This is a genomic window from Roseovarius sp. 10 (assembly GCF_033100315.1).
Lineage (GTDB): Bacteria > Pseudomonadota > Alphaproteobacteria > Rhodobacterales > Rhodobacteraceae > M30B80.
Map to the genome: position 1 here is coordinate 172405 of NZ_JAWLVH010000002.1, position 56461 is coordinate 228865.

Below are 56461 nucleotides of genomic sequence, written 5' to 3' on the forward strand. Positions count from 1 at the left end.
CAATGGCGTGAAGGTTATGGTTCCCCCCTTTGTCGGCCAAGAGGAAATGATCATCGTGAACACCGAAACGATGGAATATTCCGAACGCGCCTAAACACGCACGCGGTCGGTCAGATCAAATGCCCTGCGCGATGCGCGGGGCATTTTTCGTTTTCACAGATCACTTTGACCAAGGGTTGTCGCCGCGCGTCTTGCGGGTCACCCGCGGCACACGGGTGACTGCGGGTGGCGCATTTTTGGGCCGACCCACAGCAGGAATACGGCTTTGGCCGAAGCGATATTGCGCCTCTTCATGGGGGGGAACCCCCGCGGTGCGCGCCCAAAAAGCCTGGGCGCCACGATTGATCCAAAACGGCAGCATCAGCGCGAAGCCTGCGATAAACCCGCCCGCATGCGCCCAATAGGCCACACCGCCACCTGTGGCATCCATCGACAAACCATTAAACAGCTGCAGCCCAAACCATAGCCCCAACATGGCCCATGCGGGCACAGTGAAGACTTTGAAGAAAATGATGAAGATAAAAAGGATGTCGATCTTCGCGCGTGGGAATAACAGCAAATATCCGCCCATCACCCCAGCGATGGCCCCAGAGGCACTCACCATCGGCACTTGCGAAGCGGGGTTTGACAAAATTTGTCCAAACCCAGCTGCCAGCCCTGCGACAAGGTAAAAGGCCAAAAACCCAATATGCCCGAGCTGATCCTCTAGGTTATCGCCAAAAATCCACAAGAACAGCATATTGCCGATCAGGTGCATCCAGCCGCCATGCAGAAACATGGACGTAATCAAACTATGGGGATCTCCGCCCTTCAGCACTTCGGCGGGGACAAGCGCCCAACTGTCAAAAAACCGCGCAAGCCCTGCGGGGGTCGATGAAAGTTCGGGGTAATAGCCCAGAAACACGACGACATTCACCAAGATCAGACCGATCGTGATCACGGGCTTGCGGTTGGATGGGTTATGGTCGCGTATCGGAAACATGACAGTGCCATTCTCGCGGGACGGCGCCTGTCGTCAAGGCTTATCCATCCAGTTTCTCGGCCGCGAGGATCATACGAATTTCGCGGCGCACCAATTTGCGCAGATTGCTGGTAATCCGTTGCCCCAAATCACCCTGCAATTCCTCGCGCACAACACGCGCAACAAGGGCGCGTAACGCAACTTCGTCTTGCTCGGCCAAGATGAGATCGGCCTCTTTTGCAGCGAACCGCATATGCGGGGCATGGCCCAAGTCATCAACAGAATCCTCTGTTGCAAGATCATTTTCTTGCACCTCTAGCTCGGGCTCGACCGTGTAGACAGGAGGGGCCTCCGCTTTGGGCTTGGCCCTCAATGGTGGTGGTGGCGCGGCGAAGAGGGTCAGGGTTTCCACCTCCTCGTCATAGCCATCTTCATCGGCTATCTCGGTTGATATAAAATTATGATGCTTTTCAGGCGCGTCATGTTGCGCTGCATCTGCCTGATCAGGCAAGGGGGCCGCGGCGGGAGGCATGGCTGCTTGAGGCGAAGGGTCTTGCCGCTCTGGCCCTGCAGGTGACGCGGCGGGGCTGCGCAACCCTTCTGCAGCGGCAGCCAGAGCGGCACCAAGCGCATCTTGCGGCGCGGCTGATGGCGAAGTGCTGCCTTCTGCATAATCCGCCAAGCGATCCTCACGCGCCCAAGCCCGCCCATCGCCAGACGCGTGATCCACAGGATCAAGGGGGATCACAGTCCAAGGGTTTTCAGGCTCACTCACCCGTTGGCTTGGGGACAGCACCAATTTTTGTTCGACAGCGTCTCCCACTGGGCGCGTTGGTCGCAAGCGTGGTTCTGCGCGCAAAGCGCCGCGGCGCTCGGTCGATGACACTGTTTGCGCGGGCGCTGTCTTAGCCACCAAACGGCGGATTGAAGAGAGCACATCCTCTATATCAGCGCCGTCTTTATCTTCGCTCATCCCGTCACCCCAAATGCCATCCGCTTTGCGGTCTTGTTACTGGTCTCACCCGCACTGCGGGGCAGACCACTTTGATCACAGCTAAATAGTAAATTATTTATGTATTTATTTAATTATATACTCTGCACGGAAGTCAAACGGCAACGTAAAGAATTCTGCCGATGCGGCAGCTGCGACACGTGACACGGCAGGGAGGATATAAGACCAGTGGCCTAGATGTAAAAAACCCGCCACATCGGGCGGGTTTCATCGGGCCTAATTGCGACTTAGCCGTTTGGGCTTACTCACGCCCTAAGCGTTCCAAAACACTGTCAAGGCGGCTGCCTTGCACCGATGGGCGGCCAAGTGGTGCGCCTGAGAAGCGCGCACCATAGGCGTCAGCATCGTATAGCTCTACATCCAGTCCCATCGCCTCTGCGGTCAGCCCGCCCATCGCATTCAAAACGCCGTAGCTTGCCGTATAGAGATCTGTCTGCGCCTGAATGCGGGCTATGCGCGCATCGAGCAAATCTTGTTCCGCATTCAGCACATCAAGCGTTGTGCGCGCACCCAAGGACGCTTCTTCACGGACGCCTTCAAAGGCCAGCTGCGCCGCATTAATCTGCTGCTCAGTGGCCGCAATTTGCGCAGATGCGATGGAAAGGCGTGCATAAGCATTGCCCAAATTTTGGATGACAGTTGCGGTCTGGCGGCTCAAATTAGATTGAGAGGCCGCAAGATTGGCCAGCGCCGTGCGCTCAAGAGAGGCTAGACGCCCACCTTGGTAAATGGGTTGCGTGATGGTCAGCGACAGACGCTCGCTGTTTCCGATGGTATTGGGGGCCCCTTCCCGCGTGTCTGTCGAAGTCGCGCTCATGCTGACAGTTGGGCCATAGGCGGCACGGGCCGCGGTCAAATTGTGCTGATTGGCCGTCACCTCATGCTGCGCCGCGAGGATCAACGGGGCTGCGCTGCGCGCAATCACTTCCGCTGCCTCAGCAGACGCAGGTAATTCGGGCCGCGCACCTGGCGCGCCAAGTACCTCTGGTGCTACGCCCACGGCCAATTGATACAGTTCGCGGCTAATGCTGAGCGTTCCTTGCGCCGCTGCCAAAGCGGATCGTGCCGCGGCCATCTGCGCCTCGGCCTGCGCAACATCGGTTCGGGTGGCCTCGCCTAAATCAAAGCGATCTCTAGCGGCACGTAATTGTTCTTCAACCACGCGTAAATTGGATTGACGCACATTCACCACCTGAACATCGCGCCAGACATTCATATAGGCCGTGACAGCATCAAGCAGCACCTGCCCCTCAAGCCCCAAAAGCTGCGCTTGGGTGGCCTCGGCAGAGGCCCGCGCCGCCGCAATCTGAGCGCTGCGACTGCCACTTGCAAACAGCACCAAATCAGCGGTCAGGGCAATGGTTTCGGTCAAGCTGCCTGCCGCGTCCGTGCGCGCCCGCTGTGCGACCATATTGAGGGTGGGTCGCAACGCGGCAACGCGCTGCGCAATGCCTTCGTCAGATACTCGCGCAAGATAGCGGTTTTGCTCAAGCAGATCAGAATTTTCATAGGCCGCTTCCATCGCGGCCTGCAACCCTTGCGCGCTTACCTGCCCTGCCCCAATGACGGACAGGGACATGGCCAACGAGACGCCAAGCCTCTGAAAGGATTTCTTGATCCGAACACTCACAAGCAACACTCCTTCACGGGGCCCATCGGCACCCCAAATCTACTTCGTGCCGCCGCTGATGCGCGTGCTTAGAGCTGAAACGCCGCTTCGCGCTTGAACCCGTCCAAAACAGGCGCATTGGCATGGCACAACAGCCGCCAATTCATTTGGCCGTCAATTTTGCGCCCAATCCGCAATTCGCAGAGTTGACCAACCGCGAAGATCGCGCCCATGCGGCCACCTTCCTTCAGTTGATCCGTCAGGCTTGGGGGCATGGTTTCAACAGCCCCGTTAACAACTATGACGTCATAGGGGCCATATTTGGTCGCGCCTTCCGCGTGGCTTGCGCAAATCATTGCGGCATTATCAACAGATTGCGCCGCGAAATTTGCTTCTGCCTCTTGGGCAAAGTCGGCATTTTCTTCGACCGCAACCACAGCCTCGGCCATATGGGCCAAAACCGCACTGGAATAACCAAGACCTGCGGCGACATCGAGAACCAGATCACTCGGCCCAATATCGAGCGCGTCCAACATTTTCGCAAAACTGCGGGCTTCAAGGATCACACGACCTGTCCCAAGGATCAGGTTTTCACCGATATAAGCCACATCCTGCATATCGGCGGGCACATAGGCCTCGCGCGGAATGGCAAGCATGGCATCAATCACTTGGAATTTCGTGACATCTGAGGGGCGCACTTGGGTGTCTACCATCGTGACGCGGCGAGATTTAAAGTCGGCCATTCAACTGAACCAATGAGTCTAGTTTGCGTTGCTCCTGCTATGGCACATGGCGGGCCCTCGTGCAACGCCTGCTGGGCGCTTTGGTGCAAGTTAGGTCTGCTTTGCCGCATCCTTGCCCAAAATTCCCTCGCAATGCGGTGATAGACGCGCGCATCACAATAGATTAACACTTGCGCTAGGGCGGCCTGATTGATGCCCATCTGTCAGTTTATTTTTATTTCGGTTAACCAGTATGACGTCAAAAATCAGCATTGATCTTGGCACGGCCAACACCGTTTTCGTGGATAGCGAGTCGGGCGTGATCTTGGATGAGCCATCTGTCGTGGCGTTTCACATCAAAGACGGGCGCAAAAAGCTATTCGCGGTGGGTGAAGATGCCAAATTGATGCTCGGTAAGACGCCGGAATCGATCCAAGCCTGCCGCCCCCTATCCGATGGGGTCATCGCCGATTTTGATGCCGCGCAAGAAATGATTGGCGCGTTTTTCCGCAAGGCTTTGAACCGCTTCATGCTGCGAAAGCCGATCGTGTATGTCTGCGTGCCATATGGGGCCACCCCCGTTGAAAAGCGTGCGATCAAGCATTCGGTCGAAGCGGCAGGGGCGCGCAAAGTTGGGCTAGTCGAAGAACCGATGGCCGCCGCACTTGGTGCGGGCCTGCCTGTTCTTGACCCACGCGGCGCGATGATTGTCGATATTGGCGGCGGCACAACCGAAGTTGCAGTCCTCTCCTTAGGCGGCATTGTCACAGCACGCTCAGTGCGCATCGGGGGCGACCATTTTGATGAGGCGATCTCAAACTTCATCAAGAAAAACTACAATTTGAACGTGGGCGTCTCATCCTGTGAAAAGCTCAAACATGAGATTGGCACCGCCATCTTCCCCGCAGATGGCAAAGGACGCAGCGCTACAGTGCGGGGGCGCGATGCCTTTAATGGCCTGCCCAAAGAGCAAGTTGTGACCGAACAAGATGTGGCCGAGGCGCTGCACCCGCTAATTGAACAGATTTGGACGGCGGTGATGTCATTGCTCGATCAAACACCGCCAGATCTGGCATCGGACATCCATGAATACGGGTTGATGCTTACAGGCGGTGGCGCGGGCCTTAGGGGCATTGACAAAGCCTTGTCTGACCTCACGGGGGTTCCTGCAACCGTGGCCGAAAATCCCAAATATTGCGTGGCCTTTGGCACCCAAATTGCGATGAATTTGGGCAAGCGTATGGAGCACGCTATACAGCGCGATCCATAGGGTCGCGGCGGATTGACCCTGGGCCCTGCAAGAGCATATTATATCGTATTGATAATTTTTCTGGATGAATGATGACGCCGTTCTCTCCCACAAGCCCGAATGAACCCAACTTTGACGGCCCGCGCGGCACAGCGTCTGCAACAGTCATCCATGCTGGTATGACGATTGAGGGGAAGTTGCGCAGCAATGGCGATGTCGTCATCGAAGGCAGCGTAACGGGCGACATCACGGGTCATAATGTCACCATTGCCCACGGGGCCAAAGTGCGCGGCACAATCACCGCTGACATGGTAAAAATCGATAGTCAGTTCGAGGGCACGATCACCTGCAGAAAGTTGCAAATCGACAGCAACGCGCAAGCGCGCGGCGAGTTTAACCAAAACATCCTCGCCGTGGCCTTTGGCGCGCGCTTTGAAGGCAATGTCACCGTGAAGCAGCAATCTAGCATGGCGATGAACGATTGAACCGCGCAGCAATCAATAGGCACGGCACCATGAGCGCAGAGTATGAAAACGCCAATGAACTGGTCTTTGTGTCCAATGCCTCGCAGATGAAACTTGCGCGCAGCATGGATGTTGAGGCGCCATCGACCGAATATTTGCGCAACCTGCCCGAATGCGCCGCCGATTACTCAATTTGCCAAGGCATGATCGCAGATTGTTTGATGAGTGACGGTCAATCGCTTGATCTTTCAGGGCTTAACAATTTGGTGGAATTGCCCTCAAGCATCGCCAAATGCAGCAATTTACGCAGCCTGAACATTTCAAACACGCGCGTCACCAGCCTACAGCCTTTGCGCGGCCTATCCCATCTTGAGCGCGTCTCAGCTTGGGCCACGCCAATCAGCGATCTCAGCCCCTTGGCGGGTATGCGCAGCCTGACCCATCTGCAGCTTGGCGGGACATTTATATCGGACATCACAGCTTTGCGCGAATTGACGGGGCTGCGCTATCTCGATGTATCTCATAGCCGCGTTGCGGATATCAGCCCGTTGAGCCTGTGCAAAGATCTGCGGGAATTGATTCTGCGTGACACCGAAGTTTATGACATCACGCCGATTGCGCGGCTGCAACGGCTTGAGATCCTTGACCTCAGCCTTTGCCCCGTGGATCCATCCATGATCCAAACGGGGCCTCGCATCAAAATCGTGATCCGTGAGGCCGCCGCCGTAGAAAAGCCAAAGCGCAAAGGACTGTTTTCAAGCTAACCCAACCCGTTCTTCCGCGCGTTTTGCCCTCTTACCACTTGCGCAGGCGCAAACCTTGCAGTAGCACCGCCCCATAGACACCACAGATACCCCGAAGGCGAGTTGGCGGAGTGGTGACGCAGCGGATTGCAAATCCGTGTACACCGGTTCGATTCCGGTACTCGCCTCCACTTCCCCCCTCGTTCTGGCATCCCCATACAAAAAATCGCCCCAAGCGGGTGGATCGTTCGCGCAATCCATAAATCCGTGCAAAAAAGAACGAAAATATTCCGTGAAATCGAAAATTGCGGAACAAATTTCCTCGATCAGCCCTGCTGCGTGACAGGAATTCTGCCGATCCTTCATGCTTAGAATTTTGGCCGCTTTCGCGGCTCTTTTCTGATGTGCTGTCCCCTTGTCAGTCTTGCATTCTCACGTCACATGCAGCGCCACAATCGTCCCTCTCACCCGAAAAACGAGGTCATGAGATGAAACTTCTTTCTTATGCAGCCGCAGCTCTTGTGCTGATGGCAAATGTTGCAGCGGCGCAGTTCGGCCCTTTGGTCAGCCCCGCTGAATTGAACGCCAGCTTGGGCACGAATGCGCCCGTCATCTTGGACATTCGCGCGCCCTCTGCAGCCGAAGGCCAAGAAAATGTGAACACCTACAGCGCAGGCCATATCGAGGGCGCAATCAACGCCCCCTACGGTCGGTTCCGTGGGCCTGCTGAAAATCCTGGCCAATTGCCCAGCGCCGAAGAGCTGACCGCATTGCTGCGTGAATTGGGTTTGCGCCAGAACCAGACTGTTGTGATTGCCCATCAAGGCGCGAATGAAACCGATTTCGGTGCCGCGGCGCGTGTTTATTGGACGTTGAAATCCGCAGGTTTTGGAAATCTGTCGATCCTCAATGGCGGCGTTGCCGCATGGACGGAGGCAGGGCTTGCACTGTCGACCGAGGCAACCACCCCAACACCAAGCACGATCACTGTCACCCTCTCTGATCAGTGGACAGCCACGGCAGAGCAAATCCAGACTGTGATTGCAGGCGGCAGCAATGGTTCGTTGCTTGATGCGCGCCCTGAAAGCTTCTGGAACGGTGACCAAAGCCACCCTGCCGCTGCCCGTCCAGGCACGCTGCCGCAGTCGCAATATTTTGTGCATAGCAGCTGGTTCGACAATGGCCCTGCGATTGTGGACGCCGATGCCGCGCGTGCTTTGGCCGAGGCCGAGGGGTTCACGGATGCAGAAACCTTGGTGTCTTTCTGCAACACGGGCCACTGGGCTGCAACCAACTGGTTTGCCCTCTCGGAATTGGCAGGGATTGAGAATGTGAAGCTCTACCCCGAATCCATGGTCGGATGGTCGAATGCAGGTTATGAGATGGCCAATGTCCCTGGCCCAATCCGCAACCTGTGGAACCAGATCAAATCGGTTTTCTGAGGAGAGACGCAATGGCGCCGCTGGCCCAAAGCGACCAAAGCAGCCACTTAGACCGCCCCCAACGCCCCGCGCGTTGGGGGCGGCTTGCCTTGCTGGTTGGCGCGATTTCTTTTGTTTTGATCCTTGCCGCTGCTGCGGGTGCGCGGTTCGGTCTGCTTTTGCTGATCGGTCTTGGCCTTGGTGCAACGCTTGAAGGGTTGCGGTTTGGCTTCGCTGGGCCGTGGCGCGCGATGATCCTGCGCCGTGATCCATCGGGCCTCTTTGCGCAGCTCTTGGCCATCGCCCTTGTGGCCGCTGTGGCCTTCCCGCTATTGGCCAGCCATTCAGGCGAGTTGATCGGGGCCCATGCGCCCATCGGGTTTGCCATGGTGGGCGGTGCTTTTGTCTTTGGCATCGCAATGCAAGTGGTTCTGGGCTGTGGCTCTGGCACCTTGGTTAATGCAGGCAGCGGCAATCCCGTGGCATTGGTCGCGTTACCTTTCTTCGCCATTGGCAGCTTTCTGGGCGCTGCACATCTCAACTGGTGGACGTCACTTGGCACTTTGCCTCTTGTCGCGCTTGAGGGCGGCGCGGGTCTTGGCCTTACCCTTATAGGGCTTGGCACTGTCGCGCTCATGGTGTGGATTTTCGCCGAAGAAGGCCAACGCCGCCTGCCCCGCCGTCTTGTAATGGCCGCAATATTGGTCGCTCTCTTGGCACTGGGCAATCTTGTGGTCGCAGGGCAACCTTGGGGCGTGGTTTATGGTCTTGGCCTTTGGGTGGCTAAGGGCGTCAGTGCGACAGGCGTTGATCTGACGCTCAACCCGTTTTGGGGAAGCCCCGCCCATGCTGAACGCATCGCGCAAAGCCTTTTGACCGATGTCACCTCGCTCACCAATCTTGGCCTGATCGGGGGCGCATTCATCGTGGCCGCGTGGCGCGCGGGCCTCTCGCAACCAATCCCGCGACTGCCCTTGATTGCGTGGGGTGCTACGATCCTTGCGGGGCTTGCGCTTGGCTACTCCTCACGCCTTGCCTTTGGCTGTAATGTGGGTGCCTTTTTCAGCGGCATTTCCACAGGCAGCCTGCATGGATGGGTTTGGTTTGCAGCAGCCTTTGTTGGATCCATCATCGGTGTGCGTCTGCGCCCGCTTCTACAACTGGAGCCCCGCACATGACAGTGTCTCGCAAACATGGGGTCATCGCGCTGTTCGTGATGATCGGCGCTCTTTTGGCCTTTGATCTTGGCCACAGCGCACCGCTTGATCCATTCCGCGCCCCTGCCATTCTGGCACTGGGTTCAGGTCAAGCCGCCAGCGGCGCGCATTGCGCCGCAGCGCCCGGGTCTTAAAAAGTGACGCGAGGATATCGTCACGCGGATTTAACGTGATTGTCCTTGGCGATTGGCTTCAAATTTCGCCCATATATCCATGCGGCCACGCTGACGCGCGTCCGCTAACCATAACTTGCGGCGCACGCCCGCAACTTCGAGATGGCGATATTTGCCATTAGAAAATTTCGGCCAATCAATAGCCAGCCCCTGTTTCACCAACTCGGCAGATAAATCGCGCCCGTCTGGCAAAGTGCAAAGTGCAACACTGCGTCCATGACCGTCACTTTCAATTATTTCGGCTTGGATCGTTTGCCCCTTGCAAAGCTTGACCATAGCCCATTTGGCTTGCTTTCCATACGGGTGTTCAAGTTCTGGCGCATCAATACCGAACAACCTAATTTGCTGCTTATTGATCGTAATAGTATCGCCATCGGTGACATAGGCAGCTCCGCAAATTATTCGGCGCTGAACCTGCGCGACTGAAGATGAGGAACTAAAAGCCTTATTGCGCGGCTGTTGACGCCTTTCACGACCAGATGAAGATGCTGAATGCTGGAATGCTGGAATGCCATGAAAAAAATGGCAACCAACACCCCGATCCCAAACAATACTTCCATTCGCGCAATCTTTATCAATAATATATAAAACATACATTATTGATAAATCAGCGGCAATATCCACTGAACAAATTACTTTATTTAATTCACGAAAAACGAGCGCGAGGGGTGCCCCTCGCGCGCTAAGACCTCACAACACCTTCGCAATACGATCAAGCGCAGCGAGGATATTCTCGGTGGAATTGGCGTATGAAAAGCGCACATAGCCCTCGCCCATCGCGCCAAAACTCGTGCCCGCCACTGTGGCCACGCCCGCCTCGTTCAGGAACAGGTTCTGTGCCTCCACGGCCGTCATGCCTGTGCCCGAGATATTTGGGAATGCATAAAACGCACCCGCCGCATCGGTGCAGGTCACGCCTTTTAGGCTGTTCAACCCCTCAACAATCACTTGTCTGCGCGCATCGAATTGGGCGACCATCTCGCGCACGGCATCTTGAGGGCCATTGAGCGCCGCAATCCCTGCAAATTGCGTAGCGGCATTCACACAGGAATGGTCATTGATGCACAGGCGGGTCACATGCGGCACGCAGGCCTCAGGCCAAACGGCATAACCCAAACGCCACCCTGTCATCGCATAGGTCTTTGACCACCCATCGAGCATGATCAATCGATCCCGAATTTCTGGATATTGCAGAAGCGAAACATGCTCACGCCCGCCATAAAGCATGTTGGAATAGATCTCATCCGACATCAGCGCCACATGGGGATGATCCAAAAGACCCGCGACTAACTTGTCGATCTCTTCCTTCGGGGTCACACCGCCCGTTGGGTTTGCAGGCGAGTTGATGATGATCAACCGCGTCTTGGGCGTGATCTGTGCCAAGACCTCCTCTGCCGAAAAGGAAAATCCGTTTTCCTCGCGCAGCGCAATCGGCACAGGGGTTGCCCCTGAATAGCGGATGACAGATTCGTAGATCGGGAACCCAGGGTTGGGATACATGATTTCTGCGCCAGGCTCGCCAAACATCATCACCGCAAAGAACATCGTGGGCTTGCCCCCAGGAACGGCGACCACACAATCAGGGTTCACCTCTACCCCATGGCGGCGATGCAAATCGGCGGCCACCGCCTCGCGCAGTGCGGGCAGGCCATTGGCGGGCGTATATCCATGATGACCATCCCGCAGCGCCTTGATGCCTGCCTCAACGATATGCTCAGGCGTCCGAAAATCGGGCTGACCGATGCCCAGATTGATGATGTCGCGCCCCTCGGCGGCCAAGGCTTGCGCGCGGGCCAAAACGACAAAGGCAGATTCCGTGCCCAAGCGAGACAGGCTTTGGGCGAATTTCAAGTCAGACATGCGCGCTCCCTCTATGATGCGCGGCCAAAATGGCCACTCTTTTTTGGTATACCAAACTTGTGATACCCAAGGCATAGAGCTATGTGAAGAGGGCAGCAACCTCAAGCATGACGCGCGAAGGGTTGCATCTCACAACTCAGGCAAAGGGGCCGAGACATGCAAAAGATCGGGATTATCGGATTGGGGTCTATGGGCTATGGGATGGCGCGCAATCTGATCAAGGCGGGTCATCAGGTTTGGGGCCATGATATTAACCCCGATGCGGTCGCGCGACTTGTGGCAGATGGCGCACAAGCAGGTGCGCTCCTAGATCATGCCGAGGCTTTGGACGCGCTAGTTGTGGTCGTGCTCAACGCGGCGCAAACCGAAGCCGTCCTTTTCGGCCCTGAGGGCGTGGCGGCGGCGCTTCAACGAAACACAGTGATCCTTTCTTGCGCCACAATCCCCCCTGCTTTTGCCGCCGAAATGGAAGCGCGCGCAGAAAGCGCAGGGCTGCTTTATCTGGACGCGCCAATTTCTGGCGGGGCGATTAAGGCCGCCTCGGGTGAGTTGACGATCATGGCCTCGGGGCGCAAAGCGGCCTTTGATGCCGCAAAGCCCGCACTCGATGCCATCTCTGCAAAGGTCTTTGAAATGGGCGACCGCGCGGGGGCAGGCTCTGCGATGAAGGCCACAAATCAAATGTTGGCAGGTATTCACATCGCCTCAATGGCCGAGGCGATTACCTTTGCCCTGGCGCAGGGCATCTCTCCTGAGCGGTTTTTAGAGGTGGTGTCGCAAAGCGCGGGAACCAGTTGGATGTTAGAAAACCGCGCCCCCCACATCATCGAAGGTGATTACACCCCACGCAGCACCATCAATATCTGGCCCAAGGATTTGGGGATTGTGATGGATATTGCGCAAAACTCGGGCTTTTCCGCCCCGATCACTGAGGCCGCGCTTGCGTTATTCAAGGAGGCCGCAGCGCAGGGTCTTGGGGCAGAGGATGACGCAGCCCTTGCCAAACTCTATGCCAAGGCCGCAGGTCTGACCTTACCCAAGGGACAATAACACAATGACCACGCTTTTTGGTGCAATTGCCGATGATTTCACTGGCGCCACGGATCTTGCAGGGCTTTTGGCGCGCAGCGGATACCCTGTTTCCTTGCGGATTGGCGTTCCTGAGGAACCGCCACAGGACACAAGCCCCTTTGAGGTCATCGCCCTTAAAATCCGCACTGAGCCCGTGACAGATGCGGTTGCAGAGGCGCGCGCGGCCCTCGCATGGCTCAAGCGCGCGGGAGCACAGCAGTATTTTTGGAAATACTGCTCAACCTTCGACTCGACCCCAGAGGGCAATATCGGGCCAGTGGCCGAGGCGATTATGGCCGATCTGGGTGTCGCGCAGACAATCTATTGCCCCGCCTTTCCCGAAAATGGCCGTGCCATTTTCATGGGCAATTTGTTTGTAGGCCAATTGCCCTTGTCAGAAAGCCCTATGAAAGATCACCCCCTGACGCCCATGCGCGACAGCAATCTGATGCGGCTTTTGCAACCGCAGGTGCGTGGAAAAGTTGGGCTGATTGATCGCCTGATTGTTGCCGCAGGGGCCGCGGCCATTAAAAAAGCTTGTGCAGACTTGGCCGAGAAAAACGTGGCGCATATCGTGGTCGATGCGGTGGAAAATGCCGATCTTGCGCGGATCACCGAGGCCTGCGCCGATATGCGGTTTCTGACGGGCGGCTCTGCGATTGCGATGCCGATTCCCCAGATTTATGCCAAGCGCGGCCTACTGGCTGCGCATGAGAAGGAAACCACACCCCGCGACATCGCGCCTGAAGGGGTCGTTTTATCTGGCAGTTGCTCTGCCATGACAAATGCACAAGTTGCGCGGTATCAATCCCAAGGAAGGCCCAGTTTCCAGCTTGACCCCCTAAGCCTGAAGGCAAGGGGCCTGCAACCCGCCATGGATTGGCTTGCAGCGCAAGATCTCGCAGCGCAGCCCCTCATCTATGCGACCGCAACACCCGATGCGGTGCGCGCCGCACAAGACCAATTGGGCAAGGCCGAGGCGGGCGCAATCGTTGAGGCGGCACTTGCAGATTTGGCCGTTGCCGCGCGCGATCAGGGCGCACGGCGGATTGTGGTCGCGGGCGGGGAAACCTCAGGCGCGGTCACAAAGGCCCTGCGGGTCGACAGGTTAGATATCGGGCCTGAAATTGCCGCAGGCGTGCCATGGTGTTTTTGCACATCAGAGGGGCAGGATATCGCCCTCACCCTCAAATCAGGCAATTTTGGCGCAGAAAGCTTTTTCAGCGATGCTTTCGCAAAATTGGAGGACGCATGAGTTCTGAATCCAAACTGCGCGAGCAGATTTGCCTCTTGGCGAAATCGATGTTCGATCGTGGCCTGACGGGGGGATCAACAGGCAATATCTCCGCCCGCACCGAAGATGGGGGGCTTTTGGTTTCGCCCACAGGCAGTTCCTTCGGGCGGCTTGATCCCGCCAAGTTGTCCCGCTTCGATGCAGCGGGCCAACATATCGCGGGCCTGAAACCAACCAAGGAAATGCCGCTTCACAGTGCCTTTTACGAGACACGAAAATCAGCAGGCGCGGTGGTTCATTTACACTCTTGCCATTCTGTGGCGTGGTCAATGATGCCCGAAATTGACCCAGACAACGTGCTGCCGCCGCTAACCCCTTACGCAATCATGAAACTGGGCAAGGTGCAGCTTTTGCCGTTCTTCATGCCAGGCGATGCCGCAATGGGCGAAGCCCTGCGCAGTCTGGGGGGCAAACGCAGCGCCGTTTTGCTTGCCAATCACGGACCAGTGGTTGCAGGCAAAGATGTCGAGGCCGCCTGCAACGCAATTGAGGAGCTGGAGGAAACAGCCAAGCTTGCGATCATGATGCGTGGCTTTGATGCCCGCGCCTTGACGCCTGCACAGGTGCGCGATGTCGTACGTAAATTCGAGGTGGAGTGGGAGTGATGCGTTTTTCTGCAAATTTAGGGTTTCTATGGGCTGACCGCCCCCTGCCTGATGCCATCCGCGCAGCAAAAGCGGCAGGGTTTGATGCGGTCGAATGTCATTGGCCCTATGCCCATGACCCGCATGATGTGAAGGCCACCTTAGATGAAACAGGTCTTGAGATGCTTGGGCTCAACACAAGCCGAGGCGATGTTGCGGCTGGCGAAAACGGATTGGCTGCTTTGCCCAACCGCGAGGCAGAGGCGCGCGCCGCGATTGATCAAGCCCTCGACTATGCCCAGATCATCGGCGCAGGCGCTGTGCATGTAATGGCAGGGTTCGCCAGTGGCGAAAGCGCCCATAAGACCTTTGTAGCCAATCTGCGCTACGCGACCACACAGGCCGCCGAAAAGGGCATCACAATATTGATTGAGCCCCTCAATCACTATGATGCAAAGGGCTATTTCCTTGCGACAACCGCACAAGCGGTCGCCATCATAGAAGAAGTCAAATCCCCAAATTTGCGGCTGATGTTTGACTGCTATCATGTTCAGTTGATGGAGGGGGATTTGACCAACCGCCTCAGCCGTCTGTTGCCTGTGATCGGGCATATTCAATTTGCCTCTGTGCCTGATCGCTGCACCCCTGATCATGGTGAGCTGAATTATGAGCATATCTTCTCTCATATCGACAGCCTTGGTTGGGCCCGTCCGATAGGTGCAGAATATAAGCCGAAAATCGAGACAGACCTGACCTTAGACTGGATGGCACAGTTTCGCTGATCCCCGCGCGTGTTTGGGATTGCGGAGGGTCTTTTTCTGCGCCAAACTGGTATGACCAGTATACCAGAATCATGGCAGCCCATGTCCGACCGCGACCAGATCATACGGCCCAAAAAACTGTCAGACGAAGTCGAAGATCGCCTTTTGGCCCTGATCCGCGCGGATGACCTTAAACCAGGTGATGCTTTGCCAAGCGAGCGCGCCTTGATGGCGCGCTATGGCATTGGCCGCCCTGCCATTCGCGAAGCCATGCAAAGCCTGCAGCACAAAGGCGTGATCGATATCCGCCACGGCGGCAAGCCGCGCGTGGCAACCCCATCCTTGGATGGGGTTATTGATCAATTGGGCATTTCCATGCGCCATATTTTGACGCATTCGCACTCCTCTCTCGAACATCTCAAAGAGGCGCGTGTGGCCCTTGAAGTGGAAATGGTGCGCATTGCCGCAGAACGCCGCAGCGCAGATGACTTAAACGATTTAGAACAGCTTTTGCGCGCCCAAGCCGCAGCCAAGCGCAATGTGCCGCTTTTTACCCAGATAGACGGGCAGTTTCACCGCCGCATCTCTGCCATCTCGGGCAACCCGATCTTTGAAACCCTGACCTATGGCGTTTTCTCTTGGATGAGCGCCTTTCATAAAGAGCAGGTTCACAAATTGGGTCTAGAGCCACTGACCTTGACCGAGCATCGCGCCATTTTGGACGGAATTGCCCGCAAAGATACCAATGCCGCCGCCCGTGCCATGCGCGAGCATTTGGAGCGCGCCAACGCCCTATATCATCAGGATCACGCGCAATGAGCGACAGAATTGAAGCAGATTACCTGATCGAAACCCCGATTGACCCTGCCCGCGCCGCCGCCGTGATGGCGGGCGAGCAAAGCGCGGGCACCTTTGTAAAAGTGCCGGGCGAAACGCCAGAACTACAGGCCCGCGCAGGGGCCCAAGTGGTTTCCCTATCCCCGCTTGATGCTACCAACAGCCCAAGCTTGACAGGCGGGCAGCAGGGCACGCGCTATCAGCGCGCCAAGGTCACACTCAGTTGGCCCTTGGATAATATCGGCCCTGATTTACCCAACCTCATGGCTACGGTCGCGGGCAATCTTTTCGAATTGGCGCAATTCTCAGGGCTACGTTTGCTGGATCTCCGCCTGCCGCGCGCATTTGCGGATGCCTATTCTGGCCCAAAATTTGGGATCAGCGGCACCCGCAAATTGGCAGGGGTTGCGGATGGCCCGCTGATTGGCACGATTATTAAACCCTCTGTCGGGCTTGACGCGCAGGAAACTGCCAAATTGGTCGGCACACTTGCCGAAGCGGGCATTGATTTCATCAAGGATGATGAATTGCAGGCCAACGGCCCCGCCTGCCCCTTCGAGGAGAGGGTGAGCGCGGTGATGGATGTCATCAACGCCCATGCCGACCGCACTGGTAAAAAGGTCATGTATGCCTTCAACCTAACAGGCGAAATCGATGAGATGCGCGCCCGACATGATTTTGCCCTCTCAAAAGGTGCAACTTGCGTGATGGTCAGCCTCAATTCGGTCGGCGTAGCGGGCTTTTTGGGCCTGTCACGGCATAGCGCGCTGCCTCTCCATGCCCATCGCAACGGATGGGGATATCTCAGCCGCGCCGAATTGTTAGGATGGGACTATGCGGCATGGTCGAAAATCTGGCGCTTGGCGGGGGCAGATCATATGCACGTCAACGGCCTCCAAAACAAATTCAGCGAAAGTGACGCAAGCGTCATCGCCTCGGCCAAATCTTTGCTCACCCCACTCTTTGGTGATGCCCCCTGCATCCCGATGCCGGTCTTTTCATCGGGCCAATCCGCGCTGCAACCCCCTGAAACCTATCGCCACCTCGGCCATGCAGATTGCATTTATGCAGCAGGAGGTGGGATTATGGCCCACCCTGACGGGCCGCGTGCAGGTGTCGCGGCATTGCGGCAATCGTGGCAAGCGGCGATGGCGGGCATCCCCGCCGCTGATTACGCCAAATCCCATCCCGAGCTTGCCCGCGCGCTAAAGGCCTATGCGAAATGACACTTCCCGATGGGCCATTAATTGCGTTTTTGGGCGATGATTTCACAGGCTCCGCCGCCACGATGGAGGTGTTGAGTTTTGCAGGCCTGCCAACGGTGCTGTTCCTTGCGCCCCCGACAAAGGCGCAAGCGGCGCGATTTGGCGCGATGCGGGGCATCGGCGTTGCCACCACCGCGCGCAGCCAATCACCCGATTGGATGGCCAGACATCTGCCACCCCTTTTTGCACATTTGGCCGCTACGGGCGCGCCCCTGTTGCATTACAAAACCTGCTCCACCTTGGACAGCGCGCCGCATACAGGCTCGATTGGCAAGGCAGTTGAGTTGGCCCTTGCGGTGCGCGGCAGCGAGTGGGTTTCCTGCTTGATCGCCGCACCACCTCTGCGGCGCTACCAAGCCTTTGGTCAGCTATTTGCCGCCGCAGGGGACGCCATCTATCGGCTTGATCGCCACCCTGTGATGGCATCCCACCCTGTAACCCCGATGCAAGAGGCCGATGTGGCCATACATCTGCGGAAGCAAACCGACCTGCCGCTTGCGACACTGACGCTTGAGCATCTCAACCCCACAGGCCTTGCATCCTTGCGCGCCAACGCGCCCGCGAAAATCATCACGCTTGATTGCATCGACTTGGATCACGCCGCGCAACTGGGCGCGTTGATCTGGGATGCCGCAGGGGCGGATGGGCATCTGGCAATAGGCTCGCAGGGGGTGGAATATGCACTGGTGGCCCATTGGCAAAAATCGGGCCTTATCCCCCCGCCCGAACCCGCCCCAAGTTTTGGCAAAGTGGATCAGGTGATTGCGATTTCGGGCTCTATCTCACCCACCACTGCGGCGCAAATTGCCCGCGCTGAAGAAGATGGGTTTGTCGTCATCCCACTGGACGCTGCCGCACTGATCAAGGGCGGCGATAGCGCCAAGCGGGCTATGACCAACAGCTATGAAGCCGCACGCGCCGCGCTCTCCCAAGGGCGCGATCCGCTGATTTGCAGCGCGCGCGGGCCAGATGACCTGGCCGTTGCGGCCATGCGCGCGGCGCTGTCAGCATCTCAGCATACACCGCATGAGGCCAATGCACTCATCGGCACAAGTCTCGGCGCGCTTTTGCGGGATCTTTTGCGCGGCACGGGCGTTGCGCGCGCGATCATCGCAGGCGGCGACACATCAGGCTTTGCCGCTCAAGCGCTCGGGTTGTTTGCCCTCACCGCGATTGGCGCAACCACGGCAGGCGCGGCCCTTTTGAAAGGGCATAGCGACACCCCCGAATTTGATGGTTTGGAATTGGCCCTAAAGGGCGGGCAAATGGGCAGCCCTGATTATTTCTCTTGGATCAAAAACGGCGCGCGTGCCGAAGCGAAAGGATAGATCATGACAAAAATTGCACTTCTTGGTGCGGGCGGCAAAATGGGTGTGCGGATTGCGCGCAACCTGATGCAAAGCAGCTATCATCTTGCCCCTGTCGAAGTGACCGAAGCAGGCCAAGCACGCCTTAAGTCGGAAACGGGGCTTGATTGTGTGGCCGCTGAAACCGCCCTTGGCGATGCGGATGTTGTTGTTATGGCCGTGCCTGATCGCCTGATCGGCAAAATCGCGCATGGCTTTGTGGATCAATTGAAATCTGGCGCGGCCGTGATCGTGTTGGATGCTGCCGCACCCTATGCAGGTCAGATGCCCGTGCGCGAAGATGTCACTTATTTCTGCACGCATCCCTGCCACCCCCATATCCTGGAGGCACATGACAGCATTGCCGCGCAGGAGGATTATTTTGGTGGGATCGCAGCACCACAGGGCATTGTTTGCGCGCTGATCCAAGGGCCAGAGCCGCATTATGCGCTATGTGAAGATATCGCCAAAGTGATCTATGCCCCCGTTGCGCGCTCGCATCGGTGCAGCCTTGAAAATATTGCTGTTCTGGAACCCGCCCTTTCTGAGACGGTCGGGGCGACCATGGCCTTGGCGCTGCGCGAGGCAACAGATCGCGCCGTATCCATGGGCATCCCTGAGGCGGCCGCACATGATTTCATCTTGGGCCATCTCAAAATTGAATTGGCCATTGCCTTTGGCATTTTCCCTGAGGGCAAATTTTCAGACGGGGCCTTGATGGCAATTGATAAGGCGCACTCTGTGATCTTCCAACCCGATTGGCTAGATCGCGTCTTTGATCTGGCCGCCGTCAAGAAATCCGTCACTGAAATCTGCGAGGGCTAAGCCCGCAACCGCCCTGCTTTCGGATTGACACGGCCTACGGGTGGGGACAAGGTTTGGTATACCATTTTTACCTAAGGGAGATCCTCACATGACCCAGACGCTGGCCATCGGCGCCTATAGCGAGAGCGATATTGCAGGGCTGAAAGCCGCGTTTGACCCCATTTTTCTGGATACGCCCGCCGATCTTGCGGGCGTTGACGCCAGCAAAAGGGCCAGCATCCAGGCGCTTGCGTTCAAAGGGCATACGGCCTTTGGCGGCGCAGAAATGGATTTGCTGCCTGACCTCAAGCTGATTGCGAATTATGGGGTGGGGTATGATGCGATTGACATCCCCGCCGCGAATGCGCGCGGGATCAAAGTGTCAAACACGCCTGACGTGTTGAATGATGATGTCGCCGATATTGCCGTTGGGATGCTCTTGATGCAGGTGCGCGAGATGACCCAAGCGGCAGATTGGGCACGCTCGGGGCAATGGAAAACGGGTGGGGAGTATCGCCTGAACCGCAAATTCTCAGGCGGGCGTGCGGGCATTGTCGGGCTTGGGCGGATCGGCCGCGAAATCGCCAATCGTTTGGCCGCGTTCAAAATGGATATCCATTACTATGCGCGCAGCGAGAAAGAGACGCCAAATTGGACGTATCACGCGGATCCCGTCAGTCTTGCTGGCGCCGTGGATTATCTGATTGTGGCCCTTGTGGGTGGGCCTGATACCGCGAAATTCGTCTCGCGCGAGGTCATTGCGGCGCTTGGCCCGCGTGCCATTATCGTCAACATCTCGCGCGGCAGCACGATTGACGAAGACGCGATGCTAGAGGCGTTGGAGGATGGCAAGATCGGTGGCGCTGCTTTGGATGTGTTCCTCAACGAGCCCAATATCAACCCACGTTTCTATGACCTGCCCAATGTGGTGATCCAACCCCATCAAGGGTCTGGCACAGTCGAGACGCGCGAGGCGATGGCGGCGCTGCAGCGCGACAATATCCATGCGCTGATGAAGGGTACCGCATTGATCACGCCCGTCAATTGACCGCAGATAAAAACCCCCGCCATGGCGGGGGTTTTCGTTACAGATCGCGCAGGCCTTAGGCAGCGGGCTTATCGTCTTCGAGATAATAGCGAATATTATCCTCGAAACTTTCATCGGCACTTAGACCCAATTTGAGCGCCTTTTCAGGGCGCAAATCAAACCGCCACCCTTTGACGATCTCTTGGATGGCGGGCTGCGCCTCAAAACGGATTAGCTTGGCAGGCTCAGGCCCCGCGACAGCCGTCATCGCGTCAATCATCTGGCGGATTGTCCACATCTTGCCCGGCATCATCATGCAGCGGTTTTGGCCCAATTCAGCGGCCTCAATCTCAGCCCCGCGAATAAGGTTTTCGACACATTTGCGCGGTGACAGATAGAAATGCGGGAAATCATCGCTGACAGGGCAAATTGCCTCTTGCCCATTTAGTGGCTCGCGCAAAATCGATGACATGAAGCTAGACGCGGCACGATTGGGTTTGCCAGGCCGCACCGATATGGTGGGCAAACGGAAGCCACGCCCATCAATATAGCCTTTGCGGCTGAAATCATTGACCAACAATTCCCCCATGGCTTTTTGCGCCCCGTAGGAGGTTTGCGGGTTGAGGAAACTATGATCCAAAATCGGGTCTGGCACCTCGCCGCCGTAAACCGCGATGGACGATGTAAAGACCACTACTGGTTTCGTCTGCAATTCGCGCGCGCGCTGCAACACGTTCAGCGTGCCCATCAAATTGATCGACAGCCCTGCATCAAAATCTTCTTCTGCATGGGCAGATACAATGGCAGCAAGCAGATAGATCACATCCACATCCGCCCCTAGCGTGGCCGCGACCGAGGCAGGGTTGCTGATATCACAGGCCACGCACTCCACGTCAAACGGGGCCTCGACCATGGCGGGGTCGACAATATCGGCCAAGGTGATCTTGCGGATCGCTTTCCCCCGCAACTGCCCGCGCGCGGCCAAGGATCGGGCCAATTTTTGCCCAACGACACCGCCGCCGCCAATAATCAGAATATGCATTACGTTTCTCCCTCAAAAATCTGTGGCACCAAGGCCCCGCGACATTGGATCACCTGACCCGCAAGCTGCATCGCGGCCAATGCCGCCTCCTCTAAGGCGCGACCCTGCGCCACATGGGCCACGAAAGCCGCGCCGAAACTGTCACCTGCGGCGGTGCTGTCGACCACTTGGTCTACGGGCCTACAGGGCAAAACACGCACCCCGCCTGCATCATCCCACAATTGCACATCCCCTGCGCCATCTTTGAGCGCGATGATATGCGCCCCTGCCTTGCGATAGCGGGCAATCGTGTCTGTAGCTGTCGCGCCCTCGAACAGGATTTGCTCTTCATCGAATGATGGCAAAATAATATCGGCCACAGCCGCGCCCGCCATCATGCCCGCTTGCATGGTCGCGTGATCCTCCCACAAACGGGGGCGAAGGTTCGTGTCAAAGGCGATCAAGGCCCCCTCTGTGCGCGCCCGCGCTAAAGCGGCACATAGGGACGCGCGTCCCTCAGGCGAAAGAATTGCGAGGGTGATGCCCGAGAAATAGATCACATCGCGCCCCGCCAAAGTGGCCTGAAGCCATGCGGGATCATCGGCGAGGCAGCGCGCGGCAGATTGACTGCGCCAATAAGAAAAGCTGCGTTCGCCCTGATCAAGGCTGATCATATATAGCCCCACTGTGCGCTCGGGGATCACGCGCAGCGCATCCGTATCGATGCCACCTGCGGCCATAAAGGCCTGCATCTCGCCCGAGGCCGCATCTGCCCCGATGCAACTGCCATAGGCGACCGACCATGAGGGCGGCAAAATGCGGCGCGCATACCATGCAGTGTTGAATGTATCCCCCGCAAAGCCACGCCGATAGAGGCCGCCGCCCTGATCGGACAGCTCGACCATACACTCCCCCAAAGAGATGAAGGACGACCCCATTAAATCAATCCGCGCTGTGCCAAATTGCGCATCAAGGCTGCCGTGCCAAAGCACCATTCAGGGCATTCGGTCGACAGCCGCACCGTGTTTTGCAAAGATCCGAGCCACGCTTCGGTGATCGTCACCACATCATCCCCGTGATGGGTAAAGCCTTGACCCGCCGCGTCACGATCTTTGACAGGGGCAAACATCGTGCCCAAGAACAGGAAAAACCCGTCAGGATATTGGTGATGCCGCCCAATGGTCTGGGCCACGATATCAGCGGGGTCGCGGCTGATCTTGGTCATGGAAGAATGCCCTTCCAGAACGAACCCATCCGTGCCCTCAACCCGCATGGACAGCTCCGCCGTTCGGACATCATCAAGGCTAAAGCTGTCATCAAACAGGCGCAGGAAGGGGCCGATTGAACAGGAAGCATTATTGTCCTTGGCCTTCCCCAACAGCAGCGCAGAGCGCCCTTCGACATCGCGCAGATTGACATCGTTGCCAAGCGTGGCCCCAACAATCGTGCCCTTAGAATTGATCGCCAAAACAATCTCAGGCTCGGGGTTATTCCAACTGGACATCGGGTGCAGCCCCACAAGGGCACCATAGCCCACCGACCCCATTGGTTGGGATTTGGTGAAAACTTCGGCGTCAGGGCCAATGCCGACCTCTAGATATTGCGACCAAAGCCCCTCCTCTTGAAGAACCGATTTCACCTTCATCGCTGCGTCTGATCCGGGCTTAATGCCCGACAAACTGTCGCCAATCACCGCCTTTACACGGGCGCGGATCCCGTCAGCCAAATCTGCATTGCCTGCCGCCTGTTCCTCTATCACGCGCTCAACCATGCTTTCGGCGAAGGTCACGCCAGAGGCTTTGATCGCCTGCAAATCAGGTGGGGCCAAAAGGCGCAAGGCATTGGCATCACCCGTTTGCGCGGCAGCAAGGCTGCTTGCGACCAGATCGTCAAGACCGCAGATCACCTCGCCCTTGGCAGCACGGGCGGTTTCCGCAGGATGATCGCCTTCAAGAAGGTCATGCATGGTGGGGCAGGCACGGCTCGTGATATCAACCACATCCCCCCCCTCAAGCCGCACAAGCGCAGGCCCAAGATCAGGACGCCAGACGCGGCCCACATAAATTCCTTTTGGATCAAAATCTTTTGTGGAAATCATGCTTTGCCCTTTCCTATTGCGCTGGAAACATCTTGTTTGGATTGAGGATATTCTTGGGGTCAAATGCGGTTTTGATCGCCCGCATATAAGCCACCGCTGCGCCATGTTCGGCATTCATGAATTTGACCTTACCAAGGCCAATCCCATGCTCACCTGAAACAGTGCCCCCCAAGCGCAGCGCAGTTTCAGCCAAGGCCGTGGTGAATTTTTCGGCCCGCTCCATTTCATCTGGATCATTGGGATCAACACTAAGACCTGCGTGGAAATTTCCATCGCCAACATGGCCAACAATCGTTGCGGTCAGCCCCATGGATTTTGCATCGCGTTGCGCCTGTAACACGGCCTCTGCCAGTTTTGAGATCGGCACGCATACATCCGTGGGCCAGATATGGCCGCCCTGCCCTAAGGCCGCACTGGCATAATGGGAATTATGGCGGATCGCCCAAAGGGCATTGCGCGCTTCGGTGGTGGTGGCTGTCTCAAACCCATCTGCGCCAAACTCCCCCGCGATATCCGAGAAGGCCTCCATCTGCTCCTTGACGCCCGCATCGGTGCCGTGAAATTCCAAAAATAAATGCGGGATTTCGGGGAAATCTGATTTTGCATAGGCGTTAAAGCCGCGCACCATCATCTCATCCACCAATTCAATCCGCGCCATGGGGATACCCGACTGGATCGTTAAGATCACACAATTGACCGCATCCTCAACTCTTGGAAAACGGCAGGTTGCAGCCGCGATTGCCTCGGGGACGCCGTGCAATTTCAGGGTCAATTCCGTGATAATACCCAGCGTGCCTTCTGAGCCAATCAACAGATGGGCAAGGTCATAGCCAGTCGCAGATTTGCGCGCCCCCGATCCTGCGCGGATAATCGTGCCATCGGCCATCACGCCCTCAAGGGCAAGGACGTTCTCGCGCATCGTTCCGTAGCGCACCGCGGTTGTGCCAGAGGCGCGGGTGGCGGCCATCCCCCCGACTGACGCATCTGCGCCGGGATCGACCGAGAAAAACAACCCCGTTGCGCGCAATTCCTCGTTCAGGGCTTTGCGCGTAATGCCAGGCTGCACAGTCACCTTCAGATCTTCGGCATCCAAGGAAAGCACGCGCGTCATGCGCGACATATCCAAGCTGATCCCCCCTGCAACGGCAAGATGCTGACCCTCAAGGGACGAGGCCGCGCCATAAGCCACCACAGGGCATCCCTGCGCATGACAAATTTTGAGGATTTGCGATACTTCCTCGGTCGTCTCAGGATAGGCGACCGCATCGGGCGGCGTATTGGGATAATAAGTCTCGTTTTGGCCATGCAAGGTCAAATCAGCCGCGGTCGTGACCAAGCGATCGCCCAACAAATCGCGCAATGCAACAATGGTCTGTGAATGATCCGCCATCTCATCCCTCATTGCGACACACGGCGCGCAGTGGTGAAAGCGCGGTCAAGATCAGGGATCAATTCCATGCCCAAGCCCGCGGCACGGCTGACGGAAATATGACCGTCTTTCACCTCAGGCAAACCCGTGACGATATCTGCATACCATCCTTTATAAAAGGCGCGCACGCTCTCTTGGATCAGGGCATTGGGGGCCGAAAGCGACAAATGCGTTGAGGCTGCCAAGACCACAGGCCCCGTGCAATCATGCGGGGCCACGGGCAGTTTCTCCGCCTCTGCCATCGCGGCGATTTTGCGCGCAGCGGTCAACCCCCCACACCATGACAAATCCAGCATCACAATCCCCGCCGCTTGCGCGGCCAAGAGGTCACGAAAGGCGCCAATCCCGTTTAATGTCTCAGAGGCACAAACGGGTGCGGGGCTTTCCTTGGCATAGCGGGTAAGGGCCGCAAAATTATCCATGCGGATTGGGTCTTCATGCCAATAGGTTTGATAAGGTTGAAGCGCACGCGCGATACGGATCGCAGGTGTCAATTGCCACAACGAGTGGAATTCAACCATGATATCCATCTGATCGCCCACGGCATTGCGGATTTTCTCAAAAGGCAACAGCGCGGATTTTAATTCCGCCGCAGAAATATGCGCCCCTTCATTGGCTTCGGCTGCCGCATCAAAGGGCCATATTTTCATCGCCGTTATCCCCTCCTCCAAAAGGGAGTGGGCCAATTCATCAGCGCGATGCAAAAAAGCATTCAGATCATCATATTGATCGCCCGCGCCCAAGCCAAAATTGCGCGTGTTCTGCCCTTCGTCTTTCTTGATATAGTCATTGCCCGCGCAGGTATTATAGGTGCGGATACTGTCACGGGTGAACCCGCCCAAAAGCTGCGCCACGGGTTGGCCTGTGGCCTTCCCCCACAAATCCCAAAGCGCAATATCAAAGGCAGAATTGGCCCGCGCCTCTGCCCCAGTCGAGCGCCAGCCCAGATACCCTTCCAATTTGCGCGCAAGATATTCAATGCGCAACGGATCTTCGCCAATGACCAAAGGGGCAAGTGTGTCATGAATATAGGCTTCTACCGCGCCTGCCCCAAAAAATGTCTCGCCAAGGCCCGTCACACCTTCATCCGTATGCACATGCAGCCACAACAAGTTGGGCCGCTCTGCAACGCGGATGGTTTCTAATTTGGTGATTTTCATCCCTGACCTCCGAAACTTGACCATAGCGCCAAACCGACCACGCCAAGCATGGCCAATGCCATGAAAATATTGATGATCCGCTGGGTGCGAGACGGCAGATCAAGGCGATGCAGCGTCACCCCTGCCCAAAGCCACGCCAGATGGATCGGGATCCAAATTGCGTTGGCAATCAGGATTTTCATGGTGATCTCAAAGACCAAATTATCGGGCGCAAACCCAAAACCCGTCATCAGCGATGTGTTGACGGCATAGGCCTTTGGGTTGATCGCTTGCAGCAAAATACCCCCCAAGATGCCCGGCGGGGCAGCCGCCTCGATGAACGCGATTTTTGCGCCCGCAAAACCAATCTTCGCCGCAAGATAGAGCAGATAGGCCACCGAGGCCCCCATCAGCACCACGCGCAACCATGGCACCGACAAAACCACCGCCGCCAATCCAGACACGACCGCCAACATCACCAAATTCGTGCCGATGAACAGGCCCAAAACATAGCGCAGCGAGGGCTTGAACCCATAAGCCGCGCCAAAGCCCGCGGTGCTAAGAACACCGGGCCCAGGCGTGATGATGAGCAAGATGACAGCAAGCGCAAAGGTCAGCACGGGCCAAACTCCAATTGCACTTTCATGGCCTGCGTGCGGTCATTGGCCATCGCAAAAGCCGCCGCAAATTCCGCCCATGCAAAGCTGTGGGTAATCAGGGGCCGCGTGTCGATCAGCCCGTTTTGCATCATCCGCACGGCCATTGCGAATTCTTCATGGAAGCGGAACGAGCCCATCAACTGCAATTCACGCGCAGTGATCTGCATCATAGGAAGCTGCATATCCCCAGACATTCCCAATTGCACAAGACGGCCTTGGGGGCGGATTGCGGGCAGCGCAGAAACAAGGGCCACTTGTGCGCCCGAACATTCGAACAGCACATCAACCGTGCCTTTGCCTTCGGCATAGGGGCTCAGCGCCTCTGGGTCGCGCGCCGTGTTCAGGCAGGTATCTGCCCCCGCTTTGCGCGCATAGTCCAGCATCGTGTCGCTTATATCGGTGGCAATGATTTCGCCTGCACCCGCGCGGCGCGCAGCCATAATGGCCAAAACGCCAATCGGGCCGCAGCCCGTCACCAACACGCGCTGCCCCACAAGGTTCCCTGCGCGGCGGGTTGCGTGCAGCGCAACGGCCAAAGGTTCGGCCATTGCAGCCTCGGCAGCACTCAAACCATCGGCCTTGATACAGTTTTCTGCGCGCGCCGTGATCACCTCGCGAAACGCACCTTGGATATGGGGGAACGGCATAGCCGATCCGTAAAACCGCATGTTCAGGCATTGATTGGGCAATCCGCGCTTGCATTCAACACAAGCGAAACAGGGGCGCGAGGGTGAGATTGCAACCAAATCCCCAACCGCCAAGCCCGTTACATCTGGCCCAATTTCAGTGATCTCGCCCGCCACCTCATGACCCAAAATCATCGGCTCGCGCAGGCGCACTGTGCCAAAGCCGCCATGGTTGAAATAGTGCAAATCAGACCCGCAAATCCCGCCTCGGCGCAGCGCAACTTGCACCTCGCCCGCCGCGGGATTGGCCGTTTCACAGGGGCCAAGGCGCAGATCGCCAGAGCCATGCACGAATAGCGCTTGTGCCAAAACACCCTCCCCGTTTGTGGCCGTCAGGCTTTCTCTTGCACCGACTTAAAAATGGTATACCATTTGCGCATAGAACGCGGGATCAGCGGGAAATGTCAAGGGCGGGGGTGGCGTTTGGGACGGCCAATTCCACCAAAACCATGACGCCAAAACCCGAAGGAGAAATGATGAAGCTGTTTGACCTAAGCGGGCGGCGCGCCTTGATTACAGGTTCCTCAATGGGGATTGGATTTGCCTTGGCCAAGGGCCTCAGCGCGGCAGGGGCGCAGGTGGTGCTCAATGCCCGCAATGCAGAGCGCCTTGAAGAAGCAGCCGAAAAGCTGCGCGCGACTGGCGCAAATGTTTTGACATTGGCCTTTGATGTCACCGATGCCACCGCAGCGCGCCAAGCGATTGATACATTCGAGGCCGACACAGGCGCGATTGATATTTTGGTGAATAACGCAGGCATGCAGCATCGTGCACCGCTTGAGGATTTTCCCGCCGATGCCTTCGACCGTTTGATGCGCACAAATGTGAATTCAGTTTTTTATGTTGCCCAAGCCGTGGCCCGCCACATGATCGCACGCGGCAAAGGCCGCATCATCAATATTGCAAGCGTGCAAACCGCCCTCGCCCGCCCCTCTATCGCCCCCTACACGGCGTCTAAGGGTGCGGTTGCGAACCTCACCAAAGGTATGGCGACCGATTGGGCAAAATACGGGCTGAACTGCAATGCCATTGCGCCTGGCTATTTTAACACCCCCCTCAACGCGGCGCTTGTCGCTGACCCTGAATTCTCCGCATGGCTTGAAAAGCGCACCCCTGCAGGCCGTTGGGGGGAGGTCGATGAATTGGTGGGCGCTTGCGTATTTTTATCTGCGGAGGCGTCCAGTTTCGTGAACGGCCATACGCTCTTTGTCGATGGCGGCATCACCGCAAGCCTATAGGAAAGGGAGATCCATATTATGACACAAAAACCCGTTATCGGTTTTATCGGCGTAGGTTTCATGGGCCATGGGATGGCGAAAAACATCCTAAAGGGCGGGTATGAGCTGTGGATCTTGGGCAACCGCAACCGCGCGCCTGTCGAAAGCTTGCTCAGCATGGGTGCGAAAGAGGCCGCATCGCCCCAAGACATGGCCGCAAAATGCGATATCATCCATCTGTGCCTGTCCAACTCGCCCCAAGTCGAAGCGGTGATCACGGGCGAAAGTGGCATCATCGCAGGCGCGCGCAAAGGTTTAATTGTGATCGACACGACCACCGCTGATCCAACCTCAACATTGGCCATGGCAGAAAAGCTGGCAGAGGTTGGCGCGCATATGGTCGATGCCCCGTTGGGCCGAACGCCCAAAGAGGCAGAGGAAGGGATGCTTGACGCGATGGTGGGCTGCGATGCGGCGCTGTTTGATCAAGTGCATCCCGTCATTGATTGCTGGGCTGGCACCATCACGCGCATCGGCGAGGTGGGCACGGGCCATAAGATGAAGCTCTTGATGAATTTCTTGGGCGCGGCCTATTCGGCGCTCTATTCTGAGGCGACTGTTTTGGGCGCGGCCGTTGGCATCTCGCCCCATGCGTTTCGCGAAGTGATTGCGCCCAGTCGCCTTGGGTCGGGATTTTTTGGCACGTTCATGCAATATGTCTGCGACAGAGACGAGAATGCACATAAATTCTCGATTGCGAACCTGTCGAAGGACATCCGCTATGTGAATGCGATGGCAACGGATGCAGGCGTGATGAATGTCATGGCCTCTGCCGCGCGGCATTATTTCACCCATGCCGAAGCCATCGGAAAAGGCGGGGATTTTGTCCCGATGCTGTCGGATCACATTGGCAACTTAAACGGAATGGATTTGGCCGCAGAAGTGGCCAAAGGCAAAAAGTAACGCCTGTATCAAAAGGGGGGCTTATCATGCTGTCCAAAGACGAGATCGCATCCTACCACAAAAATGGCTATCTGATGGTGGAGGATGCGGTCAGCCCCTCCCAATTGGATGAACTGCGCCGCTTGACCGCGCAGTTTATCGAAGCGTCACGCGATGTGCGCGAAAGCAACGCGGTCTATGATCTCGATAAGGGCCACGGGCCAGACACCCCGCGTCTGACGCGGATCAAGATCCCGCATAAGCAGCACCCCTATTTCTGGGAGGTGCTGCGCAATTCGCGCATGACCGAGGTATTGGCGAGCCTGCTTGGCCCTGATACGGCCATCATCACCTCTAAGCTCAACACAAAGGCACCAGGCGGTGGCGCGGCGGTGGAATGGCACCAAGATTGGGCTTTCTATCCACATACGAATGATGACCTTCTGGCCTTTGGTCTGATGCTTGAGGATGTGGACGCGGCCAATGGCCCGTTGATGGTGATCCCTGAAACCCATCGCGGGCCAATTTTGGATCACAGCATGAACGGGGTTTTTGCAGGGGCGATCAATCCCGATGATCCGCTGTTTGAGCGCGACAAGATCGTGACTTTGACAGGGAAAGCGGGATCAATGACGGTGCATCACGCCCGCATTCTGCACGGATCGGCCCCGAATGTCAGCGATAGACCGCGCTATATTCTATTCTATGAAATCGCCAAAGCAGATGCATGGCCGATCCTTGGCGCTGCGTCTTATATCCACGAATTGGGGCAGCGGCGCTTTTGGGAGGATTTGCAGGAGCGCATCATCACGGGCAAGGCCTGCCTCACACCGCGCCTCGAAACAGTGCCTGTGCGCATGCCTTTACCGCCTGCGCCTGACAATAGCTCAATTTTCAAAACGCAAGAAAGCGCAGGCGCCAAAAGCGCCTTTCGCTAACCTTAAGGCGCGCGCCCTTTAATAGGTCGCGCGTCCCCCTGACAGATCGAACACCGATGCGGTGGTGAAGGAATTTTCGGGGCTGACAAGCCATGCAATCATGGCGGCGGCCTCATCCACCTCGAGGAAGCGATTGCGCGGGATTTTTGAGAGCATGTAATTGATATGCTCTTCCGTCATCTGGTCAAAAATCGCCGTGCGCGCGGCCGCAGGTGTGACGCAATTCACCGCAATATCGTGGCCTGCACATTCCTTGCCCAAGGATTTGGTAAAGCCAATCACCCCCGCCTTTGAGGCGCTATAGGCGCTGGCATTGGGGTTGCCCTCTTTGCCTGCGATAGAGGCGATATTGACGATGCGGCCAAAATTACGCGCCTTCATCCCCGCGATAACCGCCTTGTTGGTGAAATAGGTGCCGAGCAAATTGATTTCGACCACGCGGCGGAACTCGTCATTGCTGTAATCCTCAACCACCGCGTTTGCCCCAGCAATGCCCGCGCTGTTGACCAGAATGTCGATACGGCCCAATGCGGCCTCGGTTGCCTGTGCGGCTGCCTCAACCGATGCATAATCGCTGACGTTACAGCCAAAGGCCTGCACCGACCCAAGGCTGGAAAGCTGTGCCACCGCCTTGTCGTTCAAATCACCATTGATGTCCCAAAGCGCCACAGATGCGCCTGAGCGTAAAAGGCGCGCGGCCACCGCATAGCCAATCCCTTGGGCCCCGCCTGTCACCACCGCGCACAAACCGCTGAGGTCGATTTTGCTTTCTGCTTTTGTCATGTCCTGTCCCTTCCCTTAATCCACTATCTTCGCACGACCATCCGCGATCATCGCGGCAATGGCAGGCATTTCGCAAAACCCATTGCGCACTTTTTCATCAAGCGCATCTTCTGCTGCGCTGATCTCGCCTATGGTGGCGATCACCTCGTCAATCCGCGAGAAAGGCACAACCACAACGCCGTTGATATCCGCCACGATAATGTCGCCGCTTTGAACCTGCCGCCCCCCGACAACCGCCCCGAAGCCCACGCGAGCGGGGCCATTGGAATAAGGCGAATTGGGGCTGAGCCCCGTGCAAAATACAGGCAGGCGCGTTTCTAAAATTCCCTCATAATCGCGCATCTCACCATCTGTGACAAAGCCTGCGGCACCTTTGTTCTTCAGCATGCCACAGAACCGATCCCCAGAGGCCGAGCAATTCTTACCCCCATTCATTGCGGCCACCACGATGTCGCCCTTTTGCAGAATATGAAGCGCGCCCATCGTGGCGAGGATTTCCGCGGGGCCATTTTCAGCCACCAAGGCCACACCAACCGTGGTGTAAAGACTGCGATCCCCTGTGGCTGCAAAAAGTGGGCGGATAAGGCTTTCCATCGCGCCCTGCCCCTCCATCGCATCACAAACATAGCCCGTTGGGATACCTTCAAAGGCCGCGACCTGCGCCGCTGTGGGACGGGGGAAGTTTTCTCGGATGGTCAAAATCGGCGGCTCGTGGATCATGGTGGCCTCTCTTTCTCACAAATTAGGCAACAGGAATTGCAACGCATAAAGCGTGCCCATGCCCGCACATATCGACCAGATAACGCCAAAGCGCAGACCGATCAGGAAAGCCGCCAAAGCGGCCACGATGCGGATAGGATCAATGTGCCCCCCCGTGGCCTCGGGCCACATGACCAAGGGCGCAACCAAAGCAGGAAAGACCGATACACCGACATATTTCAGGTGCAACTGCGCCCAATCTGGCAGGCTGCGGCCCCCGAATATCCCCAGAAAGGAAAAGCGGATCAGGAACGTGCCAATCCCCAACAAAAGCGTCAAAAGCCAAAAATCGCCCGTATCGATCATGCTGCCCCCTTGGCCTTGCGGCGGCGCAAGAACAACTCGGCCTGCGCGCCAGCAATCAGGCCCGACAGTGCCGCAACGATCAACCCCAGCGACCATGGCAGCCATGCAAAGGCTAAGGCCATCAGGGCGGCGACAAAGGCCGCAAATACATGAGGGGCCGACCGCAACAAAGGCGCGGTCAGGGCGATAAAGCATACAGGCACGGCAAAATCCAAAGACAAAGAGGCAGGAATGGCCTCACCGATGACCGCACCCAAAAACGTGCAGCCATACCAAAACGGACAAATCAGCGCCATGCAGCCAAAGTAATAGGCAACCCGATGGGCGGGTGGCATATCAGGGCGGTCTTCATAGGTGCGCACAGCCACCGCAAAGGCCTGATCCACCATCAAATAGGCCATCAGCGCGCGGGTCGAAAATCGGGCGTGCCCCACATAAGGCACAAGGGCTGCCGAATACATCGCCATCCGCAAGTTCACCACAAGCGCCGCCAAAAGTGCGATGAACACGGGCGCTTGGTCGCTTAACAGGGCGACCGCGGTGAACTGTGATGCCCCCGCAATCACCAAAACGGTCATTGTCATCGTTTGCAGCAGATCAAGCCCCGCATCACGGGCCACCACGCCAAAGAGCATGGAATACGGCACGACAATCAGAATAAAGGGCGCGCAGTCGACATACCCCTTGAAGAAGGCTGCGCGCGTTGTGGTGATCTCGCGCATTAATTCTCCCTGCCGCGCAGGGTCAGCCGTGCATAGGCAAGCCCCGAAGTTGTGGCCTGACATTGCGCTTTTTGGCGCTGTATGGCTTCGGCGTCATACTCAGACAGGGCCACGGCCAATTCCTCCATGCGATCACATTGCAAAAGGCCGCTGAGAATATCGTATTTCAATTCGATACTGACCAAAGTTGAAATCTCATCGGAGGCACTGGCGCGCAGATCGCTCATGCCCGCGCTGATCCCTGCATCCAACTGGCTACGCGCCTCGCGAAAACACAGGGCCGCAACCGCGTTCATATCATCAGGCTCGGACAGGCATGGTTCGATTGCCGCGCTGACACAATCCAACAGCTGCGCTTCGGTTTCGATTCGCTCGGAAAGGCAGGCGTTAAGGGTTTCGCGGGCATCTTGCGCGGCCACAGGCACGGGGCCAATCAGCCAAATTCCAACAGCAATCGTAGAAACAGCAATCGGTTTCATAATGATTTCCACCTTCAAATCGCTTTGCTCTTGCATTTGGTATACCATTTGAATTTTCTATAACAAGAGAACCATGGAAAATGGTGTACCAAAATTACGATTGCTCTGAGGGCGTGTAAGTAGACACACCGCTTAGCGCCAAATCGACAGGGAGAGGATTGGGAGAAAAAAATGTCCAACACCCGTGCAAATAAACGATTCCGCTCGCAAGAGTGGTTCGACAATCCTAACAACCCAGGCATGACCGCGCTATATGTCGAGCGTTACCAAAACTCGACCTTCACCCGCGAAGAATTGCAAAGTGAACGCCCCATCATCGGGATCGCGCAAACGGGCTCGGACTTGGCGCCTTGTAATAAAATCCATGTGTTTTTGATGGAACGGATCAAGCAAGGCATCCGTGAGGCAGGCGGTGTGCCGATGGAATTCCCCGTGCATCCAATCCAAGAGACTGGAAAACGCCCGACCGCCGCGCTGGATCGAAACCTGCAATACTTGTCTTTGGTCGAGGTGCTGCACGGCTATCCGATTGACGGGGTTGTGCTGACCACGGGCTGTGACAAGACCACGCCCGCCATGCTGATGGGGGCCGCAACTGTCGACCTGCCAGCAATCGCGCTCAATGGCGGCCCGATGTTGGATGGCTGGTGGAATGGCAAGCGCGCAGGATCAGGCATGATTGTCTGGGAAAGCCGCCGCCTTTTGGCCGCAGGCGAGATTGATTACGAAGAATTCATGTCGCGCGTCTGCTCCTCTGCGCCCTCTCTGGGACATTGCAATACGATGGGCACAGCCTCGACCATGAACGCGATGGCGGAGGCGTTGGGGATGTCTCTCACGGGCAATTCCGCAATTCCCGCCCCGTTCCGCGAGCGGATGGCGATGGCCTATGAAACGGGCAAGCGGATCGTGCAGATGGTTTATGAAGACCTCAAACCCTCAGACATCATGACACGCAAGGCCTTTGAGAATGCCATAGTCGTCAACGCTGCGATTGGCGGGTCGACCAACGCCCCACCACATTTGCAGGCCGTTGCCCGTCATATCGGCGTTGAGCTGAATGTGCGCGACTGGGAAAAGATCGGCTATGATGTTCCCTTGATGCTGAACATGCAGCCCGCGGGCGAGTATTTGGGGGAAAGCTTCTTCCGTGCGGGCGGCGTGCCTGCGATCATGGCAGAGCTGCGCAAAGCGGGCCGCATCCACGAAGATGCAATGACCGCGACAGGCCAGAGCATGGGGGAAAACCTAAATGGTCACAGCTCGCGCGATCACAGTGTAATCACCACCTACGACAAACCCCTGCGGAAGAATGCTGGGTTTAAGGTTTTGTCAGGCAATCTCTTTGACAGCGCCTTGATGAAAACATCCGTGATCTCCGCAGATTTCCGCGAGCGCTTTCTCTCGGAACCTGGAAATGAAGGGGTGTTCGAGGCAAAGGCGGTCGTGTTTGAAGGCCCTGAAGATTACCATGACCGCGTGAATGACCCCGCACTTGGTATTGATGAACGCACGATCTTGTTCATTCGCGGGGTTGGTGCGGTTGGCTATCCCGGTTCGGCGGAGGTGGTGAATATGCAGCCACCAGATCACATCATCCGCCAAGGCATCAGCCACTTGCCAACAGTGGGCGATGGCCGCCAATCTGGCACATCCGAAAGCCCCTCGATCCTCAACGCCTCACCTGAAAGCGTTGTTGGCGGTGGTCTTGCCTATCTTCAAACGGGCGACATGGTGCGGTTGGATTTCAACAGCTCGACCTTGAACGCTTTGGTGGACGATGCGGAATGGCAGGCCCGCATTGATGCTTGGAGCCCACCAGAACTGCGCCATCAAACCCCATGGCAGGAAATTTACCGCACCCATGTGGGGCAATTGGCTGATGGTGGCTGTTTGGAATTGGCGACAGCCTATCAGAAAATCGGACGCGATCTGCCGCGTGATAACCACTAAGGCACGCGTGGCAGCGCAATACGAAGGAGGCCTATTATGGGCAAGACGATTATCATCACTGGGGGCGGGGGCGGTGTTGGCCGTGCTACAGCGCGCCATTTCCTTGAACAGGGTTGGCGCGTGGGTCTGATTGGACGGCGCGCCGAAGCCTTGGAGGAAACGGCACAGGCCCATGATCACGCGCTGATCCTGCCCTGTGATGTGACCGATGAGGCGCAGGTTGAGCGTGCCTTTCACTCCGCATATGAGGCATGGGGGCATTTGGATGCCCTGTTCAACAATGCAGGTGTCAGTCTCGGCGGCGCACCGATTGATGAACTCTCCGTCAGCGATTGGCGCAACCTGATTGATATCAATGTCACAGGCAGCTTTATCGCCGCGCGCGCGGCCTTTGGCATCATGCGCAAGCAATCCCCACAAGGGGGGCGCATCATCAATAATGGCTCGGTTTCCGCCTATGTGCCACGGTGGGGGTCTGCCCCCTACACCGCATCTAAGCATGCGATCACTGGGCTCACCCGTTCCATCAGCCTTGATGGACGTCCCTTCAACATCGCCTGCGGTCAGATTGATATTGGGAATGCCCTAACGGATATGGCCGAAAAGATGACCAAGGGCGTGCCACAGGCCGATGGCAGCATCGCGATTGAGCCCGTGATGGATGTGGCCCATGTGGCCGCGTCCGTTCTGCATATGGCGGAATTGCCGCTTGAGGCGAATGTGCAATTCATGACTGTCATGGCCACGAATATGCCCTATATCGGGCGCGGCTGATCCGTTCAGCACAAGCAGTGCAAAGGGGGCGCACCATGAGGGTGCGCCCCTTTTCATTCGGGCAGAACGGGGCGCTTTCCCTTTTGCCGCTCGCGCTGCCAAATATAAAGGCCCGAAGCGATGATGATCGCCGCCCCTGCCAGGGTCCAAATTGTGGGGTAAGTGCTGAATATCACAATCCCCACCAAAGCCGCCCAAAAGACCTGCGTGTAAATAATCGGCGCAAGGATCGAGGCATCCGCCCACCGATGCGCGGTGGTGGCTGCAATATGCCCCAACGCGCCAAAGCCGCCGATAATGCACAGGATCACCCATGCCAACGGTGTCTGGGGCCATACCCAGACATTCAGTGCGAATGGGGCCAAGGCAACAGTGGCAATGCCGCTTGACCAGACCTGTTGGGTGGCATTGGTTTCGATCCCCGCCAAAAGTCGCGTCATGATGAAATAGGTGGAGGCCATCAATAGCGTTCCAAGGCTGAGGATCATCGCGGGGTGGAATTCTGCCCCCCACGGCTGGATCACAATCAACACCCCCAAAAACCCCACACAAACCGCAATGATACGGCGCAGGCCGACCTTTTCACCCAAGATGGGGATCGCCATAAGCGTGATCACAATCGGCCCTGCAAAAGAGATGGTTGTGGTCACGGTAATCGGCAGGAATTTCAGCGCCTGAAAATTCATGATTGTGCCGATAAATAGCGCACAAGAGCGCAGAATTTGTTTTGTTGGCGCATTCGAGTGAAACACGCCCCGCCCTTCCTGCGGCAGATAAATCGCCAATGCATAAATGAAATGACCCGCATAACGGGCAAAGACAATCTGCAAAACAGGGATGCCCGCAATGCTCAGCCATTTGGCCGAAGTGTCGATACATGTGAAAAAGATCACAGCCAAGGCCATGGTCAATACACCTGCAAGCACGCGGTTTTCTCTGGGGGCGGGGGCGCTCATGATTGGGTTACATCGTCATGCCACCGTCAATGGCCACGCATTGACCCGTCATATATTTGCTTTCATCGCAAGACAGATACACGACCAGTTCGGCAATCTCATCAGCGGTGCCAAGCCGCCCCATGGGCTGCCGTGCCACGAAATCTTTCATCGCTTGCTCATAATTGCCCGTGGCATGCAACCGCCCCTGAAGGCTTGGCGTATCCACTGTGCCTGGCGCGATACAATTGGCGCGGATCCCGCGGGTGATGTAATCAGCGGCCACCTGTTTGGTCAGCGCAATGGTCGCCCCCTTTGATGTCCCGTAGATAAAACGGTTCGGCAAACCCCGAAGGGATGAGCAGACCGAAGCGATATTCACAATCGCCCCATGGCCCCGCTCAAGCATCCCGGGCACGGCGGCTTGGATGGCATGGAAATGTGCCCGCACGTTTAGGTTCATCGCCAGATCAAACTCGTCATCAGTGGCTTGTTCAATCGTGCCAGAATGCACAACGCCTGAGCAGTTCACCAAGACATCGGGCTGTGCCTTGGTCACGGCTTCAACCAAAGCTGCCTTATCGAGAACGTTCAACGCAAAGCTTTCAGCGACATCGAGATCGGTGAGGAATTTATCATGCAAATCTGTAGCAATGACATGCGCCCCTTCACGCGCAAGGGCGATTGCACTGGCCCGCCCAATCCCCTGCCCTGCGGCTGTTACAAATACACGCTTCCCTTGCAGTCTCATGATGATTTCCTTCCCAAATTTTCTGCCATCCAGTCCACAATCTGTGGCACCATCAAATCCCCCGCACCGCCTGCGACAATTTCAGCCAGTGTCGCATTCGCCGCGCCCGACATACGGCTATTGAGGCCCAAATCTTCGGCCATTTGCCTGTAATATCCGACATCTTTGGCCGCATTTTGTGCCGAAAACGCCAGATCAATCTGCCCGTCCGTGGCGTAATTGCGTATAAATTGCATCATGCCCGAATGGTTTGGCCCAGCTGCCATCACCTCATAAAGCGATTGGCGCGCGATCCCCGCCTCATCGGCCAGTGCAAAGGCCTCGGCCATTGAAATCGCCGTGGTCATCGCAAAGTAATTATTGATCAGCTTGATCGTATGGCCGTTGCCAAGTTTTCCGAGGTGAAAGACGTTTTCGCCCAAGATATCCAAGATGGGCTTCACGCGCGCATAAGCATCTTCATCCCCCGCACACATGATATTCAACTTGCCCTCATAGGCATGGGCAGGGGTGCGCCCCAAAGGCGCATCGAGGTAAATTGCGCCTTTCTCGGCCAGAGCCGCCCCGATCTTCAGCGTGGAGGCGGGCAATGATGTGCCAAAATCAATCACAATTTGGTCAGGCTTTGCTGCCGCCAAGACACCTGTATCGCCAAACATGCGCGCCTCAACCTGTGCCGATGTTCCCATGCAAAGCATCACAATATCGACCGCCGCCGTTAGGCTTGCCGCATCTGTCGCCTCAACCGCGCCTTTTGCAATCGCCGCCTCAAGGCCGCTGCGGTCTTTATGACCCAAAACCGTGACAGGGTGGCCTGCATCCAAGAGGCAAGACACCATCGCGCGCCCCATAAGGCCGAGCCCGATAAATCCAATATGTGCCGTCATGCGCTCTCCTTTTATGCTCTTTAAATACCACGGAAATCTGGCGGCACTTCACCGCGTGCCACAGGTTGCCCCTGTTTGGCCGATAGGGCGGTGGCCAAAGTGGCCTCCATCGCCGCCAGACCATCGGCACCGCTGCACAAGACATCATCCGCCTTGCCCGCCATCAGGGCTGCAAACCGCTCCATCTGTGCGCGGATTGGGTCAATGCGCGCGAAACTTTGCCCTGCATCCGCCGACAGGCCCTTTGACCATTCCACCTCGCCCTCATAATCGGCGTGCCAGAGTTTCAGCGAAGGGAATTCCAAAGCACCTTTGGTGCCCGTGATACGGAGGTAATCCTGCCCCGTTCCTGCAATGGCGGGGTTTTCATATGTGCCTGCCTCAAAGCTCCAAGGTGAGGCCCCTGCATCTGAGATCAGAAATGACCCCAACGCCCCGTTTTCAAAGCGGAGCGCAAGGGCGGCTGTGTCCTCAATCTCAAAGCCCCGCCGCGCCGAGGATGTGAGAGCAGTCACCTGTGACAGATTACCGATCAAGAACCGAAGCAGGTCTATCTCATGGCTGAGATTGGTCATCAATGGCCCCGCACCTGCACTGCGGCGCCATAGCGGGTCGTAATAGCGGTCATGTTTGCGCAACGACCAAAGGCCTTGAACCCCAACCAAATCGCCAATGTCAGCAAGCCGTGCGCGGGCGGCAATGGTGAATGGGTGGCAGCGGCGGTGATGACCTGTCACCAAAGGCACGCCTGCTGCATCCGCCGCATGGATTACGGCACGGCCTTCGGCCATGGTCGCGGTCAGAGGTTTTTCTACAATCACCCCCAAGCCCTGACCAATCAGATCAAGCGCGTTTTGGTGATGGGCGGGTGTCGGTGTGGCAATGACTGCGGCAGCGGTGGCCTTTGGCACATCCTCAAGACTTGCCACCATCGGCAAGCCCTGCGCAGCCAAATCTGCGCGGCGTGTCTCATCGGCCTCGACAATTGCGGTCAAAGCAATCAGCGGCGAGGCCTGTGCCACCTCGACATGGCGCATGCCGATTGAGCCTGCGCCAATTACACAAAGCGGAAGTGGCTGACCCAAAACTGCCCCCTTACATCACCGCGCCAACTTGCCATGGCACGAATTCAAAATCGCCCAAGCCCTGCGCTTCGGATTTCGATTTTTCGCCCGAAGCCATGCGCAACCATGCTTCGTAAATCTCGCGGCCAACCTCCTCAACCGAAGCACCTTCGGTCAAGATGCGGCCTGCATTCACATCCATATCTTCGATCAAGCGATTATACATTTCGGTATTGGTCGCCACTTTGAGCGTGGGCGATGGTTTAGATCCAAAGGCAGAGCCACGCCCAGTCGTAAAGACGACCAAATTACAGCCACTGGCGATTTGACCTGTGACGCTTGCAGGGTCATAGCCGGGGCTGTCCATGAAGGTGAAGCCTTTGGCGGTGACAGGCTCAGCATATTTATAAACCCCTGTCAGCGGTGTGGTGCCCCCCTTGGCCGCAGCACCCAAGGATTTCTCAAGAATAGTGGTCAAACCGCCCTTCTTATTGCCAGGGGAAGGGTTGTTATCCATCGAGCCACCATTGCGCGATGTATAGCCTTCCCACCATTTGATCAGCTCAATCAGCTTATCGCCCACCGCGCGATCCGCCGCGCGGGCCGTCAAAAGATGCTCTGCCCCGTAAATCTCGGGCGTTTCGGCCAAGACACCCGTGCCGCCCTGTGCAACCAAAAGATCACAGGCATAGCCAACCGCAGGGTTCGCCGTAATCCCCGACCACGCGTCAGACCCCCCACATTGCAGCGCCACCATCAATTCGGATGCGGGGCATTTCTCGCGCTTCACATCATTGACCACGGGCAGCATGGCGTTGATCTTTTCAATTCCCCAGTCCACCGTGCGGCGCAAACCGCCAATGTCTTGGATATTCATCGTCTGGAACAACGGGCCGGGCTTTAATCCATAGGCCTCGATCAACCAGTCGATCTGCATCATCTCGCAGCCCAAGCCCGCCATCAGAACGCCGCCCACATTGGGGTTGCGCGCATAGCCCCATAGCGTGCGCTGGAGCAGTTCAAACCCCGTGCCATCGCCCCCCATGGCGCAACCTGTGCCATGCACAAAGGCCACAACGCCATCCACATTTGGATAATCGGCCAGACGCTCGGGCGTGAAATGTTCGGCAATCAACCTTGCCGCTGTGGCCGAGCAATTCACACTGGTCAGAACCGCGATGTAATTGCGCGTTCCAACCCGCCCTGTCGCGCGGCGATAACCCATGAAGTAATCGGTTTCTGTGGCAGGAGGCACGGGGTGCAGGTTGGTGGCAAACTCATAATCGGTATCCACATTTCGGAATTCCAGATTATGGGTATGCACATGCGCACCCTGCGCAATATCTTCGGCGGCATAGCCAATGATCTGCGCATATTTGCGCACGGGTGCCCCTTTGGCAATGTCAGCGGTCGCGATCTTATGGCCGCGCGGGATCAGTTCGCGCGCGCCCTCCTCGCCAACCTCCAAGGCCTGCAAGGCCGTAACTACATTATCCGCTTGAGAGAGACGCACCGTTTTCATGGATGAATGACCTAACCTACCAAATGGCCGTTTGACGACAGAGCGCGCGCAAGGTGTGTGACCCTCGCGCGCGCCCCAATGATGTTTGACCTGTCCCCTGAGATCAGAGGAACAATGTCACAATGGGTGGCCAAATCAGCAGAACGCTGAGGGCCAGAAGCTGAAGCGCGATAAAGGGCAAGAAACCACGGAAAATCGCTGTCAGCGTGATATGGGGTGGCGCCACCGACTTGAGGTAGAAGGCCGCAGGGCCAAAGGGTGGCGACAGGAAACTGACCTGCATGTTCATACAGAACACCACGCCGAACCAAATGGCGACCTGACGCGGATCAAGTTCACCGAAGATGCCAATCTCCTCAACAGGCAGACGCAACACAATCGGCAAGAAGACAGGCATCACCAAAAGCACGATACCAATCCAATCCATGAACATGCCCATGATGAGGAAGATCAACATCATCATCAGGATCACGCCCATCGTGGGCAGATCAGAGGCCACAATCAGGTTCGCCACATAGGTGGGGCCACCCGCCAATGTGTAGGCCGCCGCAAGCGAGGCTGCACCAATCGTCACCCAGATAATGGTGCCCGTGGATTTCAGCGTGCGCATGAGGCTGTCCCAGACGATGTCAAAGGTCATCTCACGGCGGATCAGGCCGATGACAAACACCGCAACAACGCCCATGCCAGCCGCTTCGGTGATCCCTGTAATCCCCATGTAAATCGAGCCAAGAACAACCCCGATCACAACAGTCGGTGCAATCAGACCTTTGCCCATTTCCCACCCTTCGGCGGTGCGCTCTTTGCCAACGATGAAATAGACAGTCACAGCCGCGATGGCGAAAGCCCCGATGATATAAGGAATATCAGACACCATCCCCAATGGGATCGGATCGACACCTTCGGTGACCACGTTTTCGCCCGTTACAGTGAAGAACAAGGCGCGCAGCAACAAAACACCTGTGATCCACATGGTGAACTTACCTAAGAAGCCAAGGAACCGCAGCAGCTTCTCGCTGCCTTCTGGCATACTTGGTTCGGCCTCAGGCAAAGGCGCAAGGCTTGGGTTTAGGTTGGTGCGCACCAAAATGTAGACGATAAAGAAGGTCGCCAACATAAAGCCCGGCAAGAAGGACGCCGTGAACAGCGCTTTGATCGAGGTTTCGGTGACAAGGCCGTAGAAGATCAAAACGATGGACGGGGGGATCATGGTGCCAAGCGAACCAGACGCGCAAATCGTGCCGATGGCGAGGTTCTGGTTATACCCCAAGCGCAGCATCTGAGGCAGGGCGATCAGGCCCAAGAGAACAACCTCACCACCGATGATCCCCGACATGGCCGCCATGATCACCGCCATAATGGCTGTCACCACAGCAATGCCGCCGCGGGTGCGGCTGAGCCAGACATTGAGCGAAGAATACATGTCGCGCGCAATGCCGCAGCGCTCAAGCAGCGCCGCCATAAAGATAAAGAGCGGCACAGATATGAGAACGTAATTGGTCATTTGTCGGTAGACCGCTTGGGCAACAACCGACAAAGGCCCGCGTCCAAAATCTTTGAACAACAGTTCAGGCCCAAACTTCATGACCAAGACCACGATTGCCAAGAAGGCCGAGGCAAAGCCCAATGGCATACCAATCGCCAAAAGGGCGAAGATGCCAAGCAGCAAGACAAGGCTGATCGTAGCGAGGCTATCGACCTTGAGCCAAGCAAAGAGTTCCAAAAATTCCATCTTTATTGCTCCAAGGTCTTGCGGATGTTTTCGATTTCGATCTCATCGATATCGTCATGCGCCAGATGTTCAGGGGCTTTGTGCCAATCAGAAATCAGGTTTGAGACAGCCTGCACGGCCACCAAAGCAATGATGAAGAGAATGGCAGGTTTAACAACACCCGGAATGGGTGGATCCCACGCCGTGCCGAATGTCTCCATCCGCATCATGCGCGTCACCGCGTCCGTGTATCCGCCCCAGATCATTGCAACGGCGAACAAAACGATCAGAACGGTTGAAAAAACATCCGCAGATTTCTGTGCCCAACGGGGCATCATATCATAAATCACATAGATACGAATGTGGCTGCGCTGCTGCATGGCGTATTGGCCCGCAAACAGGAACACGAAGGCCGCAAGCCAGAGAGACAGCTCATTGGCCCAAAGCGTAGGCTGGCCAAATACGTAACGTGCGACAACCTCGTAAAACATCACAAGAACGATCAACGCGGTCATCATCATCGCCATACGCGATGTCACAAGCGACAACACATCAAAAAAACCATTCGGCTGGGATTCAATCGCGCCTTTGGTGTCAGACAGGTAGAGTGATGCACAAACAAATGTGCCTAAGATGGCCAACAGCATAACCGCTACAAGCGGACGCCCCGCAGGGCGGATCATCTCATGCATCCCAATGGGATCTTCGAAGGCAAGCTGACCGAAAACCATATAGGCGTAAATCAAGGCCGTAATCACCCCAAAACCAATCGCAGCACTGCGTATCGGTTTTCTCAGCGATCCCAACCAAAGGCTGTCTTGAGCCATTGCCTTCCTCCCCCTTGAGGTAAAAAATTTGAAAAGAAGGGTAAGCCCCCGCCATTCGGGGGCTTACATAACTGGTTGGTTTCAGACGCACTTACGCGCCTGAAACCTTTTGGGTCAGATTAGTCGATCAGACCAAGCTCAGTCATGTAGGCAACATGGCTTTCAACCAGTGCTGCAGCTTCTGGGGAACGTGTCGCCCAGTCAGCCCATGCTTCCTGAGCGGCCGCACGGAAGGTCGCGCGATCTTCGGCCGACCAGTTATAAAGCGTCACGCCTTGCGCAGTCAGCTCGGCTGCAGCGGCCGCGTTAGCGCGGTCGTTGTAGAGAGCGATCTGGAAGGACAGCTTCTGCCATGCAGTCTCGATGATACGGCGCTGCTGTTCTGTCAGACCGTTCCAGACATCAAGGTTACAGGCCAAGTGGTCAGATGGCATCGAGTGGAAGCCAGGATAGGTTGCATGGCTTACGATGTCGTAAAGACCAAGACCCACGTTGTTGGCCAGACCAGATGCGTCCGCACCATCAATGATGCCTGTCTCAAGCGCGGTAAAGATTTCGGTGAAATCCATCACGATTGGGGTTGCGCCGAGCTTTTCGAAAATCTCGGTTTCCATGCCTGGAGGGGAACGGAACTTCCAGCCAACCAGATCTTCAAACCCTGCCAATGGGCGCGATGAAGACATGGATTCTTGGCCGTAGATCGACCAACCAATCAGCTGCATGTTATATTCGTTGTAAAGCTCCTGCGCCGCCTCATAGCCGCCACCGTAGTAGAGCCATGAATACTGCTGCCATGCGGTTTCATAGCCGCCCATGATGTCGCCAACGAACTGGAACGCTGGGTTCTTACCTGTCTGGTAAGCACCGCCTGTCGCGTCACAATCTAGGATGCCGTTGATTGCAGCGTCAAAGGTTTCAACCGAGCCAACAACCGAAGACGAATAGAACATTTCGATGGTGATGTCGCCGCCAGACATGGTCTGAACATCATCCACCCACTGGGCCAGACGCTGGCCTGTTGGGTGCTCAGTCGCGTAATGCGTTTGAATGCGCAAAGTGACAGGTTCTGCGATTGCAGCACCTGCGAGCAAAGCGGTTGCCGCCGCTGTCGTGAACAAAGTGTTGAGTTTCATCTCTTCCTCCCTTGATGGGGCCATTTCGACCACCATTTTTCACCAGTTGCGCCAAATTCAGGTGCACAACTACGATGGTATACCATCTGAGAGTCAACGCTAGCCAAACCCGTATCGACAATCAACAGGTTTTGGTATACCAAAATCCAAGAAGTCGGTTTTTCTGAGTATATTCGTTCACGCGTGCCTTCTTTAATCATGATTTCACTGCATAAAATGAGGGACAAGACCAGTGCATGATGATGCGACATTAGCGGAACAAGTCGCCCAACAATTGCGGCGCAGTATCTTGCGCGGCGATTTGCTACCGGGTGAAGCGGTCAAAGAACGCGATACGGCTGCCGCTATGGGCGTGAGTCGCACCCCGATGCGCGAAGCGATCCGAATCTTGTCAAAAGAAGGCTTGCTTGTGCTGCGCCCGTCTCGCAGCCCGATTGTTGCGGAACTGGATTTCAAATCCGTCTCCGATCAGGCCGAAGTGCTCATCGCGCTAGAGAAACTATCCGCAGAATTGGCGTGCAAAAATGCCACCGAAGAGGATCTCGCCCATCTGCAAGAAATCGTGGATTACATGGCCGCGCATTTCTATGAAAGTGATCCGCTTGACATGTTCGAGATTGATATGTCTTTTCATACCTCGATCGCACGCGCCTCGCACAACCAAGCCTTGGAAGAAACCCATCGCGCCTATCTGCAGCGTCTGTGGCATGCCCGTTATTTGGCCGCGCGCCAGCGCCGCAATCGCGAACGTATGGTGACCCAACATACCGCAATCCTCGCCGCGATGCGCGCACGCAATGTGCAAGCGGCCCGTGATGCAATTGACGCGCATCTTTGGCAGTTGGCCGAAGACATTCGTCAGCAAATTACAATGCAATCCGCCCAAATGGGCGAGGAGCCAACACTGTCTCAAAAAGTAGGAGAATAAGAGATGAAGTTATTGCGCTACGGCCCCGCTGGTCAGGAAAAGCCCGCTATTTTGGATGCTGATGGCCAAGTGCGCGACCTGTCGGGCCATGTCGCCGATTTCGCAGGCGCAGCCGTGTCACTTGAGGCTTTGGACGCAATCCGCAAAATCGACATCTCAACGCTACCCGTTGTTGCCAATCCTGGTCGGATTGGGGCCTGCCTTGCCTCTGTGCCGAATTTCTATTGCATTGGCTTAAACTACGCCAAACACGCCGCCGAGACGGGCGCAGAGCCCCCAAAAGAGCCCATCATTTTCTCCAAAGCGACCTCATCCTTGTCTGGCCCGTTTGACCCTGTGGTCATTCCGCGTAATTCGGTCAAGGCCGATTGGGAGGTCGAGCTTGGCGTGGTGATCGGCCGCGAGGCGCTTTATGTCAGCGAGGCAGACGCGCTCTCCTATGTGGCGGGCTATTGCACAATCAACGATGTCTCAGAGCGCGAGTTCCAAATCGAAAAGGGCGGTCAGTGGATCAAAGGCAAATCTGCCCCAACCTTTGGCCCTACAGGCCCCTATCTGGTCACCGCAGATGAGGTTGGCGATCCGCAAAAACTGGGGCTCACCTTGTCGCTGAATGGCGAAGTTGTGCAGGATTCAAACACCGATGATATGATTTTTGGTGTCGCAAAAATCATCTCCTACATGAGCCAATTCATGAAACTGGTTCCGGGCGATATCATCGCGACAGGCACACCTTCGGGCGTAGGTATGGGGATGAAGCCGCAGCGATTCCTCAAGCCAGGTGATGTGATGGAGATCGAAGTGAAGGGGCTCGGCGCACAAAAACAAACAGCCGAAGCTGCAAGCTAAGGCCATCTAAGTTTCCCAAGGCGGGGTTCGCCCGCCTTGGTTTTTTATGTTTGGCCAGAGTTTGACCCCATGTCGCGCACGCCCAACCTTAACGGCTTTCTGTATTTCGAAACCGTGGCACGGCGGGGCACAATCAGCCGCGCCGCCGAAGAGATGTCAGTGTCGCCCTCGGCGGTCAGCCAACAAATCAAACTTCTTGAACAAAATCTGGGCGTAAAGCTGTTCCGCCGTCAGGGGCGTATGTTGAGCCTGACGCTGGAAGGCGAGCAACTGTTTCAATCGGCCTCCGTGGCGCTTCGCATGCTGCGCGACACAAGCCGTCATTTCAAACGCGGGCGCGAAACCTATCAGTTGAATATGCGCGTAACCCCTAGTTTTGGGGTGCGGTGGTTGGGGCCCCGCCTCTCTGATTTCATCGCGCGCCATCCTGATTGGGATCTTCACATTGATGCGGCCCCCGACCCCACCGATTTTGACCGCGAGATGATGGAACTGGATCTACGCTATGGCACGGGGAATTGGCCAGGCTATCACAGCGAAGCGGTGTTTGACGATTGCGTGGTTCCCCTGTGCAGCCCCGACTACCTAAAAGAGCTCCCACAAAGCGGCGATGCCGCCGCCACCCTTGCCGCAGCACGTCTCATTGGCACGCCACGGGCCCTGTGCCAGTGGGACTATTGGCTGAACCACAATGCCATCACCCTGCCCGAACGGCATATGCCGATTTTGATGGATCGCTCCTCTATGGCTCTGCAACTGGCCGTTGATGGGGTGGGCGTGGTGCTCGATAGCATGTCCTTAGCTATGCCCGAAATCGCCGAGGGGCGGCTTGTGCCAGTTCTGCCGCAAATTCCCGTTTTGCGCTTTACATCCTATTGGGCGATCTGCCCGAGCCGCTATATCAAGCGGCGCGCCGTGCAAGAATTTCTTGCATGGTTAAAATCGCAGACCAAGGATTTCGAAACTGAAATCACCGCTGCCTGCGCCCGCCACGGTTTGCGTCAAACCCGTATAGAATTCGACCTCGAGCGGGCGGCAGAGCAGCATTAGGTTTAGTGGATCAACGATCCGCCGTTCACATCGACCTCAGAGCCCGTGACATAGGCCGAAAGATCAGATGCCAAGAACAACGCGCAACCTGCCACATCCGAGGCTTCGCCCGCCCGCCCCATCGGGATGCCCGCAAGGATCTGCACCTTCATCTCAGGGGTCAGCTTGCCCGCCGTAATGTCGGTGGCGATAAATCCTGGGCAAATCGCATTGGCACGGATGCCATCAGGCGCCAATTCCCGTGCCATTGCCTTGGTCAGGCCCAAAACACCCGCCTTAGCCGCCGAATAATGCGGCCCGCCAAAAATACCGCCGCCCCGCTGCGCCGATACCGATGACATATTCACAAGCTTGCCACTTTGGCGCTCCCGCATATGCGGGATGACAGCTTGGCTCATATTCAGCGTGCCAAGCAGGTTCACATCCAACACGGCATCATAGTTTTCATGGCGAATTTCCATGATCTTCAATGGCTGTGTAATGCCCGCATTATTGACCAATATATCAATCTGGCCATAGGCCTCGAGGATCACAGCGACCGCGCGGTCGCAATCCTCTTTGCGCGTCACATCGCAGGCGAGCCCGATATGGCCCGCACCCAAATCAGCGGCGGCTTCTTCGGCTTGGCCCTCGTCCAAATCCAAGATTGCCACTTTTGCGCCATGCTCCACGAAAAGCTTTGCCGTGGCCTTGCCCAATCCGCGCGGGCTTGCAGCCCCTGTGATGATGGCAATCTGTCCGTCCAGTAAACCCATTCTCGCTTCTCCTTTGACCGCGCCGCGCGGCGCGTGGTTATTGGTCGACCCAACGGCGCAGTTGCTCTGCAATCCGTTCAACTGTGATCCCGTATTGGTCATGCAGGCTTGGCAATGCGCCTGCGTCCAGAAATTCATCTGGCAAGCCAATTTGGCGCAATGGCACGAAGACATCATGCGTCATCAGCGTCTTGGCGACCGCATCACCAAGCCCGCCTGTGATGGAATGATTTTCTGCAACCACCACAAGGCGCCCGTTTTTTTGTGCCTCGGCAAGAATTGTGTCTTGATCCAAGGGTTTGATGGTTGGGCTGTGCAACACCGCAACGCCGATGCCATCTTGCGCGAGAACCTGCGCCGCATCCAAAGCGCGCATGGTCATGATCCCTGAAGAAATGATCAAAACATCCGCACCCTCGCGCAGCAACTTCGCGCGACCAAGCTCAAAACTATAATCATAGGCGCCTAACACATTGGCCACTTGTCCGCGCAAAAGACGCATATAGGCAGGGCCGTTATAGTCTGTGATGGCGCGCGTGGCCTGTGCCACATCCACAGCATCGCAAGGGTCAATCACCACCATATTGGGCATCGCCCGCATGATCGCCATGTCTTCGGTCGCTTGATGGCTTGGGCCATAGCCCGTGGTCAGACCCGGCAGCGCGCAGACGGTTTTGACGGGCAGGTTTTCCTCTGCAATCGCCATGGCTATAAAGTCATAGGCGCGCCGCGCGGCAAAAACCGCGTAGGTGGTTGCAAAGGGCGTAAACCCTTCGCGGGCAAGCCCTGCTGCGGCCGACATCAAAAGCCCTTCGGCCATACCCATCTGATAAAACCGCTCAGGATAGGCCTGCGCAAAAATATGCAGATCGGTGTATTTCGACAAATCGGCAGACAACCCCACAATATCCGCACGGGTCTTGGCCAAGTCCACCAATGCATGACCAAATGGCGCCGCAATTGTTTCGCGACCTTCGGCATCGAGAGAGGCGATCATAGCAGATGTGCGCACTGCATCTGCGCCACTTGCGCGGCTGCGGGGGGTATATTTCGACTTTCTGCGGGAATGGGGAGGGATGCTCATAGCGGCTTTTTCTCCTCATGCTCAGCCAAGGCCTTGGCCCATTCATCGGCTTCAACACGGATAAAATGCGTTTTCTCACGGGTCTCAAGGAAGCTGATCCCATGACACATTTTGGTATTGCAAATAATAACACGAGGGCATGGATTGGGATGGGTCTTGGCCGCATCAAAGGCCGCAACCACCGCTGCCAAATCATTGCCATCCACCTCTTGGGCGAACCAGCCAAAGGCCTCCCATTTCGGCGCTTCGGCCCCTTGGGCCAAGGCCGCACGACTTGGCCCATCGGCCTGTTGATTGTTGAAGTCAACAATCGCAATCAGGTTGTCCAATTTCCATTGGGTGGCAGACATCACAGCCTCCCAAGTCGAGCCTTCGCCAAGTTCGCCATCTGACAACAGATTATAGACAAAGGCAGGGTTGTTCTTGCGTTTCAGACCCAAGGCTGCGCCCACCGCAATGCCCAACCCATGACCAAGCGATCCGCCTGTGATCTCCATTCCAGGCGTATAGGCGGCCATGCCCGACATCGGCAGGCGGCTATCATCCATGCCATAGGTGGCGATTTCATCCTCGGGCAAAATCCCAGCTTCAATCAGCGCCGCATAGAGCGCGATCGCATAGTGACCTATGGAGAGATAAAACCTATCGCGCCCCTCCCATTCTGGATCATCGGCGCGCAAACGCATCGCATGAAAATAGGACACGGCCAAAACATCAGCGACACCAAGCGCCTGCCCGATATAGCCTTGTCCCTGCACCTCACCCATCAACAGCGCGTTGCGCCGAATGGCCCAAGCCCGTTGCGCCAGCGACATATTTGCTCCGCTCTGGCTCACAACACCCCTCCCTGCATGCTCTGCGATTTCTCCGTGATATCCGCGCAGAAGATGCGGCAGCGACAGAGCGAAAAACAAGACCAGATAAATGAATTATCTTTAAGCCCTGCTTTAAGATAATGCTCAAAAAAATGATGGTTATTGTCGCAGCCGTCCCGTTATCAAAGATAGGGCTTGTGCCGCAACCAATAGGGAAAAAGATCATGAACCTGTCACGACTGCTTGCCGAATATAACGCCGCCAAGGGGCCTGTGCGTGTTGGTTTGATTGGGGCGGGAAAATTTGGCTCAATGATCCTCGCGCAGGCAAAGCACATCAAGGGCTATCACATTGTGGGTGTCGCGGATCTTGATATCAGCAAGGCCAAAGCCTCCTTTGCGCGCGTTCATTGGGCTGCCGAGGCCTATGACGCCCCGACCCTCTCTGACGCGTATAAGACCGGCAAAACTTGCATTACCGATGATGCGCAGGCGCTGATGGAATTTGATGGCATCGACTGCGTGATTGAGGCCACAGGGCATCCGATTGCAGGCATCCGCCATGCGCTTGCCGCCATTGAGGCGGGCAAACATGTGATCATGGTTAATGTTGAGGCCGATGTTTTATGCGGGGCCTATCTGGCCGCGCGCGCCCGTGAAAAAGGTGTGGTCTATTCCATGGCCTATGGCGATCAGCCCGCCGCCATTTGCGAACTTGTCGATTGGGTGCAGGCGAGCGGCTTTGAATTGGTCGCCGCAGGAAAGGGCATGAATTTCTGCCCGCATTACCGCTATTCGACCCCAGACACAGTCTGGGGCTTTTTCGGGTGGAGCGATGAAGAAGTCGCTGCAGGTGATTTCAATCCAAAAATGTATAACAGTTTCACCGATGGCACGAAGGCCGCGATTGAAATGGCCGCGGTCGCCAATGCCACAGGGCTTGACTGTCCAGAGGATGGCTTGGCCTTCCACCCTGCGGGCCTGCATGATCTGGCACGCGTATTCAAACCCCAATCCGAAGGCGGACAATTGGCCCGTGCAGGTTTGGTCGATATCGCAGCAAGCCGCGAGCCCGATGGGCGGGTGGTGATGAACAATATTCAATACGGAATGTTTGTCACCTTTCGGGCGCCCGATGAATATACGCGCGCCTGCTTTCAACAATATGGGCTCTTGACCGATGACAGCGGGTGGTATGGGTCGATGTGGCGGCCGTTCCATTTGATCGGCCTTGAAACATCGGTTTCCGTGTTGAATGCGGTTTTGCGAGGCGAGGCCACAGGCAGTTCAACGCTTTACCGCGCCGATGCAGTCGCAACCGCCAAAGGGGATTTCAAAGCAGGCGACTATTTGGACGGCGAAGGCGGGTTCAAAGTGTGGGCCAAGGCAATCCCTGCCACGCGCGCGGCCAAGGTCAATGCGTTGCCAATCGGGCTTGCACATCACATCAAACTCAAGCGCGACATCGCCCGCGACCAGATCGTGACCCTAGACGATGTCGAAATCAAAGACGATCTCGATATATTTGAGATGCGCCGTGCCTTGCGCGAAATGGCCAATGGCTAGGGAGGGCAGCATGAACATCCAATCCATGGCGGATTCAATCCGCTTTTTGGCACTTGATACGATTGTGGCAGCGGGTGAAGGTCATCAAGGCGTGCCGCTTGGTATGGCCGAGATTGCCGCAACGCTTTACGCCAATCACCTCAAGGTTGACCCCCAAAACCCGCTCTGGCCCGACCGCGATCGCGTGGTTCTGTCCAATGGTCATGGCTCTATGTTGCTTTATGCGCTGTTGCACCTCTCAGGCTATGAGAAGGTTGATCTTGCGGCGGTGAAATCTTTTCGAAAATTGCACTCGGTCTGCGCAGGCCACCCCGAGATTGAGCAAGATGCAGGGATTGAGATCACCACGGGGCTGCTTGGCCAAGGCATCGCCTGTGCGGTTGGCATGGCCGTGGCCGAAGAACGGATGCGCGCGGAATTTGGCGCTGATCTCTGCGATCATCGCACATGGGCCTTTGTCGGCGATGGCTGCTTGCAGGAGGGCATTGGCCAAGAGGCGATTTCACTAGCGGGTCACTTGCGCTTGGGGCGTCTGACATTTCTTTGGGATGACAATCATATCACCGATGACGGCGACACCGCTTTGTCGATCAGCGAGGACATTCCCGCCCGTTTCACCGCGGCGGGGTGGCATGTGGTCGAGGTGGATGGCCATGATATCGCCGCGATTGATGCCGCCATTCTATCTGCAAAGTCTGACCCCCGCCCGTCTTTGATTGCCTGCCGCACCACAATCGCGCGCGGCATCCCCCGCCTTCAGGGGCAACGCGGCGGGCACAGTGCGCCACTCTCCCCGAAGGACGCGGCTGAGGCGCGCGCTGCGCGCAGATGGACGCACGAGGCCTTTGTGATCCCGCAAGACATTTATGCCGATTGGACAGCCGCAATGTCCCGCGGAAGAGATGCTGCGCGGGATTGGGCCGTGCGTCTAAAATCCGACCCAAAGGCCACAGAATTCACCCGCCGAATGGAGGGCATATTGCCCCAAAACTGGCCGCAAATTATGGCCGATATTGAGGCGCGTTTAACAGCAACGGACGCAGCCCGCGCGACAATCGCCTCATCGGGTGATGTTTGCGAAGGATTAGAGGCCGCTTTGCCCGAGCTGTGCATTCTCTGCGCAGATTTGGAGGCCCCCACCAATCACAAGCGCGGTCGCACGGCATTCGGCCCTGAGAACCGCCAAGGCAGCTATGTGCATTGCGGGGTGCGCGAGCATTTAATGGGGGCAATGGCCTGTGGGATCGCCGCCCATGGTGGGCTGATTGCGGTCAATGTGACCTATCTGGCCTTCGCAGATTACGAGCGTCCTGCAATGCGGATGGCCGCCTTGATGGGGCTGCCCGTGCTGTTTGTCTTTAGCCATGACTCCATCGGGGTCGGGTCGAATGGGCCAACCCATCAGCCCGTTGAAATCGTCGCCAGTTTTCGCGCTATGCCGAATTTCTGGGTGATGCGCCCCGCCGATGCGCGCGAAACAGTCATGGGGTGGGATCAAGCCCTGCGCCGAAAATCAGGCCCCACCCTTTTGGCGCTCAGCCGTCAGGACTTGGTGCAGCTGCCCTCCGTCATGGGTTGTGCCAATGGGGGCTATATCCTAGCAGGCGAAGACCCTCGCGATATTACTCTGATTGCAACAGGCAGTGAAGTTGCACTTGCGCTTGACGCGGCCGCACAGTTGCAAGAGGCAGATATCCGCGCCACGGTTGTCTCGCTGCCCTGTTGGGAAATTTTCGAAACCCAAAGCCCCGCGCAGCGTGCCGCAATCTTGGGCACGGGGCCCAAAATCGGTATTGAGGCCGCTGTGCGGTTTGGCTGGGATCAAATCCTTGCCCCAGAAGATCCGTTTATCGGCATGACGGGCTTTGGCGCCTCTGCAAAAGCGCCCGAACTCTTCGCCCATTTCGGCATCACAACCGAGGCCATTGTTGCCGCCGCCAAAGCACGGCTTGCGCGTTAAGTCGCAAGATAAGTCTCTAGCGTTTTGCGCCCCCCCCCACGGGACAGGGCTAGATAGGCATCCGTCACGGGCGCATGAATATCAGCGGCAAGGCTTGGGTCGAAGATCGCCTCAAGGCCCAAAATTCGTGTAACCGCCTCGGCCCCCTCCACGCCTGAATGAGCGGCGCGCAGGACATCGGCCATAGGATCGCGCAACTCAATCGCCTCCCCCGCCTCGTCAAAGCCAGCGGTGTAGCGCATCCACCCTGCAACAGCGAGGATCAGACCCCGATCCTCAGCCCCCTTTTTGCGCGCCGCGCGCAATGTCCCCAGCAGGCGTTGCGGTAATTTCTGGCTGCCATCCATCGCGATCTGCCATGTGCGGTGCTGGATCGCGGGGTTCTTGAACCGCGCACGCAAAGCTGCGGCATAATCTTCAAGCGACACACCCTCAGGCGGGGTCAAATGCGGAATGATCTCGCGCGCCCAAAGACGTTGCGCATAAGCGTCAAACACGGGATCAGCCATAACATCCGTGATCGTATGATGCCCCGCAACATAACCCAAATAAGACAGAGCCGAATGGGAGGCGTTAAGCATCCGAAGCTTCATATCCTCATAGGGGGCAACATCTTGCACCAACTCTGCCCCGACCTGATCCCATGCAGGGCGCACACCGCCGACAAAATCATCCTCCATCACCCATTGGCGATAAGGTTCATGCACCACGGGTGCGGCATCGGCAAAGCCCGACAGGCGCGCCACTTCTGCCCGTGTCTCATCGGTCGTGGCGGGCACGATCCGATCGACCATGGTTGACGGAAAGGCCCCATGATCCGCGATCCATTGCGCAAGATCTGGGTCAAGGATTTGTGCAAATTCCAAAACCAGCCCGCGCAAAAGTTTCCCGTTATGAGGTAGGTTATCACAGCACAAAACGGTAAAGGGCGGGATGCCCGCCGCCTTGCGCAAGGCAAGCGCGCGGGTGAGATAGCCAATGCTGCTTTGCGGGCTGTCATGGGTCAAATCATGGATGATATCAGGGTGATCTCGATCCAACGCGCCGCTTGCGGGATGGTGGCAATAGCCTTTCTCCGTGACGGTCAGCGAAACAATTTTGACCGAAGGGTCTGCCATTGCGGCCAAAACCGCAGAAGGGTCTTCTGGGGCAACCAAAACCGCGCTTAGGCTTGTAACCAGGAGAAGCTCCGCACCATCTGGGGCAAGTTCCAAAGCGTGATAAACAGCCCCTTGCGGTTGCAGCGCATCACGGGTTGTGGGCGATTTGAGAGAAACCCCGATGATCCCCCAATCCCCGCCTGCCTTTGCCATGGCCTGTTGCGTGTAAATTGCCCCATGCGCGCGAAAAAACGCGCCAAGGCCCAAGTGAACAATGCCCGGGCTTGGGGCAGGTGCCGTGCGGGTCAAAGGGTTATCGGGCAAGCCATCCTCCATCTACATTGATCACAGCACCATGAATATAAGCCGCCGCAGGAGAGGCGAGAAAGGCCGCCGTGTGACCAATATCTGACGGCTCGCCCCATCGGCCTGCGGGAATGCGCGCCAGAATTGCCGCATTGCGATCGGCATCTTTGCGCAGGTTTTCCGTGTTGTTGGACACAACGTAGCCCGGCGCAATCGCGTTAACGTTGATGCCGTCTGCCGCCCATTCATTGGCCAAAATTTTGGTTAAACCCGCAACCCCATGTTTTGAGGCCGTGTAAGCAGGCACGCGAATGCCACCCTGAAACGCCAACAATGAGGCAATATTCACCACCGCTGCGGGGCCGCGCGGCGCGTGCTCGAGATGCGCCTTGGCGAAGGCCTGCGCGGTAAAAAACAACGCCTTGAGATTCACATCCATCACCGCGTCCCAATCCGCCTCGGTATATTCGAGACTGTCCTCGCGGCGGATGATGCCCGCGTTATTGACCAAGATGGAATAGCCCGCGCCCGCAAAAATTTCGCGCGCGGCCATGGGATCCGCAAAATCAAGGATCATCTCATCGGCAATACCGCCCTTCGCCGCAATCGCCGCGCAAGTTTCAGCGCAGTCGCGCCGCCCCGCACAGGTGACAGATGCCCCTTGATCGGCCAAAGCAAGCGCAATGGCCTGACCAATGCCCGTATTCGCCCCCGTCACCAAGGCCCGTCTGCCTGCGAGGGAAAACACGCTCATCGCAGATCCTCCAGATCGACAAAATCCATATCCGTGAAATCGACATTATCCCCCGCCATGGCCCAGATGAATCTGTAATGCCCATGCCCCGCGCCGGCGTGAATTGACCACGGCGGCGACAGCACAGCCGCCTCATTTCC

Annotated in this window: 58 protein-coding genes and 1 tRNA gene (2 of these 59 running past the window's edge); 27 read left to right on the forward strand and 32 right to left on the reverse strand. The window is 56.8% G+C overall.

Annotated features, from left to right (window positions below):
• Positions 1-94: the end of an elongation factor P gene (gene efp, locus RYZ18_RS08070; protein ID WP_317656085.1), read on the forward strand. Its footprint begins 470 nt before the window's first position; the window shows 94 of its 564 coding nt (coding positions 471-564); its start codon lies beyond the left edge, outside the window; its stop codon occupies positions 92-94.
• Between the two features lie 66 nt (positions 95-160).
• On the opposite strand, the gene RYZ18_RS08075 is transcribed toward efp, so the two are convergent.
• The 4 genes from RYZ18_RS08075 to RYZ18_RS08090 form a co-directional block, all read right to left on the reverse strand.
• Positions 161-982: a rhomboid family intramembrane serine protease gene (locus RYZ18_RS08075; RefSeq protein ID WP_317656086.1), complete on the reverse strand. Its 822-nt coding sequence runs from the start codon at positions 980-982 to the stop codon at positions 161-163.
• 40 nt (positions 983-1022) lie between these two features.
• Positions 1023-1934, reverse strand: coding sequence for a hypothetical protein (locus tag RYZ18_RS08080; RefSeq protein WP_317656087.1), 912 nt, complete (start codon positions 1932-1934; stop codon positions 1023-1025).
• Positions 1935-2214: 280 nt separating this feature from the next.
• Positions 2215-3603 (reverse strand): TolC family outer membrane protein, encoded by a 1389-nt coding sequence (locus tag RYZ18_RS08085; RefSeq protein WP_317656088.1) that lies wholly within the window; start codon positions 3601-3603, stop codon positions 2215-2217.
• 68 nt (positions 3604-3671) lie between these two features.
• Positions 3672-4325: a protein-L-isoaspartate O-methyltransferase family protein gene (locus tag RYZ18_RS08090; RefSeq protein WP_317656090.1), complete on the reverse strand. Its 654-nt coding sequence runs from the start codon at positions 4323-4325 to the stop codon at positions 3672-3674.
• Positions 4326-4557: 232 nt separating this feature from the next.
• On the opposite strand from RYZ18_RS08090, the gene RYZ18_RS08095 reads away from it, so the two are divergent.
• The 7 genes from RYZ18_RS08095 (at position 4558) to RYZ18_RS08125 (ending at position 9532) form a co-directional block, all read left to right on the forward strand.
• Entirely contained in the window at positions 4558-5574 is a 1017-nt protein-coding gene (locus tag RYZ18_RS08095) for a rod shape-determining protein (RefSeq protein ID WP_317656092.1), read from the forward strand.
• A 71-nt stretch (positions 5575-5645) separates the two neighbouring features.
• Positions 5646-6038, forward strand: coding sequence for a polymer-forming cytoskeletal protein (locus tag RYZ18_RS08100; protein WP_317656093.1), 393 nt, complete (start codon positions 5646-5648; stop codon positions 6036-6038).
• Between the two features lie 29 nt (positions 6039-6067).
• Positions 6068-6781, forward strand: a complete 714-nt coding sequence (locus tag RYZ18_RS08105) for a leucine-rich repeat domain-containing protein (RefSeq protein ID WP_317656094.1) — start codon at positions 6068-6070, stop codon at positions 6779-6781.
• A gap of 96 nt (positions 6782-6877) precedes the next feature.
• A tRNA-Cys gene (locus tag RYZ18_RS08110) sits at positions 6878-6951 on the forward strand.
• A 297-nt stretch (positions 6952-7248) separates the two neighbouring features.
• Positions 7249-8202, forward strand: a complete 954-nt coding sequence (locus RYZ18_RS08115) for a sulfurtransferase (RefSeq protein WP_317656095.1) — start codon at positions 7249-7251, stop codon at positions 8200-8202.
• Between the two features lie 11 nt (positions 8203-8213).
• A complete protein-coding gene (locus RYZ18_RS08120; protein ID WP_317656096.1) occupies positions 8214-9359 on the forward strand; it encodes a YeeE/YedE thiosulfate transporter family protein in 1146 nt (381 codons plus the stop codon).
• A complete protein-coding gene (locus RYZ18_RS08125) occupies positions 9356-9532 on the forward strand; it encodes a hypothetical protein (protein ID WP_317656097.1) in 177 nt (58 codons plus the stop codon). Before RYZ18_RS08120 ends, RYZ18_RS08125 begins: the two co-directional genes overlap by 4 nt.
• Positions 9533-9562: 30 nt before the next feature.
• On the opposite strand, the gene RYZ18_RS08130 is transcribed toward RYZ18_RS08125, so the two are convergent.
• Positions 9563-10195: a thermonuclease family protein gene (locus RYZ18_RS08130; protein WP_317656098.1), complete on the reverse strand. Its 633-nt coding sequence runs from the start codon at positions 10193-10195 to the stop codon at positions 9563-9565.
• Positions 10196-10261: 66 nt separating this feature from the next.
• Entirely contained in the window at positions 10262-11431 is a 1170-nt protein-coding gene (locus RYZ18_RS08135; RefSeq protein WP_317656100.1) for a pyridoxal phosphate-dependent aminotransferase, read from the reverse strand.
• A gap of 156 nt (positions 11432-11587) precedes the next feature.
• On the opposite strand from RYZ18_RS08135, the gene ltnD reads away from it, so the two are divergent.
• The 9 genes from ltnD (at position 11588) to RYZ18_RS08180 (ending at position 20441) form a co-directional block, all read left to right on the forward strand.
• On the forward strand, positions 11588-12481 hold the full coding sequence (ltnD, locus tag RYZ18_RS08140; RefSeq protein WP_317656101.1) for an L-threonate dehydrogenase: 894 nt from the start codon (positions 11588-11590) through the stop codon (positions 12479-12481).
• A gap of 4 nt (positions 12482-12485) precedes the next feature.
• Positions 12486-13757 (forward strand): 3-oxo-tetronate kinase, encoded by a 1272-nt coding sequence (gene otnK / locus RYZ18_RS08145; protein WP_317656102.1) that lies wholly within the window; start codon positions 12486-12488, stop codon positions 13755-13757.
• Positions 13754-14401, forward strand: coding sequence for an aldolase (locus RYZ18_RS08150; protein ID WP_317656103.1), 648 nt, complete (start codon positions 13754-13756; stop codon positions 14399-14401). Before otnK ends, RYZ18_RS08150 begins: the two co-directional genes overlap by 4 nt.
• Positions 14401-15162 carry a hydroxypyruvate isomerase family protein gene (locus RYZ18_RS08155; protein ID WP_317656104.1) on the forward strand — a complete coding sequence of 254 codons (762 nt, stop codon included), beginning with the start codon at positions 14401-14403 and terminating at the stop codon, positions 15160-15162. Before RYZ18_RS08150 ends, RYZ18_RS08155 begins: the two co-directional genes overlap by 1 nt.
• 81 nt (positions 15163-15243) lie before the next feature.
• Positions 15244-15960: a transcriptional regulator NanR gene (gene nanR / locus RYZ18_RS08160; protein WP_317656105.1), complete on the forward strand. Its 717-nt coding sequence runs from the start codon at positions 15244-15246 to the stop codon at positions 15958-15960.
• Positions 15957-17204 (forward strand): ribulose-bisphosphate carboxylase large subunit family protein, encoded by a 1248-nt coding sequence (locus tag RYZ18_RS08165; RefSeq protein ID WP_317656106.1) that lies wholly within the window; start codon positions 15957-15959, stop codon positions 17202-17204. Before nanR ends, RYZ18_RS08165 begins: the two co-directional genes overlap by 4 nt.
• Entirely contained in the window at positions 17201-18571 is a 1371-nt protein-coding gene (locus RYZ18_RS08170; protein ID WP_317656107.1) for a four-carbon acid sugar kinase family protein, read from the forward strand. Before RYZ18_RS08165 ends, RYZ18_RS08170 begins: the two co-directional genes overlap by 4 nt.
• Positions 18572-18574: 3 nt before the next feature.
• On the forward strand, positions 18575-19414 hold the full coding sequence (locus tag RYZ18_RS08175) for a phosphogluconate dehydrogenase C-terminal domain-containing protein (protein WP_317656108.1): 840 nt from the start codon (positions 18575-18577) through the stop codon (positions 19412-19414).
• Positions 19415-19502: 88 nt separating this feature from the next.
• Positions 19503-20441 carry a 2-hydroxyacid dehydrogenase gene (locus tag RYZ18_RS08180; protein ID WP_317656110.1) on the forward strand — a complete coding sequence of 313 codons (939 nt, stop codon included), beginning with the start codon at positions 19503-19505 and terminating at the stop codon, positions 20439-20441.
• Positions 20442-20496: 55 nt separating this feature from the next.
• Here RYZ18_RS08180 and denD read toward each other — a convergent pair whose 3' ends face one another.
• The 7 genes from denD to RYZ18_RS08215 are packed head-to-tail and all read right to left on the reverse strand — an operon-like array spanning position 20497 to position 27761.
• A complete protein-coding gene (gene denD / locus RYZ18_RS08185) occupies positions 20497-21462 on the reverse strand; it encodes a D-erythronate dehydrogenase (protein ID WP_317656112.1) in 966 nt (321 codons plus the stop codon).
• Positions 21462-22379: a sugar kinase gene (locus tag RYZ18_RS08190; RefSeq protein ID WP_317656689.1), complete on the reverse strand. Its 918-nt coding sequence runs from the start codon at positions 22377-22379 to the stop codon at positions 21462-21464. Before RYZ18_RS08190 ends, denD begins: the two co-directional genes overlap by 1 nt.
• Positions 22379-23539 carry a fumarylacetoacetate hydrolase family protein gene (locus RYZ18_RS08195; protein WP_317656114.1) on the reverse strand — a complete coding sequence of 387 codons (1161 nt, stop codon included), beginning with the start codon at positions 23537-23539 and terminating at the stop codon, positions 22379-22381. Before RYZ18_RS08195 ends, RYZ18_RS08190 begins: the two co-directional genes overlap by 1 nt.
• Before the next feature lie 13 nt (positions 23540-23552).
• Positions 23553-24929 (reverse strand): FAD-binding oxidoreductase, encoded by a 1377-nt coding sequence (locus RYZ18_RS08200; protein ID WP_317656116.1) that lies wholly within the window; start codon positions 24927-24929, stop codon positions 23553-23555.
• A gap of 8 nt (positions 24930-24937) precedes the next feature.
• Positions 24938-26128, reverse strand: coding sequence for a mandelate racemase/muconate lactonizing enzyme family protein (locus tag RYZ18_RS08205; protein WP_317656117.1), 1191 nt, complete (start codon positions 26126-26128; stop codon positions 24938-24940).
• The gene (locus tag RYZ18_RS08210) at positions 26125-26727 is read right to left on the reverse strand and encodes a LysE family translocator (protein WP_317656118.1); all 603 of its coding nucleotides are present in this window, start codon (positions 26725-26727) and stop codon (positions 26125-26127) included. The genes RYZ18_RS08205 and RYZ18_RS08210 overlap by 4 nt, the downstream gene beginning before the upstream one ends.
• Positions 26721-27761, reverse strand: coding sequence for an L-idonate 5-dehydrogenase (locus tag RYZ18_RS08215; RefSeq protein ID WP_317656119.1), 1041 nt, complete (start codon positions 27759-27761; stop codon positions 26721-26723). Before RYZ18_RS08215 ends, RYZ18_RS08210 begins: the two co-directional genes overlap by 7 nt.
• A 167-nt stretch (positions 27762-27928) precedes the next feature.
• On the opposite strand from RYZ18_RS08215, the gene RYZ18_RS08220 reads away from it, so the two are divergent.
• From RYZ18_RS08220 to RYZ18_RS08230, 3 genes are read left to right on the forward strand one after another with little or no spacing between them, the layout of a single operon-like run.
• Positions 27929-28690, forward strand: coding sequence for an SDR family oxidoreductase (locus RYZ18_RS08220; protein WP_317656690.1), 762 nt, complete (start codon positions 27929-27931; stop codon positions 28688-28690).
• Positions 28691-28708: 18 nt separating this feature from the next.
• Positions 28709-29632, forward strand: a complete 924-nt coding sequence (locus tag RYZ18_RS08225) for an NAD(P)-dependent oxidoreductase (protein ID WP_317656120.1) — start codon at positions 28709-28711, stop codon at positions 29630-29632.
• Positions 29633-29658: 26 nt separating this feature from the next.
• The gene (locus tag RYZ18_RS08230; protein ID WP_317656121.1) at positions 29659-30549 is read left to right on the forward strand and encodes a phytanoyl-CoA dioxygenase family protein; all 891 of its coding nucleotides are present in this window, start codon (positions 29659-29661) and stop codon (positions 30547-30549) included.
• Positions 30550-30567: 18 nt separating this feature from the next.
• On the opposite strand, the gene RYZ18_RS08235 is transcribed toward RYZ18_RS08230, so the two are convergent.
• From RYZ18_RS08235 to RYZ18_RS08255, 5 genes are read right to left on the reverse strand one after another with little or no spacing between them, the layout of a single operon-like run.
• Positions 30568-31332 carry an SDR family NAD(P)-dependent oxidoreductase gene (locus tag RYZ18_RS08235; RefSeq protein WP_317656122.1) on the reverse strand — a complete coding sequence of 255 codons (765 nt, stop codon included), beginning with the start codon at positions 31330-31332 and terminating at the stop codon, positions 30568-30570.
• A gap of 15 nt (positions 31333-31347) precedes the next feature.
• Positions 31348-32052, reverse strand: a complete 705-nt coding sequence (locus tag RYZ18_RS08240; RefSeq protein ID WP_317656124.1) for an RraA family protein — start codon at positions 32050-32052, stop codon at positions 31348-31350.
• 15 nt (positions 32053-32067) lie between these two features.
• The gene (locus RYZ18_RS08245; RefSeq protein ID WP_317656126.1) at positions 32068-32397 is read right to left on the reverse strand and encodes an AzlD domain-containing protein; all 330 of its coding nucleotides are present in this window, start codon (positions 32395-32397) and stop codon (positions 32068-32070) included.
• On the reverse strand, positions 32394-33119 hold the full coding sequence (locus RYZ18_RS08250) for an AzlC family ABC transporter permease (RefSeq protein WP_317656127.1): 726 nt from the start codon (positions 33117-33119) through the stop codon (positions 32394-32396). The genes RYZ18_RS08245 and RYZ18_RS08250 overlap by 4 nt, the downstream gene beginning before the upstream one ends.
• A complete protein-coding gene (locus tag RYZ18_RS08255) occupies positions 33119-33598 on the reverse strand; it encodes a hypothetical protein (protein ID WP_317656128.1) in 480 nt (159 codons plus the stop codon). Before RYZ18_RS08255 ends, RYZ18_RS08250 begins: the two co-directional genes overlap by 1 nt.
• Positions 33599-33769: 171 nt before the next feature.
• On the opposite strand from RYZ18_RS08255, the gene RYZ18_RS08260 reads away from it, so the two are divergent.
• Both RYZ18_RS08260 and RYZ18_RS08265 read left to right on the forward strand, forming a co-directional pair.
• Positions 33770-35551, forward strand: a complete 1782-nt coding sequence (locus tag RYZ18_RS08260) for an IlvD/Edd family dehydratase (protein ID WP_317656129.1) — start codon at positions 33770-33772, stop codon at positions 35549-35551.
• Between the two features lie 36 nt (positions 35552-35587).
• On the forward strand, positions 35588-36325 hold the full coding sequence (locus tag RYZ18_RS08265) for an SDR family oxidoreductase (protein ID WP_317656130.1): 738 nt from the start codon (positions 35588-35590) through the stop codon (positions 36323-36325).
• A 53-nt stretch (positions 36326-36378) separates the two neighbouring features.
• Here RYZ18_RS08265 and RYZ18_RS08270 read toward each other — a convergent pair whose 3' ends face one another.
• From RYZ18_RS08270 to RYZ18_RS08305, 8 genes are all read right to left on the reverse strand, one after another.
• Positions 36379-37281, reverse strand: coding sequence for a DMT family transporter (locus RYZ18_RS08270; protein ID WP_317656131.1), 903 nt, complete (start codon positions 37279-37281; stop codon positions 36379-36381).
• A 7-nt stretch (positions 37282-37288) separates the two neighbouring features.
• Entirely contained in the window at positions 37289-38011 is a 723-nt protein-coding gene (locus RYZ18_RS08275; RefSeq protein WP_317656133.1) for an SDR family oxidoreductase, read from the reverse strand.
• Positions 38008-38898 (reverse strand): NAD(P)-dependent oxidoreductase, encoded by an 891-nt coding sequence (locus RYZ18_RS08280; RefSeq protein ID WP_317656135.1) that lies wholly within the window; start codon positions 38896-38898, stop codon positions 38008-38010. The genes RYZ18_RS08275 and RYZ18_RS08280 overlap by 4 nt, the downstream gene beginning before the upstream one ends.
• 20 nt (positions 38899-38918) lie before the next feature.
• The gene (locus RYZ18_RS08285) at positions 38919-39983 is read right to left on the reverse strand and encodes a Gfo/Idh/MocA family protein (RefSeq protein WP_317656136.1); all 1065 of its coding nucleotides are present in this window, start codon (positions 39981-39983) and stop codon (positions 38919-38921) included.
• 10 nt (positions 39984-39993) lie between these two features.
• Positions 39994-41484 carry an altronate dehydratase family protein gene (locus RYZ18_RS08290; protein WP_317656137.1) on the reverse strand — a complete coding sequence of 497 codons (1491 nt, stop codon included), beginning with the start codon at positions 41482-41484 and terminating at the stop codon, positions 39994-39996.
• A gap of 103 nt (positions 41485-41587) precedes the next feature.
• Positions 41588-43216: a TRAP transporter large permease subunit gene (locus RYZ18_RS08295; protein WP_317656138.1), complete on the reverse strand. Its 1629-nt coding sequence runs from the start codon at positions 43214-43216 to the stop codon at positions 41588-41590.
• Positions 43217-43218: 2 nt separating this feature from the next.
• Complete coding sequence (locus tag RYZ18_RS08300) at positions 43219-44022, reverse strand: TRAP transporter small permease subunit (protein ID WP_317656139.1); 804 nt, start codon at positions 44020-44022, stop codon at positions 43219-43221.
• Between the two features lie 119 nt (positions 44023-44141).
• A complete protein-coding gene (locus RYZ18_RS08305) occupies positions 44142-45155 on the reverse strand; it encodes a TRAP transporter substrate-binding protein (RefSeq protein ID WP_317656140.1) in 1014 nt (337 codons plus the stop codon).
• 232 nt (positions 45156-45387) lie between these two features.
• Here RYZ18_RS08305 and RYZ18_RS08310 point away from each other — a divergent pair, with 232 nt between their 5' ends.
• From RYZ18_RS08310 to RYZ18_RS08320, 3 genes are all read left to right on the forward strand, one after another.
• A complete protein-coding gene (locus RYZ18_RS08310; protein ID WP_317656142.1) occupies positions 45388-46083 on the forward strand; it encodes a GntR family transcriptional regulator in 696 nt (231 codons plus the stop codon).
• Positions 46084-46086: 3 nt separating this feature from the next.
• Positions 46087-46932, forward strand: coding sequence for a fumarylacetoacetate hydrolase family protein (locus RYZ18_RS08315; protein WP_317656143.1), 846 nt, complete (start codon positions 46087-46089; stop codon positions 46930-46932).
• Positions 46933-47001: 69 nt separating this feature from the next.
• Positions 47002-47982 (forward strand): LysR substrate-binding domain-containing protein, encoded by a 981-nt coding sequence (locus RYZ18_RS08320; protein ID WP_317656144.1) that lies wholly within the window; start codon positions 47002-47004, stop codon positions 47980-47982.
• A gap of 2 nt (positions 47983-47984) precedes the next feature.
• On the opposite strand, the gene RYZ18_RS08325 is transcribed toward RYZ18_RS08320, so the two are convergent.
• The 3 genes from RYZ18_RS08325 to RYZ18_RS08335 are packed head-to-tail and all read right to left on the reverse strand — an operon-like array spanning position 47985 to position 50636.
• Entirely contained in the window at positions 47985-48737 is a 753-nt protein-coding gene (locus RYZ18_RS08325; RefSeq protein ID WP_317656145.1) for an SDR family NAD(P)-dependent oxidoreductase, read from the reverse strand.
• A 37-nt stretch (positions 48738-48774) separates the two neighbouring features.
• Positions 48775-49821 carry a transketolase family protein gene (locus RYZ18_RS08330; protein ID WP_317656146.1) on the reverse strand — a complete coding sequence of 349 codons (1047 nt, stop codon included), beginning with the start codon at positions 49819-49821 and terminating at the stop codon, positions 48775-48777.
• Positions 49818-50636: a transketolase gene (locus RYZ18_RS08335; protein ID WP_317656691.1), complete on the reverse strand. Its 819-nt coding sequence runs from the start codon at positions 50634-50636 to the stop codon at positions 49818-49820. Before RYZ18_RS08335 ends, RYZ18_RS08330 begins: the two co-directional genes overlap by 4 nt.
• A 224-nt stretch (positions 50637-50860) precedes the next feature.
• Here RYZ18_RS08335 and RYZ18_RS08340 point away from each other — a divergent pair, with 224 nt between their 5' ends.
• Positions 50861-52201 (forward strand): NAD(P)H-dependent oxidoreductase, encoded by a 1341-nt coding sequence (locus RYZ18_RS08340; protein WP_317656148.1) that lies wholly within the window; start codon positions 50861-50863, stop codon positions 52199-52201.
• Positions 52202-52211: 10 nt separating this feature from the next.
• The gene (locus RYZ18_RS08345; protein ID WP_317656149.1) at positions 52212-54161 is read left to right on the forward strand and encodes a transketolase; all 1950 of its coding nucleotides are present in this window, start codon (positions 52212-52214) and stop codon (positions 54159-54161) included.
• Here RYZ18_RS08345 and RYZ18_RS08350 read toward each other — a convergent pair.
• The 3 genes in view from RYZ18_RS08350 to kduI are tightly spaced (each overlapping or abutting the next) and all read right to left on the reverse strand, a layout consistent with a single transcriptional unit that may run on beyond the window.
• On the reverse strand, positions 54158-55585 hold the full coding sequence (locus RYZ18_RS08350) for a mannitol dehydrogenase family protein (RefSeq protein WP_411567099.1): 1428 nt from the start codon (positions 55583-55585) through the stop codon (positions 54158-54160). The two genes, RYZ18_RS08345 and RYZ18_RS08350, sit on opposite strands and share 4 nt — an antisense overlap.
• Positions 55575-56321 carry a 2-dehydro-3-deoxy-D-gluconate 5-dehydrogenase KduD gene (gene kduD / locus RYZ18_RS08355; protein ID WP_317656152.1) on the reverse strand — a complete coding sequence of 249 codons (747 nt, stop codon included), beginning with the start codon at positions 56319-56321 and terminating at the stop codon, positions 55575-55577. The genes RYZ18_RS08350 and kduD overlap by 11 nt, the downstream gene beginning before the upstream one ends.
• Positions 56318-56461: the final stretch of a 5-dehydro-4-deoxy-D-glucuronate isomerase gene (gene kduI / locus RYZ18_RS08360; protein ID WP_317656153.1), read on the reverse strand. It continues 681 nt past the right edge of the window; the window shows 144 of its 825 coding nt (coding positions 682-825); the start codon falls outside the window, past its right edge; the stop codon is at positions 56318-56320. Before kduI ends, kduD begins: the two co-directional genes overlap by 4 nt.

Excerpts from the sequence above, each read along its gene's own strand:
- RYZ18_RS08075 (WP_317656086.1), bottom strand. The coding sequence starts at position 982 with ATGTTTCCGATACGCGACCATAACCCATCCAACCGCAAGCCCGTGATC.
- RYZ18_RS08080 (WP_317656087.1), bottom strand. The coding sequence starts at position 1,934 with ATGAGCGAAGATAAAGACGGCGCTGATATAGAGGATGTGCTCTCTTCA.
- RYZ18_RS08090 (WP_317656090.1), bottom strand. The coding sequence starts at position 4,325 with ATGGCCGACTTTAAATCTCGCCGCGTCACGATGGTAGACACCCAAGTG.
- RYZ18_RS08095 (WP_317656092.1), top strand. The coding sequence starts at position 4,558 with ATGACGTCAAAAATCAGCATTGATCTTGGCACGGCCAACACCGTTTTC.
- RYZ18_RS08100 (WP_317656093.1), top strand. The coding sequence starts at position 5,646 with ATGACGCCGTTCTCTCCCACAAGCCCGAATGAACCCAACTTTGACGGC.
- RYZ18_RS08105 (WP_317656094.1), top strand. The coding sequence starts at position 6,068 with ATGAGCGCAGAGTATGAAAACGCCAATGAACTGGTCTTTGTGTCCAAT.
- RYZ18_RS08115 (WP_317656095.1), top strand. The coding sequence starts at position 7,249 with ATGAAACTTCTTTCTTATGCAGCCGCAGCTCTTGTGCTGATGGCAAAT.
- RYZ18_RS08120 (WP_317656096.1), top strand. The coding sequence starts at position 8,214 with ATGGCGCCGCTGGCCCAAAGCGACCAAAGCAGCCACTTAGACCGCCCC.
- RYZ18_RS08125 (WP_317656097.1), top strand. The coding sequence starts at position 9,356 with ATGACAGTGTCTCGCAAACATGGGGTCATCGCGCTGTTCGTGATGATC.
- RYZ18_RS08135 (WP_317656100.1), bottom strand. The coding sequence starts at position 11,431 with ATGTCTGACTTGAAATTCGCCCAAAGCCTGTCTCGCTTGGGCACGGAA.
- ltnD (WP_317656101.1), top strand. The coding sequence starts at position 11,588 with ATGCAAAAGATCGGGATTATCGGATTGGGGTCTATGGGCTATGGGATG.
- otnK (WP_317656102.1), top strand. The coding sequence starts at position 12,486 with ATGACCACGCTTTTTGGTGCAATTGCCGATGATTTCACTGGCGCCACG.
- RYZ18_RS08150 (WP_317656103.1), top strand. The coding sequence starts at position 13,754 with ATGAGTTCTGAATCCAAACTGCGCGAGCAGATTTGCCTCTTGGCGAAA.
- RYZ18_RS08155 (WP_317656104.1), top strand. The coding sequence starts at position 14,401 with ATGCGTTTTTCTGCAAATTTAGGGTTTCTATGGGCTGACCGCCCCCTG.
- nanR (WP_317656105.1), top strand. The coding sequence starts at position 15,244 with ATGTCCGACCGCGACCAGATCATACGGCCCAAAAAACTGTCAGACGAA.
- RYZ18_RS08165 (WP_317656106.1), top strand. The coding sequence starts at position 15,957 with ATGAGCGACAGAATTGAAGCAGATTACCTGATCGAAACCCCGATTGAC.
- RYZ18_RS08170 (WP_317656107.1), top strand. The coding sequence starts at position 17,201 with ATGACACTTCCCGATGGGCCATTAATTGCGTTTTTGGGCGATGATTTC.
- RYZ18_RS08175 (WP_317656108.1), top strand. The coding sequence starts at position 18,575 with ATGACAAAAATTGCACTTCTTGGTGCGGGCGGCAAAATGGGTGTGCGG.
- RYZ18_RS08180 (WP_317656110.1), top strand. The coding sequence starts at position 19,503 with ATGACCCAGACGCTGGCCATCGGCGCCTATAGCGAGAGCGATATTGCA.
- denD (WP_317656112.1), bottom strand. The coding sequence starts at position 21,462 with ATGCATATTCTGATTATTGGCGGCGGCGGTGTCGTTGGGCAAAAATTG.
- RYZ18_RS08190 (WP_317656689.1), bottom strand. The coding sequence starts at position 22,379 with ATGGGGTCGTCCTTCATCTCTTTGGGGGAGTGTATGGTCGAGCTGTCC.
- RYZ18_RS08195 (WP_317656114.1), bottom strand. The coding sequence starts at position 23,539 with ATGATTTCCACAAAAGATTTTGATCCAAAAGGAATTTATGTGGGCCGC.
- RYZ18_RS08200 (WP_317656116.1), bottom strand. The coding sequence starts at position 24,929 with ATGGCGGATCATTCACAGACCATTGTTGCATTGCGCGATTTGTTGGGC.
- RYZ18_RS08205 (WP_317656117.1), bottom strand. The coding sequence starts at position 26,128 with ATGAAAATCACCAAATTAGAAACCATCCGCGTTGCAGAGCGGCCCAAC.
- RYZ18_RS08220 (WP_317656690.1), top strand. The coding sequence starts at position 27,929 with ATGAAGCTGTTTGACCTAAGCGGGCGGCGCGCCTTGATTACAGGTTCC.
- RYZ18_RS08225 (WP_317656120.1), top strand. The coding sequence starts at position 28,709 with ATGACACAAAAACCCGTTATCGGTTTTATCGGCGTAGGTTTCATGGGC.
- RYZ18_RS08230 (WP_317656121.1), top strand. The coding sequence starts at position 29,659 with ATGCTGTCCAAAGACGAGATCGCATCCTACCACAAAAATGGCTATCTG.
- RYZ18_RS08235 (WP_317656122.1), bottom strand. The coding sequence starts at position 31,332 with ATGACAAAAGCAGAAAGCAAAATCGACCTCAGCGGTTTGTGCGCGGTG.
- RYZ18_RS08240 (WP_317656124.1), bottom strand. The coding sequence starts at position 32,052 with ATGATCCACGAGCCGCCGATTTTGACCATCCGAGAAAACTTCCCCCGT.
- RYZ18_RS08245 (WP_317656126.1), bottom strand. The coding sequence starts at position 32,397 with ATGATCGATACGGGCGATTTTTGGCTTTTGACGCTTTTGTTGGGGATT.
- RYZ18_RS08250 (WP_317656127.1), bottom strand. The coding sequence starts at position 33,119 with ATGCGCGAGATCACCACAACGCGCGCAGCCTTCTTCAAGGGGTATGTC.
- RYZ18_RS08255 (WP_317656128.1), bottom strand. The coding sequence starts at position 33,598 with ATGAAACCGATTGCTGTTTCTACGATTGCTGTTGGAATTTGGCTGATT.
- RYZ18_RS08260 (WP_317656129.1), top strand. The coding sequence starts at position 33,770 with ATGTCCAACACCCGTGCAAATAAACGATTCCGCTCGCAAGAGTGGTTC.
- RYZ18_RS08265 (WP_317656130.1), top strand. The coding sequence starts at position 35,588 with ATGGGCAAGACGATTATCATCACTGGGGGCGGGGGCGGTGTTGGCCGT.
- RYZ18_RS08270 (WP_317656131.1), bottom strand. The coding sequence starts at position 37,281 with ATGAGCGCCCCCGCCCCCAGAGAAAACCGCGTGCTTGCAGGTGTATTG.
- RYZ18_RS08275 (WP_317656133.1), bottom strand. The coding sequence starts at position 38,011 with ATGAGACTGCAAGGGAAGCGTGTATTTGTAACAGCCGCAGGGCAGGGG.
- RYZ18_RS08280 (WP_317656135.1), bottom strand. The coding sequence starts at position 38,898 with ATGACGGCACATATTGGATTTATCGGGCTCGGCCTTATGGGGCGCGCG.
- RYZ18_RS08290 (WP_317656137.1), bottom strand. The coding sequence starts at position 41,484 with ATGAAAACGGTGCGTCTCTCTCAAGCGGATAATGTAGTTACGGCCTTG.
- RYZ18_RS08295 (WP_317656138.1), bottom strand. The coding sequence starts at position 43,216 with ATGGAATTTTTGGAACTCTTTGCTTGGCTCAAGGTCGATAGCCTCGCT.
- RYZ18_RS08300 (WP_317656139.1), bottom strand. The coding sequence starts at position 44,022 with ATGGCTCAAGACAGCCTTTGGTTGGGATCGCTGAGAAAACCGATACGC.
- RYZ18_RS08305 (WP_317656140.1), bottom strand. The coding sequence starts at position 45,155 with ATGAAACTCAACACTTTGTTCACGACAGCGGCGGCAACCGCTTTGCTC.
- RYZ18_RS08315 (WP_317656143.1), top strand. The coding sequence starts at position 46,087 with ATGAAGTTATTGCGCTACGGCCCCGCTGGTCAGGAAAAGCCCGCTATT.
- RYZ18_RS08320 (WP_317656144.1), top strand. The coding sequence starts at position 47,002 with ATGTCGCGCACGCCCAACCTTAACGGCTTTCTGTATTTCGAAACCGTG.
- RYZ18_RS08325 (WP_317656145.1), bottom strand. The coding sequence starts at position 48,737 with ATGGGTTTACTGGACGGACAGATTGCCATCATCACAGGGGCTGCAAGC.
- RYZ18_RS08330 (WP_317656146.1), bottom strand. The coding sequence starts at position 49,821 with ATGAGCATCCCTCCCCATTCCCGCAGAAAGTCGAAATATACCCCCCGC.
- RYZ18_RS08335 (WP_317656691.1), bottom strand. The coding sequence starts at position 50,636 with ATGTCGCTGGCGCAACGGGCTTGGGCCATTCGGCGCAACGCGCTGTTG.
- RYZ18_RS08340 (WP_317656148.1), top strand. The coding sequence starts at position 50,861 with ATGAACCTGTCACGACTGCTTGCCGAATATAACGCCGCCAAGGGGCCT.
- RYZ18_RS08345 (WP_317656149.1), top strand. The coding sequence starts at position 52,212 with ATGAACATCCAATCCATGGCGGATTCAATCCGCTTTTTGGCACTTGAT.
- kduD (WP_317656152.1), bottom strand. The coding sequence starts at position 56,321 with ATGAGCGTGTTTTCCCTCGCAGGCAGACGGGCCTTGGTGACGGGGGCG.